The sequence below is a fragment of the Paenibacillus sp. JGP012 genome, assembly GCF_014203995.1.
Taxonomy (GTDB): Bacteria; Bacillota; Bacilli; order Paenibacillales; family Paenibacillaceae; genus Paenibacillus; species Paenibacillus silvae.
Genome location: NZ_JACHKG010000043.1, coordinates 1 through 40395 on the forward strand (window position 1 = coordinate 1; position 40395 = coordinate 40395).

Here is a 40395-nt window from a genome sequence, read left to right on the forward strand (position 1 = left end):
TGGGTCCAGCAGCAACTACGATTAGCCTAAACTTTGTTATTCTACTGTAAATAAATTGGAAGCAGTTTTTGGCAAGTACAGTATATAAGTTGAACGCATATACGAACGCAAGAGTTGACACATGCAGCTTTCTTTCCGAAAGCTTTTAGCTCCGCTTCTTCCCGCCTGCAAGGCTAACGATTCCCAGAAGCCTTATTGACCCTCAAAACAGGTTATCCGAATTCTAACGATTCACAGGAGGCTTATTATAGGGAAAAACCGAAAAAATGGCCTCCATCGGTGCAAAATCAGCCATATAACGTCTCTGTGATTCGTTAGAATTGCTGAGCGCTCAAAAACACCTAAATAAGCTCTCTACGATTCGTTAGCGTACAAACACACAGCTCACCACAGTACGCAGCCAAATGAGCCCGCCCCTCTGCAGGTCCTTCCTCCACGCTCTCCATAACCTCATTTCTCCGCAAAATTTACTCCACGCAAAAAAGGACGAAACAGAATCGTTCTCTGTCCCGCCCTGCATCTCTTTTATTCACACACTTTTATAGCATTTTAAATCCTTCCTATAAAACTGGCATCAGCTTCCCAATTCGTTCACCTAGGACTTCGAAAGTTCAATAAAGCCTTCTCCGAATACGTCACGTACATCATGAATGGTAATGAAGGCAATCTCATCTTCGGCCCGCACAATTTTTTTGAGCATCGGAACCTCTTGTTTACTGATGACAATATACAGAATCTCCTTTGGATTCTTCGTATAATAACCGTGACCGGACAGAACCGTAACGCCGCGATCCATTTTTTCAATGACCTGCTTCGCAATTTCATCCTGCTTGGAGGAGATAATCATTACTGCTTTTTTCGGATTGAGTCCTTCAATAATAAACTCCATCGTTTTGGTTCCGACAAACAGCAGCACGATCGTGCACATCAAACCTTGCGGCCCAATAATGAAGTATGAGGAGAACGCCACAATCAGATCAAAGAACAGCAAGCCGTAGCTGATGCTCCAGTCCAGATATTTGTTTGCCAGCCGTGCCAGAATGACTGTTCCCGCTGTTGTGCCGCCCACTTTGACGATCAAACCGATCCCGAGACCCGCAAAGACACCCGCAAAAATGGTGTTCACCCACAGCTCATTCGAAGCAATGCTCCAGTCTTCTGTCAAATGCAGGAACAAAGAGTTAAAAACAACCGCGATAATGGTGTAAACCGTCGTTGTTTTATCCAGAAACTTATAACCTACAAGTAATAAAATACCGTTAAGAATCAGGTTCATCAGCCCTGGTGACCAATGAAACAGATAATACAGAATGATCGTAATGCCTGTTACGCCGCCCTCTGCGAGATCGTTAGGGATGACAAACAGATTGACCGCAAGCGCAAACAAAAATGCACCCGCCATAAGAAATAAAATATCCGTAATTCTTCTTTTCATTTAAGCGCTCCATCCAATCCATGCAAAATGTACTTTTTCTCTCATCGTATCTGATGCTTCACATACCGATTCACTTCACTTAACTGATTTACAACCTGAATCTTCATCATACATAACCAGGTCTGGAATCATACTTCATCATACATAACTCAACCTAAATCATATCTCATCACACATCACCCGGCCTGAATCTTATCTCATCTGATCCTGCCTATAATGTCATGCACTCAAGGATTGATTTTACCATGCTCTCGGCAAAATTTGTATACAAAATACAAATTGTTGCGTAAATTGTGCAAAGGAAATATGAAAACGTCATCCTTTCACCATGCTGTATCCCCTGCTTTTGTACCGTGAACCATGACAAATGTCATGGTCCATTCTTGATATTTATCATTACAGCAGGCTGACATTTATGACTTACTGTCATAGACGCATTCTTTTACAATGATAAAAACGCTTCCCAACAGGATACACAAAGGGAATCGCCTGATACAGCGAACTACGGTTGTATCCAATAAGGAGGAACATGCATGAGCAGAAGCAAAGAAATGGCGCTGAAAAAAGAAGTGACCCCTTTTGAAAAAAATGATCTCAAACTTAGTATCCGACAATTAATCAATACATTGCTTCCCCTCTTTTTACTGTGGGCCGCTGCTTATTACAGCTTATCCATCTCGTACTGGCTTACCTTTCCTATCGCACTGGTGGCATCGGGGTTTGTCCTGCGCACGTTTATTATTTTCCATGACTGCTGTCATGGCTCATTCTTCAAAAGCAAACGGGCCAACGATATCCTGGGTACGATCACTGGAGTATTAACACTGACTCCCTACCAGCAATGGAAAAACGAGCATGCCATTCACCATGCAACCAGCGGCAATCTCGACAAACGCGGTGTAGGTGATATCTGGGTAATGACAGTGGACGAATACAAGGCTGCTACGCCGTGGATGCGTCTCTTCTACCGGGTATACCGGAATCCCGTTATCATGTTTGGCATCGGACCTATCTATGTGTTTCTGCTTGCCTACCGTTTCAATCGCAAAGCAGCCAGACGCAAAGAACGAATCAATACCCATGTAACGACCGTTTTGATTGTTGCACTGTACAGCTTCATGTGCTGGCTGATTGGCTGGCAGGCCTTCGTTATGGTGCAGGCTCCCGTATTTTTCTTCTCCGGTTTCTTCGGCATCTGGCTGTTCTATGTACAGCACCAGTTTGAAGAGACATATTTCGAACACGAAGACGAATGGAGTTACGTCAAAGCTGCTGTGGAAGGCAGCTCCTATTACAAGCTTCCTAAGCTGCTGCAATGGATCAGTGGTAACATCGGATTCCATCATGTGCATCACTTGAGCCCGCGAGTTCCGAATTATTATCTGGAGGAAGCTCATAACGCCACCCCTCCTTTGCAAAAGGCAACCACAATTACACTTCGCTCCAGCCTGGTGGCTCTCCGTTTCCGTCTGTGGGATGAACAGACCAAACAATTTATCAGCTTCCGTGAGCTGAAACGAAAGTCACGCAAAAACTATGTAGGCAGAGCCATATCCGAGTAACCAGACAAACGGGTCTGACAGAGAAGTAATCACTCTGCCGGATTCGTTTTCTTGTATTCAGTCGGCAGTCATGCTACAGTCAGGCTAAAGTTGAATAAGCTGTTGCTGCAAGGAGGAGAATCATATCCAGAAATGGTCACAGGTTTTTTATAAAAATACAGGCTTGAATCCGTACGTGTGGCTCGTCTTTTTCATCCTGCCCTTCTATTACATCTCTCAATATTCCAAGGTGTGGACGATGGTCACCGGCATTATTATTATCCTTGTCTTTTTTGTGTGTTATCTGCTTGCCTTTATCACCAAAGGATGGCAGGTCTACATGTGGATTGGACTGCTAATTGCAATATCTATTACGATGACAATTGCATATGACTATGCTTACTTCTCATTGTTTCTTGCTTTTTTTATTGGCAATATTAAAAATAAAGCCGGATTTTTCACCCTCTATTCAGTAAATCTCGGCGCAAGCTTCCTGACGGTCAACTATGGCTTTATCAATCAAAGCTCCCTGCTGCTTGGTCAGTTTCCTTTTGTGTTCATCAGTCTGATGGCGTCCATTCTGCTCCCGATCAGCACGTATAACAAAAACAAGCGTGAGCAGCTGGAGGGAGAGCTGGAAAGTGCCAACAAACGATTGGATGATCTGGTGAAAATGGAGGAGCGGCAGCGCATTGCACGTGATTTGCATGATACGCTCGGTCAGAAGCTCTCGCTGATCGGTCTCAAAACCGATCTGGCGAAACGATTAATTCGGAAAAATCCGGATCAGGCGATCATCGAATTAAACGAGCTGAGACAAACGGCCACTACCGCCCTCAAGGAAGTGCGTGATATGGTAACAACGATGCGTGGAACGCAGCTTGTGGATGAGCTGTTTCGGGCAGAGCAAATTTTGAAGGCTGCATCTATTCAATTTATTTTACACGGCAGCCCGAAGTTACAGGACACCTCGCAGCTGAATGAAAATGTGCTCGGCATGTGTCTGAAAGAAGCGGTGACAAACGTTGTCAAACATAGTCAGGCATCGGTATGTACCATTACAATAGAAGAAACACCCTCACATAACGTATTAACAGTGGAGGATAACGGACTTGGCATCGAGCGTACACGCAAGCAGGATCGCCGGGGAACCGGTATCCTCGGAATGAAGGAACGACTTGAATTTGTGAATGGCTGCATAGACATTCAGACAGGCTCTGAACGACAAGGCACAGCAATTATCATTCATGTGCCCAAGCTGGTTCGCAAACCTATGAAGGAGGATGAAGAATGATCAGAATCGTCATTGCTGAAGATCAGCGCATGATGCTTGGTGCGTTATCTTCCCTGCTTAATCTGGAGGATGATATGGAGGTTGTTGGACAAGCCAGCAATGGTCAGGAGGCGCTTGAACTTGTGAAGCAGCATGCACCGGACATCTGTGTGATGGATATAGAAATGCCCGTCAAGAGTGGGCTCGAAGTAGCAGAAGAACTGAAAGGCATGAACTGTAAAGTCATTATCCTCACTACGTTTGCCAGAACCGGATATTTCGAGCGAGCGCTTAAAGGCGGCGTACGAGGTTACCTGCTCAAGGATAGTCCAATTGAAGAGCTCACCGAGGCGATCCGGCAAGTGATGAACGGCAGACGTATTTTCGCACCCGATCTGGTGGATGAGGCTTATGTCGAGGAAAATCCGCTCACTGAACGTGAGCATGCCGTACTTGGCCTGATGGCTGATGGAAAAAACACCAAGGAAATTGCCGGTCATCTGTTTATCACGACGGGAACTGTTAGGAATTACATTTCCATCATTCTCAACAAGTTAAACGCAAGCAACCGCATTGAAGCCATTACTCGCTCCAAGGAAAAGGGCTGGTTCAAGTAAACGTAATATATCTGAACTTAGTTCAGAAAGAATAACAAAAGCTTGGTACAGGAGCCTTTCCCTATACCAAGCTTTTTTGGTGATATGTCATCATCCGACGAATCACGTTTATGGACTGATTTAATCCATATATTCATCCTTTATTTGACGGATACCACCATATCAAGGGCATCGAGAGGCACCTGACTGGTTTTTAACTGATGAGTCTGCTTGCCATCCTGCCACGAGATCGTCACCTGAACAGTTTTACCTCCACTTGCATAGTTCACCTGGACAAATCCTTTGTCTTTGGGCGCAGGAAGCCTATGGGATTCCAGATATTGCACGATTTTCTTGGCAATCGCCGGATTGTTCATCTGATCCTCGGAGACAGAGTGAATCTGCAGTGTCCAGCGCCCCTCCTGCCAAGTCAGATATTGACTGCCAGCTGCTCCTTCTGCCAATCCTTTAATGCCATGTCCCAAGTCTACGGCCATATCGTCAGGAATGTTTTTCAGATCTGTTTCTGGAAAAAGTTCAGTTTGATTCAGACTATCAGAGGGTTTCACCTCATAACCGGCAAGCCAGGACGCTTTGCTGTCTGATGCCGTTAACGATGTGTCATTTAAAGCCACTGGTTCAGCTGTCTTGTAGAAGTTCACCTGTAAAGCATCGGAACGATTAGTTGTGATGTTTGCACCCAAATATTGACCTTTATTCAGCGGAAATGAAGTCGGAAGTTTCACATGTTGCAGCTTCAGCTCACTGTGAAGCGCCTTCACAACATCATTAACATCTGACAATTTTGACGGAGACTTGCTGCCATTGGAGACAGCCGAGCCTTCGTTTCCTGTACCTGCATTGGCACTATTGGATGGATTAGTGTTCGTCGTGCCCGTTGCTGCTCCAGTTCCACTATTCGAAGCAGCATTGCTTCCGCTACTCGTCTGAGTCTGCTCTCCAGATGTGGAAGCAGAGGTGCTGCCTGTGGATGCCTGGTTCGATTGTTCGCCAGCGCAGCCTGTGAGAGCCAGTAAAACGGCTGTTGCCACCGGAATGGTCATCCAGAGATTTTGTTTTTTCATGATGTATACCTCCTCAGGTAAGCTTGATCAGCTCTGACGTTGATTCTCGTTTGTTCACTTAACGCTTGTCATTCCAGAAATTGACCGGCTGTACGTTCTTCGTTAATATTTCAAATTGATATCCTTCAGCCTTCAGTGCTTTCAGCACTTGAGGCAATACTTTCAGTGTTGCTTCCTGATCATGCATCAGCACAACCGGTGTGGTGCCCTGCTTTTTCACATTGTGCACCTGCTGCATCACGTTATTGTATACCTTCTGATGATCCTTCTTGTATTTCCAGTCCAGTGAATCTACATTCCAATCCCAGAGATGGAACCCTCCCTGCCCCAGCAGCACATTCCGATATGCAGGTTTAAGATATGGCTTACTGCCATAAGGTGTGCGAATCAGACTCGTTTTAACTCCGGCAACCTTGTTCAGGCTTTCATTCGCTTGCTGCATTTCCTTCAATCCGCTGTAAGCTGATTTGTAAAATTTCCCCGGAACATGGGTCACACCATGCAGCCCAAGTCCATGACCTTCTTTTACAATTCGCTTGGTCGCTTGCTGATATTGTTCCATATGAGGCCCAAGCATGAAAAATGTAGCCTTCACTTTGTATTGATCCAAAATGTCGAGAAGCTTACCCGTATGAGCTGTAGGACCATCATCGAATGTCAGATAGATGATTTTGGCATTGGCTTTACTTGCAGCCTTATCAGCAGATGCTGCTGTTGCCGTAGCAGACAGCGGCAGGAACAACAACGGAAACAATAGTAGAATAGCAAGTGTAGTTGTTAGTGTTTTACGAATATGTAGCATAATGAAACGTCTCCCTTGTGTGTGTTTTTCCCCGGGTGTGTGATCATTCGTACTCGTATCCCATGGCGATTAATGCTAATAGTATCAGAGATTCTCCATACTCTTCTCGCTCCAAAGGCTACGGTAGAGTTACACTTTTGTCAGATAAACATAAAAATTAAAACGATTTTGATAGATTTTAATCGTTGACAAATGCCCGTAAGAGTAGATCATAAGATAGATCCATTGTGACATATTGTTTATTACCCTATTTGAGCAATTTGATAGACTCGGCTTCTTTCTATTTTACAAACACAGCAAAAAAGCTTGCACGCATGCAAGCTCTCTTCCGCACAATGTCACAGTATGTATCAGAACAGCCTTATTCCGCAGGAGCTGTGAATGAACGTTTGGCGAACTCCGCATCTAACATGTAGAAGGCGTTGCTGTCATTTTCAATACGGCGCAGCTTCTGAATGATGTTATCAAACAAAGCTTCCTCTTCTACCTGCTCATCGATGAACCATTTGAGGAAATACATCGTAGCGTGTTCACGCTCATTCAGCGCGATATCCGCGAGCGCATAGAATTTTTTGGTGTTTTGCTGTTCATGGGCATAACCATGCTCAAATACATCCAGCATCGAGCTGTATTCGTTCTTTGGTTCAGGCATCGCTGCAAGTGTAGCACGGTGTCCGCGATCGTTCAGGAATTTGTAGATTTTCATACCATGGAAACGTTCCTCCTCCGCTTGCACAAGGAAAAAGTTCGCAAACCCGTCAAGGCTTTTGCTGGAACAATATGCGGCCATCGCCATATATACATGAGCGGAATAAAATTCAAAGTTCATCTGCTCGTTTAACGACGCAGTCAGTTCTTGACTCATGATGGAGCACCTCTTTCTTTTCATTGGAATAGTTTTATTTTACCATAACGTGAAAGGTGCTTGCATCCGAAATTCTACAATATTCGTCAAATGCATATTAAAGAAGTGTATTCCGTCTAAATGAAATAAAAAAAGCTCTACCGTGACGGTAGAGCTTCTTTCGACCGTGGGTTGCGATCATTATACCAAGAACGCTTTGGAGATGATAACCAACAGGATGAACAGAACCAGAATCGCGCCTACAGAAGTAAAACCACCGTAGCCGTAACCTCTTGTTTCTCCACCTACAACTTCGCTCATTGACTGTACCTCCTCTGCAACAGGTATGGGTTATCTTATGCAGAGAAGAGCACTTTGACAGGGCGAATGCCCTGTTATTCAAATGCTGTTTTCTTCTTTTTGAATTAATATCGTGGCGACTGGACCTGCATAATATCCATAAAAGGTACTTTCGCCGTGAACTCCTCTTCCGTATGCTCCACATGAACGAGCCGGGTACGGGAATCCATTTTTACAATAATACCCTGCACCTGCTCCTCCTTGCCCCAGACCGTTAACAGCACCTCAGAACGTTCATGAAAAGCTTCTACCAGCTGATTTCCCAGCTCTTCCAATTCAAACTCATCCCGTGTGGGTCTTTTTGCAACTTTTGCTTTGGCCAATGCGGCTGCCTCCTTTACTCCGACGTCCCGATTCCACGGTTGATTGCCGAGTGCATATTCAGCTAGTATACCATTCATTTACGTTTGTGTAATGCCTTACTCATTTAATCAAGCATTCACCTTAACGTGTATGTCCATTTCCCGAAAGTTGGTATTTCATTTGGATATTTATGTAAGGTTTCTTGTCATGGTTTAAATAAAATCGCTTGCGTTTTGACGATTGTATCTTATAATCTACTTATACGAGAGTCATCTGTCGTATCATTTCTATGCAGTCAGCGGTGATATATGAACAGTTCATCAGCACATAACAGTCAGATCCCGACAGAGTATGAGAGCAAGCATTCCAAATGGATACGCAAAATGCTTCATGCCTATTGGGTTGTTGTCATTGTTCACTTTTTAATTCAGGTTGGTTGTTATCTTTTTCTAAAATATGACCTTGCCCTCCCGGATTTTATAGTAAACGTCCTGTTTTGGCCTACCGCGATCAGCATTGTTTGTATTTTGCTCTCCAGTTATGTAAATCAAAGGTTTCCTTCCTGCTCGTTCACAACGATGTCTGTCACCAGTACAGTAATCGCTTGGACTCTTATTCATGTCAATTACGATATAAGAATTATGCTCGCCATATGTCTGCTGCCTGTCTTTGCTTCTGTGTTGTTCTTTAATAGCAAACGGGTCTGGTTCGTCTTCTCTTTGCAAATAGCCGGTTACGCTCTTCTTCTGTTCGATCCGGCCTACCGCGCATATTTAAGTTCGTTCGACATGGTGTCTATTCCTGCGTTTCTGATTATAGCTACTTATGTTGCACAAATCATTGTGACCAGCGGCGTCGAAGTGCTGGAGGATTTGCAGCAGAGTATGGAAGCCAAACAGGAACTTATCGTGCGAAATGCCATCATTGCGAAGCAGTCCAAAACAGACGGGTTAACTAACCTGTACAACCAAAGCTCGTTTAAAGACTTTTATGAAAAAGCATTTGAATATGCCAATAGTGGCATGAGCCTGCATCTGGCCCTGATTGATATCGATAATTTCAAATTAATCAATGATACCTATGGACATCGGGTGGGGGATATCATTTTGGAGAAAGTATCCCGAATCATTCAGGAGAGCATCACAGCAAGTGACATTGCAGCGCGGTATGGTGGCGAGGAGTTTGCCTTGTTAATGTTAGAGCAGTCTTTTGAACAGGCCTATAATTTGGTGGAGCAGATCAGACAGAAAATTTCACTTATGGGTCATTTTGAACTTGAGGGAGCTGCAATTACCGTCAGCATCGGACTGAAAGGATACAATCTCAATCTGAGTAAAGACAAATTGTTTGAAGAAGTGGATGCCTGTCTGTATGCTGCCAAACGTACAGGAAAAAATAAAACGGTGACGTCGCTGATTCCAGCCTGACACACCGTCAATATGTACAAAAAAGTTGTGTTGTGTACCGTTGACAAGCATGGTACACCGCACAACTTTTTTCGTTATTTCACTTCTTCCTAGCTGCCCCAAGCCAAGTGAGTTGACTGCGTCAGACTGCCCACTCCCAGCGATGTCGATACTGTTCCAGCTTGGGATGCATATCTCCAGGCTGACCATCAACAATTAAACGTACCTGCTTGATCCACTCTGTGAACGAGTCAAAGGATGCCCATAGATTTGCCATCTCAACCGTCATATATAGAAACAGAGGAGCCGCGTACTCTGTTTGGATATGCCTCAGCGCTGAGTCAATAGGTGTATACTTCTTTCGTTTCCCTTCCAATCCTTCTACCCGAATGGGCAATGACGAGTGATCGCGCCGCCATTCATGAAGACGATCCTCTCTCTGGTAAAAGGACTGCACCGCATCCCGGCTCATCCGCTTTACCGTGCTCTCATGCAGCGGATAAAGCACTAATTGTTTAAATGCTCGTGTATCCAGAATGGTTGCCGCTCGTTCGAGCTGCTCATCCGTTACATGCTGGAACGAGTCATAGAATACCAGTGTTCCTTTACGAGTCGGAGCTGCAGGTTCAAAGCCATACGGCACATTGGTATATTTTCCAGACAAAGTTCTTTCCCTCCCCTCAATATACTTAGTATATACTACCGCCCCTGATCCAACTCGGAATAAAAAGTTACTCTGTTCTTACCCGCACGCTTGGAAAGATATAATGCTTCGTCTGCCATACGAATAATTTCACTTGGATTCGTACTATTCGTCGGATACTCGGCGCCTCCAATGCTGCAGCCGATGTGCACTCGTTCGTAATCAATGATAAAAGGTTTATTCAAACTCTGGATAATATCCTGAGCATATTGAGTCGCTTCTTCTCTAGGAAAATCTCCAACAGAGCGAAGCACAATCAGGAATTCGTCACCCCCGAGCCTGACGGTGATGCCCTGCTCGTGACTTAAAGCAGTTAGCCGCTGAGCTACCTTTTGGAGCAGTACATCACCAGACTGATGTCCGAGCGTATCATTGACACTTTTGAAACCGTCCAGATCCAGATACAGGAAGGTCAGTGTATGATTTTCGCTTTCCATTTCGAGCGAGTCCTCAAGGTACAACTCAAGGGCTGTTCGATTTTTTAATCCGGTCAACTGGTCAACATGAGCCAGATTTTGCATTACGACAAGTTCCGTGTCTTTATCCATGATCGAAGATACCATGTTGCGCAAAGAACGAGACAGATCCTCAATCTCTTTGATTCCTTTATTGTCGGGAATTTCACTACGTTCCCCTGCACCCAGCCGATTGGCCACTCTTGTCAGGCGGCCCAGCGGTGCAGATATCCATCTGGAGATTAACCAGCCGAACAGTGCAAACAACAGCGTAACGGTAAGACCGGTCCATATATTAAACCACATCAGGTCAATTACAGCAGCATACGCCGTAGATTTTACCTGTCTTATAATGATCGTCCAGCCCAAACCAGGGTAGTCCCGATATCCCTGACTGTACGCAAGTCCGGTGACGTATTCCTTGCCATCCGGCCACTTCTCACTTGACCAGGTACTTTTGTCGTATCGGGCCTGGCTAATTCCTTGCAGCACCAACGATTTCCCAATCCATTCTTTCGGACCAAGCAGCACTGTATTCTCTCTTTTGCTAACGATAAAAAATTCAAGATCCTTCTGCTCGCGTTCAAGGGGAAGAAGGACTGATTCTTCAACTTCTTTGGCCCACGCCCAGCTCAAATGAGCTGCCAGGACACCTCGAATCTTCCCCTGAGTATCCTTGAGCGGAAAGCTGATATCGACAAATTGCAGCGGCTCTCCCGACGGATTCGGCAGCAGTTTCGCAAGCAGCACTGCATTATGTACATCCCCTATAAACTTACCCTTGATTCCCTCCTGAAACACAGGACGTTCTGACAAATTTTTGCCTAACAGCACCCCATCTGTAGCAGCGAGTACATTTCCTTTAGAGTCCATGTATCCAACCCAGGAGAAGGTGGGAAAACTATTTTGCAGCTGATCCAGCAGAATCTGGATATCGGCCGGGTTGAATTTATCATTTAACGATGACATATCGCCTAGAAGATTCATCTCTCCTGAGCGGGAATACATGAACCGGTCCAGCTTGTCCGCTGCCTGCGCAGCCGTGCCTTCCAGGGAATGTCCAATCTCTGTTTCTACGGATACAAATGATTTTTTGCTGAAAATAGAGCCAATCGTCACGATGACCAGCAGAGATAATGCAGCAAAAATAACGGTAAGCACCGTTCTTAGTTTAAATGACATGATGTCCTCCTGCACCTGCGATGAATCTTTCTTACAATTTTACCTGTCCAGACTCTTTGCTGTAAAACGGCAAGACATCGCTCTCTTCATTTTGAACTATATCGGCTTGCATCTCCACTTTTTTTATATAAGTGCCCATATATTACTACATCGAAACACCCCGAGTTCCTTCCATTCAAAGAATAGTCACGATTCTGTATATACATACTTGGGTTATGAATATAGAGAGCAAGCATATCCTTGGAGAATTGCGCCTGTAATGTCACATACAAAGAATGACGAGAAAATAAACACTGGGGGTGTAATGTTGAGCCTGCTTCATGCTGCTGTTATTTTTCCTTTTGCGGCTGGATTCTTACTTGCCATGCTGCACAGATTGTTCCGTAACGTTCATCTGGGATGGGCGGTGCTGCTTGTACCGCTATCCTTATTCATTTATTTTATAAGCCAGATCTCTGCTGTATCAGAACGCCATGCCATTTCGGGTCAGATCCCCTGGATTCCGTCCTTAGACATCGGTTTTAATCTATATCTGGACGGGTTGAGTTTACTTTTAGCGCTGCTGATCAGCGGAATCGGCATACTCGTTGTCTTCTACTCCATTTTTTATATGAGCAGAACAGAAGCTTTACAGCGGTTCTATCTATATCTGTTAATGTTTATGGGAGCCATGCTTGGCGTTGTATGTTCAGATAATATGATCGTGCTGTATGGATTCTGGGAACTCACCAGCATTACGTCATTTCTGTTAATCGCATTCCATTACAAACGCAAAGCTTCAACCTCTGGCGCACAGAAATCATTCCTGATCACGGTCTTCGGCGGTTTCGCCATGCTGGCCGGATTCATGCTGATGTACCTCATGACAGGAACATTCAGTATCCGTGCCACCATTACCGAGTGGGGGCATATTCAGGATAGTCCACTTTTCCTGCCGGCCCTTGTACTGATTCTGATCGGAGCCTTCACCAAATCGGCACAGTTTCCATTCCATATCTGGCTGCCCGATGCGATGGAAGCTCCTACACCCGTTAGTGCGTACCTGCACTCCGCTACGATGGTTAAGGCCGGACTTTATGTTGTTGCCCGTTTTACCCCGATTTTTGGCGGACAGGGTCTCTGGTTCTGGCTTGTCACAGGTGTCGGACTGCTTACTTTGGGATATGGATCATTCCTCGCCGTCAAGAAGACGGATCTCAAGGCCATTCTCGCCTATTCGACCATCTCGCAACTCGGTCTGATTATGTCCCTCTTCGGAATCGGATCTGCAGCTCTCTATTTCGGATACGGCGACTCTTCAGCAGTGTATACTGTAGCGATTACGGCTGGTCTGCTTCACCTGTTCAATCACGGAACGTTCAAGGCCGCGTTATTTATGGTTGTTGGCATCGTGGATCATGAGAGGGGGACACGCGATATTCGCAAGCTCGGCGGACTAGCGGCATTTATGCCCGTTACGTTCAGTCTCGCTCTCATCGGCTCGCTTGCCATGGCGGGTATTCCGCCATTCAACGGGTTTCTCAGTAAAGAATTGTTCTTTCAAGCGATGGTGCAAATAACCGAACTGCGTATCTTCGGTCTTGGCTCCTGGAGCATTCTATTCCCTGTTATCGCCTGGTTAGCCAGTGTATTTACACTCATCTATGCTCTGATTATCGTGTTCAAAACATTCCTCGGTCGTAGCCGAAGCGAACTGCCTGCCGGGAAGCTGCATGAAGCCCCTGCAGGACTGCTGATTCCACCATTCGTTCTGTGCATTCTGGTTATCGGCTTTGGACTCTTTCCAGATCTGCTCTCCGGGTCACTGATCGAACCGGCCATGGCTGCCGTTCTTCCTTCCCTTCTGAATGGGGATGAACGCTTTGATGTACATTTCTCTCTATGGCATGGCTGGACTCCTGAATTATTCATGACCATCGGGGTAGTTGTACTCGGAGTCATGTTGTATAAGCTGCTGCCACGATGGAGGAATATTTATGAGCACTACCCGCAAGGCTTAACGATTAACAACATGTATCATGTAGTGCTGGACAACGTACAGCATTATGCTCGCAAATGGACGGAAGCCTATATGAACGGCTCGGTTAGGAACTATCTGGTATATATTTTCTCATTCACGGTGGCACTGTTGGTCTATGCCTTCTTCCGCTCAGGACAAAATATTACCTGGAATGTGCAGGAGCATGCACCCTATTCCTTCTATGAGGTTGTACTGCTGCTCACTCTGATTGCAGCCGCCGTTTCGATTCCTTTTGCCAAAAACCGTTTATCAGCGGTCATTATGACGGGAGCGGTCGGTTACGTGGTGACCTTGCTGTTTGTGCTGTTCCGAGCACCCGACCTGGCGCTGACACAAATGATCGTGGAGACAGTGTCCGTTGCGCTCTTCCTGCTCTGCTTTTACCACCTGCCCGAATTACAGCGCGGCAAGTCAAGCCGTCGTTACCTCACTGTTAACATGATTGTGGCTATCTCTGTAGGCATCGTGATGACACTTGTCGCCCTCGCTGCAAGCGGAACGGTATCGCTGGACAGCATCTCCACATTCTTTTTGCAGGAAGCCTACAGTTCGGCGGGAGGTAAAAATGTCGTAAACGTGCTGCTGGTCGATTTCCGCGGCTATGATACCCTGCTCGAAATTATGGTTCTTGGTGTAGCCTCTCTGTCCATCTATTCCATGATCAATCTGAATCTGGAAGCGAAGGATCTCGGTGCCAGACTCAAGTTTCGCAAAAAAGAAGAGAGAACCGATGAGGAACCCGAGCTCGATGACGAAGCAGATAATACAAGAAAATACGGAAATCGCGAGCGCAGTACATTGCCCTGGGATACGGTTCCTTTGCAGAGCAATGATGTGCTGCTGCAAACGACAACGAAGGTCGTCGTATTTATTATTCTGACGTTTGCGATGCACCTGTTCTTTGCCGGACATCATAATCCGGGGGGCGGCTTCATTGGTGGTCTTGTGACCGCAGCAGCGCTGGTGCTTATTGCTCTCGCTTTCAGCACAGATACAATACGCAAGGCGCTGCCCATTGATTTTCGGAGTTTAACCGCCATCGGTCTGGGCATCGCGCTGCTCACTGGCGCAGGTTCGTTTTTGTTCGGTGCTCCGTTTCTCAGTCAGACGTTCGGATATTTTGAACTGCCTTTGCTGGGTGAGACCGAGCTTGCAACAGCTATGCTGTTTGACCTTGGCGTATACCTCGCTGTGCTGGGTGTCACCATGACTATCATTCTACAGATCGGGGAGGATCGTTGATATGGAGATATTGATGTGTGTAGCTGTGGGCATTCTGTTTGCGGTTGCCGTCTTTCTAATCTTGTCGCGGAGCCTGCTCCGTATCGTGCTCGGCATGTCCATACTGACGCATGGCGTGCACCTGCTGCTGATTACAATGTCACGTCTTAAGACCGGAGCACCTCCGCTGCTGGGAGAAATGGCTGAGAAATACGTTGATCCGCTTCCACAAGCGTTAATTCTAACGTCGATTGTTATTAATTTTGGACTGACTGCTTTCTTCTTTGTACTCTCCTATCGTTCGTATCTGAAGCTGAGAACAGACGACATGGAAGAAGTCAGGGGGCGACCATATGAGTAACCTAGTCGTACTGCCCATTCTGCTGCCACTCATCTCGGGCGTGCTAGCACTGCTGTTTTTCCGTAAAATAAATATACAGCGTTTCGTCAGTGTGATTGGCCTCCTGGCAACCGCCACTGTCTCTACCCTGCTCATTACACGCGTTGCACAATCGGGTGTGATGACGCTGAACATGGGCGGCTGGGTGCCGCCATACGGTATTGTGCTTGTCGCTGATATGGTTGCAGCCCTGCTGGTTGTCGCTGCTTCCATTATTGCGCTGGCCTGTCTTTTCTACGCTTTTCGAAGCATTAACAAGGAAAGGGAGCAGCATCACTTCTATCCGTTCTTTCATTTCCTGATTGCAGGTGTAAACGCATCGTTTCTGACAGGTGACTTATTTAATCTGTTTGTCAGCTTTGAATTGATGCTGATCTCCTCCTATGCACTAATTGTGCTCGGGGGCACAGAACGACAGCTGCGGGAAACGATCAAATATGTATTAATTAACATCGTATCCTCTGCCCTGTTTGTCGCCTCGATCGGCTTCCTGTATTCCATTACAGGCACCCTGAATATGGCTCACTTGTCGGTTCGAATTGCCGAAGTGGGACAAAGCGGAGTTGTCACGTTAATTGCAGTTCTTTTCCTGATCGTATTCAGCATCAAAGCCGGATTGTTTCTGTTCTTCTGGTTGTCCGGCTCGTATGCGGCGCCTCCAGCTGTCGTTACAGCACTGTTTGCCGGATTGCTTACCAAGGTAGGCCTGTATGCGATTGTGCGCACATTCACGTTGATCTTCTATCATGATCCCGACTTCTTCCATGCCTTGATTGGCTGGATGGCTGGAGCAACGATGGTGCTGGGTGTCATCGGGGCGATCTCGTATCGTGACGTGAACAAAATTTTGATCTATAACGTTGTTGCCGGCGTTGGATTCGTTGCATTTGGCATGGCTTCTGCCAGCCGTTCTGCTCTGGAGGGTCTGTTGTTCTATATGCTGCATGACATGCTGATCAAAACCTTGTTATTCCTGCTTGGCGGGGCCTTGATTGCGGTAGCAGGCACATCGAGGCTCGACAACATGGGGGGGCTGATCCAACGTTATCCGGTGCTGGGCTGGATGTTCTTCATCAGTGCACTTGCCCTTGCCGGGCTGCCGCCATTCAGCGGATTCCCGGGCAAGCTGCTGCTTTTCGAAGGTGGCTTTGAGGCCGGATTATATGGTCTGACCGGGGTAGCAGTGCTCTCCAGTCTGCTGATGCTGTATTCCGTCTTGCGTATCTTCGTTCAGGCATTCTGGGGTGAACCTCCTGCAGGGATGGCTAGACGCCCTTACGCGGTGAACGGCCTGCTGATTCCTGCCGGTATTCTGTTTGCATTTATCATCGTCATGGGCTTGGGCGCTGAAGGCATGTTCCAGCTTACTTCCCGCGCAGGCGATATTCTGCTGCATCCCAATATTTATATTGATGCGGTATTGAAGGAGTAGATGTCTATGGCCTTTCAGATTGTACTCAATCTCATTATTGCTTTTGTCTGGATGTTTCTGAATAATTCGTGGAACGGCATTGGCTTTCTCATTGGATATATGCTTGGACTGCTCCTGATCGGAGGCATGCGTCGCTTCTTCCCGCAGCGCTTCTATATTGTAAGGGTGTGGGCCATTTTCAAGCTGATCATCCTGCTGTTTAAAGAGCTTGTACGGGCAAGCATTGGTGTTATTCGCGAGATTATTAAACCAAGGCTGGATATTCGTCCTGGTATCTTCACCTATCGAACCCAGCTGTCCTCTGATTGGGAGGTTACTCTGCTCTGCCTGCTGATTTCGTTAACCCCGGGTTCGCTGCCGCTTGAAATTTCGGGCAATCAACGCAAGCTTTTTATCCATGCCCTGGATATCGAGGACGAAGAGCAAATGAGAAACGACATTCAGAACACGTTCGAAAAAGCAATTATGGAGGTGACGCGTTAATGTTATCCTCACTGCTGTTTATCTCTCTGCTCATTCTGTCTCTAGCGATTCTGGCTTGTTTGTACCGCGTGCTTCGCGGCCCTTCCATGGCTGACCGAATAACTGCCCTCGATACGATCGGAATCAACGTTATTGCGATAGTTGCTGTACTGTCGATGATGCTTCAGACGCAGGCTTATCTGGATATTATTTTGCTGATTGGCATACTCGCTTTTCTGAGCACAGTTGCATTTGCACGGTATATTGAACGAGGGGCGGTGTTTAAAAATGAAGGAGATCGTTAGCGTAACCGCTGAAACAGCGATCGGTCTGCTTGTACTGCTTGGTGCTCTGCTTAGTGCGCTCAGTGCCTTCGGACTCCTTCGCCTACCCGATGTATATTTAAGAGCACATGCTGCCACCAAAAGCATGACGCTTGGTGTATTTTGTGTCCTGAGCGGCGCGTTTTTCTTCTTTTGGTATTTTGACAATTATATCAGTGCACGTCTGCTGCTCGGTATTCTGTTTGTATTCATCACCGCGCCTGTGGCAGGGCATCTGAACGGCCGGGCAGCATATCGTACCGATGTGCCGCTCTGGGAGCAGAGTGTGCAGGATGAGCTGGAGCCTTTATTAAAAGGCAAAAAAATGAATCATGAAGCAAAGGATATGATGGAGTAGTCCAATAAACTGAATTAGGAGGTTTACACTGGACACTCCGATGACAGAATAACCTTCCGATCGCTGTTATCCCCGAATTTTTTTGATTCCCTTTTCCAAAGGGGAAAATCCGGGGATAAAGGCGAACGCTTCGCTTCTCCAGGTTTTTTCTGTCCTCTCCGTTAATGTGTAAAAAATAATTCAACTTATATAGACGTGAAAGTAAAAATAAAAGTAAAAAATCCCCCAAGGATCAGGCCGCTTATGCCGCGGTACATCCTTGGGGGATTTTTGATACCATTTAAATGGGGTCTGGCAGTTAGTTCATTAAAGTTAGAAGTGAATGATGAGGATTAGTTCATTCTTTGCTGTGATCAGAAGCCGCTTAGACCTTGGCGCTTCAGATCCGCAGCTACGATTCGTGCCAGCTGTGCTGCCCCTTGTCGGTTCGGGTGCAGACTGTCACCATTCATATACAAGGCGAGTGTTGCCGCTGGACCAATAGAAGTGAAGTAAGCTGAGCTCAGCTTATTCAAGTCCACAAGTGTAACTGCTTCTTCCTGTGCCAGTGCACGTGTAGAGGCGTTATACCAGCGATTCTCTGCCTGATGCACATTTGCTGCATTAAAGTCAGTGGCTCGGCCTTGAGGGGTGGAGAGAACAACCGTTGCCCCTTTGCTCTTCGCTTTTCGCACCATATCCCTCATAATTTCTTTGAACTGCGCTTCAGTGGTATTGTTTTTGGCGTTCGTATCATTGATGCCGAGCTGCAAAATGAAGTAATCACCCGGTTTAATATATTTCAGAATAGCCTCCATCTGACCATCATCGCGGAATCCTCTGGCAATCTGCCCGCTTGTCGCCATATTACGTACCTGGAAGGTCGTATTATTTACATATGAAGGAAACAGCTGCCCCCATCCTCCTTGGACGCTGCTGCTCAGCGGATAATAGTTGCATACTGTAGAATCCCCGCCAATGTATATCGTGCGATTCGTGACCGGCTGGCTGGACAGCTTGCGAATCTCAAGTGCACTCAGCGTAAATGCCGTACCTTCCTTGCCTTCAGTCACGAGCAGATTCAATTGCCCGTCTGTGATTGGAATCTGGAATTGATCCGTTGCGCCATTGCCCGTCATGTTCATGATCTGGTACACACCCTCTGCTGCCACACTGGCTCTGGCGGTGTTACCCAATATCACTTTAACTTCATACAGACCATTTGGCAGATCAACGTTAAAGGTGTTATTGCTTTTGGTACCAAACGTCAGGAATTGAACCGCATCACTTCGAACACCGCTGCCCGACGCCGATACATTCCTCATATTTGCCGGTGTATTGAAGCCGTAACCCTTCGCGGACGTGTAAGCCTCTGTCGCTGATACCCCTGTATATCCGTTCTCTACCCCTCCTGTACCAAAATCAAATTTGTACTGATCTGCTGCAGCTTCGGCAACCTGTCCACCATCACTACCGAATCCAACTGCGATCATACTTGTTGCAAGAACAGTACACAGCATCATTTTTAAAGAGGTTGACCATCTCACCTTTCACCACTCCCCTCAAATTATAGATACTCCCATTGGTGCACTTCGAGCTTGCTCAAGCTGAACATCACACGACTTACAATACCTGGTCAAGCCAGTCATAGGCTTTGGCACCGCTAATCTCATGTCCACCGTCAAAATAATCCGCATCCAGCGCTTGCTCAGCCCCGGCATGTTTATAGATCTTTTTCAAACGTTCATGAGCCTCACGTGCCGAATGAAGCGGAAAAACCAGATCCTCACTGCCAATCTCCAGAAATAAAGGGCGTGGAGCAATCAAACCGATGATGTCCGGCAGCTCGGCTTCCTGCAAAATCCCGGGGATGTAATTGTCAAGACAATGGTTGCGATCCAGAATGCTTCCATGGAACGTGCTTGCGTAACCACTGACAACAGCAACCTGACAACGCTCATCTAGGGCGGCTGTAAAGGCTGTAACCAATCCCCCGCCGGATATGCCCATGCTCCCGATCCGATGCGAGTCTACTTCGGGCCGAGTCGATAAATAATCCAGCACACGTGTTGTTTCATACACCCGATGACCGGCAACTGTTTGGCCTGCCATGAGCAGATGGGCCGCAATCTTCGTACAGGAGCTTGCTCCCGGCGGCGCATCACGATCCTCCTCCAGCCTGCGATCTCCAAATCCTAGCAGCTCCGGCGCTGCAACGACATATCCCCGCTTCACAAGAGCAACCGCAAAATCCTTGTGTAATCCGGGATCTCCAGCCCGCGGTGAACCGTCAGGTTCCATACCGCAGATTTCGCGGCTTCCATATCCATGTCCGTGACATGCTGCAATTGCAGGCAGCCCCTTATGGGTAGCGCTTACATTATCGGGGATCAAAAGATATACAGGCATTCGCAATCCCGCATAGGTTGTAATCTCCACCCGTTCACGGATGTAACCGTCACATGTAACACGCTCAAGCTGTACAGGATTTAATGCCTCTGCCTCCGCTGGAAAATCTCCCAGTCTCTCCTGTACACGGTGACGCAGCTCCATGCGCCATGACTCCAAAGACAGGTCTTCATGATAAGCAGAACGGCCGCGAAATTGGGTTTGTTGCTGCAGATAAGCTTCGATTTCGGACATTATGCGTGTCCCTCCTATGTGTGCTGGAATAATACAGCGTCTGATTTGAAATATTTGGTAACCTCAGTCTATTATAGTATCAGAAGAGACACCCGCGCTACCTCTAGTTTTATTGCTTTAAAGCAATTTTTCAACTTTAATGCTTCCTATCAGCAATCTGGAGATGAGTACAGTGATGATAAAAATCCCCAGACTCAACGCTGCGTAACGGAAGTCAATAAAACTGAGATCTATTCGCGTGTAGTTTACCGCCGGGAATGCTACAACAATGCCTATCAAAACCAGTATTCTGAACATTTTCAGTACCATCTCACTGCCATTGGTAGCCCACACAACTGCATTAGCCGCATACAAAAATGCAGCGATACATAACAAAATCGTTAGCGTTGAAGAGAGCAGATCAACTGACCAGATCGACCTAAACCCTAATAAAGTAAATACAACCCAGATTGTAACCCCGTTAATGACTGCCATTGTTACAGTGCGGATCAGGGCAAATGCCCATACAGCAAGCATTATTTTATCAGGCCGTGACACCACTGCCAGCAGAAAACCCAGGTTTTTTTCAGCTTTTTCCTTCGTGAAGAAATGCAGTACATGTGGAGCACCCACATACAGTGCAAACACAAGTGCAGACGACAGGAAGCCAATCGCCACCAGTGAATGGGTGAACATCAAGCGGTACGCCGGTGTTTCATTTAATATATGAAGTAATGGGACAAGACCATCTATATTCAAACCAAGACTTGCTTCCAGTTCTCCCAGCTGACCAATAATAAACACGAAAAAAATCCCCAGCATCAGCACCTGCATGGTCAATGACCTTTTCCAATTGAGGGTTTGTACATCTTTTCTTAATAAGGACAACAAATCACGGTCCCTCCTTTCCCCAAGCACCATTCGTTTAAAGCTCCGTTTCACGTCGTATAACAGCCTGTTTGGTTGCCTTATAAAAATCCTCCAGCGAATTCTTCTCCTTAAAAAACTCCTGCACATCAACACCATGCTGTATCAAAAGCTGTAATGGCTGCTTGATAACTTCCGATTGTACAACAAATATCACGGACTGCCCGGCATGACTCAACATCATCATTCCATCCATATTTTTCAAAATACTCTTAGCATGCTCTGGATTACTGCAGATTACGATGTAGCGCTCATCCGTCTCCGTTATCTCTTGTATTGCATGATTAGCTGCTATCTGACCTTGATGAATCATGATGACCTGATCCGCAATTTTCTCTAGATCAAATAATTCGTGAGAACTGATGAGTATCGAGGTTCCCTGCTCAGAACAGAGTTCACGAAGTTTGTCCCGCAAAAAAATTTTGGAGTCCGGATCAAGGCCGTTAAAGGGCTCGTCCAGAATAAGGAGCTCGGGCTGGTGCACTAATTCACGGATAATCATAAGTTTTTGTTTCATGCCTTTGGAAAAACGCTCCACCTTCAACGAAGTTCTCAACCCAAATTGTTGAACAAGCCTGTTGTACCGCTCTCGAATTCTCTCCTTGTCTACGCCTCGGAGACGTGCAAAAAATTGAACATTCTCCCATGCCGACATTTCACCATACAGCCCGCCCTCGTCGAAAACCATACCAATGCGATTCCTGTTCTTCTGACTCATGTTATAGGCCGGCTCCCCAAAGATCATACAAGCCCCTGTGGTTGGTGGATAGAGACCGGCAATGCAGCGAATTGTCGAAGTTTTGCCTGCCCCGTTCTCTCCGATTAAAGCGCAGACTTGTGCCGGGTGAATCGCCAGATTAATATTTTCAAGAATGATATTGCCTTGCAGACTCAGATTTAGATTGCGTATCTCAATCATTGCAGACACCCTCCCTCCTAAACGGTACAACACCCAAATAATAGTACAATCCCATGTATATTTCATGTAATAAACATCACTATTTTTCTGTTAAACCATTTTTCATAAAAAAAGGATATTCCAGACCTCTGCTCAGGTTTCAGGAATATCCTCGTAATCTGATTATTACTTCCGATGCGCTTCGATCCGACCAGGCAGCCACCAGTTCCATCTCCCCATCAATTTCATCAAAGACGGAACAAGCACCAGACGGATCAGCGTCACATCAATAAACACGGCTGCCGTGATGCCGATGCCCAGCTGCCTCACCCCTTCCACTTCAGCAAAAGCAAACGGAACCGTTACAGCCAGCAGAATGCCTGCGGCTGATGTAATTAAACGCCCTGTAGAAGCCAGCCCCTGCTGAACAGCCAGATCGCTCTCCCCCGTCTGTCTATAAACCTCCTGAATACGGCTTAGCATAAAAACACCGTAATCCATAGAGATACCAAATACCAGTCCTGCGATAAATACCGGAATCATAATGGCAACTGCAGAAGGCTGCATCCCGAGATGCCCATCATTAAATACCCACACCAGTATACCGAATGCAGCAGCCAGACTAAGCAGGTTCATGAGAATTGCTTTTAACGGAATGAGCAGTGAACGAAAGGCCAGAAGCAGCACCAGATAATTACTTACGATTACAAATACAAGCACTTTCGGCAGCCGCTGAAAAACCTCCTGCATAATCTCCTCCTGATAAACCGCCTCACCGCCGTAACGAATCGGAATACCTTGCGATCCGGCTGCCACATCAGCCGCTCTCGCCTGCCTGAGCCAGTCTTTGATCATGTCTGAACCTGGCTCACCTTGTACAGCAATCGTCAGTTGCATAAAGGAACCCGAAATCGAAATATTCCACAGGGCTTGAACAGGTGTTACCCTTGAGTCCTGCTGCAGTTCATGTAATTTGATCGCAGCCTGTTTGACATGAGAAGCTGTTAACGGTTGTCCTTTTTCACCTATTACGATATCGATGACCGACATCCGTGCCTGACCAAAATTGTGCTGTACCTGCTCCGCTGCCTGACGTGACTCCATTGTGGCAGGTAATGAAGAGGCATCAGGGACTGCTAACTCCATCCGTGTGACCGGAAATACACACCATAATAAAAGCATAGTGCCTGCGAGCCCCATCCATACGGGGTATTTCATGACCATCGCTGACCAGCGATGCCAGAAGCTGCCTTCAAGCCCCGCCTCCGCTGCTGATGCGTGTGTACTGCTGTTTTTTAATAAAAAGCTTCTGAAAATCCGATTTGCATTCAGTGAAAGAATGGCAGGCAGCAGGGTCACATTTAACAGCAAGGACAGGATAAGTACGATGATGGCTCCAAGTGATACACTTAGAAACATGGGCAGTCTGATCCAGAGCAAACCCAGCAAACCGAGTAATACACAGGCAGCGGAGAACAATACGGCACGTCCGGCTGTGCGCAAGGTTTGCTGCAGCAGCTCGCGCTGAATCGCGCTGTCGCTCCTTATATGAAAATGACCTTCTCTTGCATAAACGCGCTGCAATTCTTCCCTGTACCTGCTCAAAATAATAAGCGCAAAATCAATGCTAAGCGCCATTCCGACCATTGGAATCACGTTAATAATGAAATTGGACAGCTCCAGATGATAACCAAGAAGAGACGTTATGCCCATCGCTGCAATGACTGCACTGATGCCCATCATAACGGCAATACATGCCGCATACAGCCCCCTGAATGCAGCACAGAGAACGATTAAAGCGATCGGCAGCCCGACCATCTCGGCCCGTTCCAAATCCCGAAAGCTGAGACGGTTCACATCCTGCTGCACGACATGCTTGCCAGTCAGTTGAATGGTTCCCGGCTTACGCCCCGGCTCGTCCGATCTAATAAGCTCACGCAATTGCTTCAATACATCCCCTATTCGATGCGGTTCAACATTCATATGAAGCAGTGCATAAGCCTGATCTTCATGCAGCATTCTGCCTTGGGTACGAGCATCCAGGGGAGAGATCACCGCGGATATGGCTGGCAAGGTGCGGACAGCGGCAAGAGATTCTGTAAGCCACTCCCTGAACACCTTGACCAAGGTATCCGGATGTTTATGAAACAACAGCACAACCGGATCAGGCGGCGAATCAAACTCCTGCTCCATGATCTGCTCTACGGCTTGCGCTTGCCCCTGAACCAGCTTTAATCCATGATCCTGAACAATATAAGGCAGCTTCCAAGCCCAGATGGCTGACATCCCGATGACAAACACCCATCCGAGAATAATCAACCGTGGATATCGGCTGATGAGGGCAGCAAGGCTCCGATATCCCATACCGCAACTCCTCTGCAACCAAAATAAAATGATTCTGCGTTATGAACAGAATGACATGTGCTTTGTGTAGTACAAGTCTATTCCAGCTGAAACAGAATTATGTTTCTGACGAAGTCCCGGAACACAAACAGCCCCATATGCATGACTGCACACGGGGCATCGTCTATTTACTATGATAAGTCACCTGTCCTATTCTACTCAGGCCGAATGACGGTGAATCGCTCACCAAGCTTGGCATAATCATTACCCGCCAACCGGCTGACCGGCTTCAAATGATCCATCAGAATATAACCTTTGTCCGCTCGGTAGACCTGTTCGCTGAAATGATACTGCACAATCCGCACCAGAAGCAGATCGGCCACAGGCAGACCTTCATCATTCGAGATTGGAATGTGCTGATAGAGCATGCATTCCATACGAATCAAAGCCTCCTGAATTCCAGGTACAGAGACAACTGAGCTTGGAACCGTCGTCAGCCTGGTGCGTTCCAGCTCACTTTCATGGGGATCCAGAATCGCTGCTGTCTCGTTCACTTCATTAATGATATGCTCATCGCAAATATGCACCACCAGCTCATGATGTGCAATGATGTTGCGCGCAGTATCTTTCATAATACCATTTTTGCGTCCGACCGAGATCGACAAAAGCGGGGGATCAGAGCTGACCACATTAAAAAAGCTGAACGGTGCCGCGTTAATTACCCCATTATCATCGGATATCGTCGTGACAAACGCAATTGGACGCGGTACGACAGATCCACTCATCAATTTATAGTTATCTTTAGCTGTGATCTCTTCCGGGTTCAATGAATACATATGTAAATCCCCTTTCCTGCTGCTGGTACGTTGAATATGTGCTTCTTTTTCTTCCTTCTTCATCGTTATTATATATGCATATGGAGCAAAAGAACAAAAAAACGATGGCATAAGTTCATCCCTCATGACCCTGCAATCACACATGGGCGAACGCCGCCATATGCTGATGGCAGAATACGATGACAGGAAGGATGTTCTTGATATGAATTATGGCTATTCCCCTTATGCAGGGTATTGCAGCTACGGTTATACCGACGAGCGGTCATTTCAATTGCCTCCGATCTTTCCCGGTGGAGGAAGTTTTCCAGGTGGTCAGACTCCGCCAGGCATTCCCGGGGGCCCGGGCTCATATCCTCCGTTTATTCCAGGCGGCGGGGGCGGAACACCCATCGGTCCCTATTTTCCGGGAACTGGCTCGGTACCGGGCCCGGTTCCCGCTCCAGGTGGCGTACCTGCACAGCTCGCCCAAGGAAATCTGCCCTCATTGCTGAGTGCGTATCCTCGTCCCGTAGGTCAGCCGCCAGCGGAGATGTTATTTTTATACAACCTGATCAAAAGCAGCCCCGGCCTGCTCCCACTCTTTATCCAGCAGCAGCCTCAGAGTCTAACTCAAGCGGTTCAATTTGCCCAAACTGGCGCAGCCGCCTCTCGTGATCAGGAGCAGCGTGTACTGCAGAACTTCTGTTATAACCGCTGGTCTCTGGTATTTACCTATAATGATGTATATTTAATGTGGCCTGCGGTGAACCTGTTCGGCTTTGTCGTTGGTTACTTCTATCCGTTCCAGACTCCGGGCATTTTGTTGAATACGCAAATATTATTTTCTCTTTGTTAAAAAGGTAGCATATAAAAAAACCGCCCGCATGGACGCTGCTGCATCCATGCGGGCGGTTCTGATTGAGCCTTGGCATTACACTACATTAGGAGTGTTCTGCTCAGGTTTACTTTTTCCAATCATAACGAAGTACAGACCCAACGCTCCCAGATCGGCACAGGCGATCACAATGCCCATCGGCACAGCCGTATGTTCCCCTCCAAGACCGACAAGTGGAGCCACGATGCCACCAAACAAAAAGGTCATGACGCCGATCAGTGCTGATGCACTTCCTGCCGAAGTGGACTGATTCCCCATAGCAAGCGCAAACGATGCTGTATTAATCACCCCGACACTAGAGACGACCAGGAATAACGGAATCAGTACCGTAAGCAGTCCGCCTCCTGACAGGATCGAGAGAAGCAAGGATGTTCCTCCAACGGCTGCAATAATCAGACCTGCAATTAACAAGCGTGTTTCCGATACTTTACCTGCAAGCCTTCCTGCAATCTGACTGGCAACAATAATACCTAGTCCATTCACAGCAAAGCATACGCTGAACATTTGCGGTGACACATCATATACTTTCTGTAAAACAAACGGTGAACCCGATATGTAAGCAAACATGCCTGCTGCGGCAAAGCCTTGCGTAAGTGCGTACCCCATAAAACGGCGATCTCTGATGAGTTTGCCAAACGTCAGCAGCGTTTGCTTGAGCCCCCCACTGGATCTTCGATGAACAGGCAGGGTCTCGCCCAAACCAAAGATCACCGCCAGAAGCGCCAGTACACCGATCAGACTGAGTAAAATAAATACAGCACGCCATGAGGCGTAAGCCAGCACTTGACCTCCAATAATCGGCGCTGCGATCGGTGCTACCCCGTTAATAAGCATGAGCAGAGAAAAAAAACGAGTCAGTTCAGGTCCTTCATACATATCCCTGACCACCGCACGGGAGATAACGAGGCCAGCAGCCCCGGCCACTCCCTGAATAAATCGCAGCACAACAAATGAACCCATCGTTGGACTGACAAGGCATAATACAGATGCAAGTGTATATAACACTAGGCCGGCGATAAGCGGTGTTCTGCGTCCTCTTACATCACTTAACGGTCCAGCAAGCAGCTGTCCAAGCGCAAGCCCGATCATACAGGCCGTTAAACTGAGCTGAGCATAAGAAGCAGACGAGCCAAATTCGTCCGCAAGGGTTGGCAGGGCCGGCAGATACATATCGAGAGATAGCGGTCCGAACGCGGAGAGTGTCCCCAGAATTAATGCCATTTTCATACGCTGCGACGCAGCATGAGTCTGTAATAAAGCTGAATCCTTTTTCATTCTATAAACAATTCCTTTTCCTTCGAGTTGAGTTATTCTGCGATTTTCGTATTGTTAGTTCTCTCCATCTCCTAGCAAACGGAGCAGATTGTTTGGCAATGTAAATTGTTGATTATTGATAATAATACGCCGCAGCTCTTCTTCATCCCGCTCGTTCTCGGCGTCTTTGATCTCCTGGATCTCGCGGTGCAAACGTTCCATCTGATGATCCAGCGCATTGGCCGAATCGGCTGCATTTTTCAGTTCTCTTGTTAAATGCTCCGGCACATCCTTGTTGTACTTGTAGAAAATTTTGTGCTCAAGGCTTGCCCAGAAGTCCATCGCAATGGTACGAATCTGAATCTCCACGCATGCGCGTTCCTCGCCATTAGACATGTATACCGGGACTTCGACAAGCAGATGCAAGCTCTGATAACCGTTCGGCTTGGGATTTTGAATGTAATCCTTTACCTCCAGCACACGCAGATCACTCTGATTGCACAGCATATCCTTGATTCTGTAGATGTCGGAAATAAAAGAACATGTAATCCGCACACCGGCAATATCTTTAATATTTTGCTTGATGCTTTCAAATGTCAGCTCATGGTTCTTACGAAACATTTTATTCATGATGCTCTCGGGAGACTTCAATCTCGACTTCGTATGTTCAATCGGACTGTAGTCATGCAGTGATTGAAATTCCTCTTTGAGCACTTCGATTTTGGTTTCCATCTGATCCAGTGCAAATTTATAGATCATCATAAATCTGGTAATTTCGTATTTGAATTTCTTGAACTGGTCAATCGGATGTGGTGCATTCATCATCAGTTTCTTCCTTTCTTCTCACATGTCGTCTATACCATTATAAATCATCTCACCCGAATAAACGAATTTATGGTCATGCAACTGCCTGCGCATTAGAATTGCATTTTGATGAAGGCAGTAACATCACTGTATACTATAAGGTGTTATTGTTTACCTGAAAGGACGGAACACGATGAAACAAAATCTTCTCCAGAAATACGCCATCCTGCTGCTCTGTATGTCTGCCGGTATGGCGGACGTCATTGGATATCTTGGACTGGGACACGTACTTACAGCCAATATGACAGGAAATATTGTACTGCTTGGCATTGCGATTGCCCGCGCTCAGGAGTTTGTCGTATTGCGCTCACTGCTAGCGCTCCTCGGATTCATCGCGGGTAACGCCATCGCGGCCCATATGATTGGACATGTCAAAACGAAGAATGGCTGGTCACCGCGAGTCACAGCCGTTCTAACCGTCGAGAGTATGTTGCTTCTGCTGTTTGCTATTCTCATGATTAGCCCGCTCGCCGGACAATTCTCAACTCTTTTAATTGTGCTTCTGGCGATTGCAATGGGCATGCAGACTACAGCAGCGAGACGGATCGGCATTGCAGGCATCTCCACCACTGTACTTACCAACAATCTGGCCGCAGTTGTTGAAGATGCTGTAAGCATTTTTCACCGGATTAGACACGTCAATGTTCGCTCATTAGCCAGATCGTTATCAGCGGACTCGTATCTGCGTGCAGGTGCGGTTGTGATCTACCTGGGCGGTGTCATTCTAGCTGCACTCCTTTTCCATTATATTCCAATGGTAGCTGTCTGGATTCCGGTACTTGTCGTTGCCGGAGTAACACTTCAAGCACACATCGCTGCCTGGGGCAAGGGGGAGCACTTGGAGAGCGATGCAGATAAGCACTAAAGGCTGTTACCGTTAAGATGACGCGTGAATGAAGCAGGCAAGCAGTGCACTGAACGTTCATTCCTGCTGCATCACAAGTGACTCCTGTCTGATCCACTGCACAAGCTGACTTGCGGCAGGTGACAGCTTCTCTCCTGCCCGTGTACAGATGGCTATCGTATTCTGAAGCTGCACGTCATCAACGAACACCCGAGCAAGCCTGCCTTGCTGTACATCTTCTCTCACAACAAGAGACGAGATGAAATTCGCACCATAACCTGCCTTCACTGCGCTGATCGTTTCATTCAACCCGTCGAATTGAAGCGCAATCCGCGGGGACGGCAGGTTATTGTTGGTGCACAGTGCAGCTAACCTTTCGCGGGTTGCACTGCCCTGCTCACGCATAATAAATGGCTCGGCCACCATCTGATGCAGCGGAATCGTTTGTCCCGCATAAGCATGATCCGGATGCACCACAAACCACATTTCATCTTCAAACAGCTTATCCCAATGTACCCCTGGATTGCTGACCCCACTCCCCCCATAGATTGCAATCTCTGCCTCGTATCGCAGCAGCTGATCAAATGCCATCTGTGTGTTGCTTGTGCTCACGATAATTTCCACATCTTCATGTGCCTGCTTGAAGCGGGCAATCCAGCTTGGCAGCAAAAAATTGGAGGGCAGGTACGTCGCCGACAGACGAATCAAACCTTTCCTGCCCTGGATCATGTCCTCGACAAAATGCTCCACTTCCTGTTCCAGCATAAATAAACGCTCGGCATACGTTATTAATTGTGTACCTGCGTCTGTGAGCACTAGTTTTCGCCCTTCTGATACAAACAGCTGAATGCCAAGCTCACGCTCAAATCGCTTTACCTGTGAAGATACAGCAGGTTGGCTAATGTTAAGCTCCTCCGCAGCCCGGGTAACTCCACCGTAACGTACAATGGCGTGAAACAAGCGTAATCCGTGCAGATTCATCCGGTTTCACCTCTTTCATCTCTTTTTATATTTCTGATGTTCGTTCCGGGCATTCTTTGCGACCCCATTTTATCGTTTTCTACACATAACTTAATTATATATTTAAATACAAATTATATATTTTATTTATACAAAAATCTCGATTATAGTTCAATTATAAGCAATCCAATATCAGCAAGTGGAAAGGAAGATGTTTGATGAGTATGCAACATTGGAACAACAACAGCAGCCCTCAGTCAACGATATGGGGTCAAGTGGATGAGTATATGAATGAACTGCTTATCCCGGACGATAAAGCTCTGGAGGATGCATTGCAGGCCAACGCTGAGGCAGGATTACCCTCATATGATGTCACGCCAAATCAAGGTAAATTTCTTCAATTGCTGCTGCAAATCCAGGGTGCTTCCCGGGTTCTGGAGATTGGCACATTAGGCGGATACAGCACCATCTGGATGGCCAGGGCGCTGCCGGAGCATGGACGAATCGTTACCCTGGAATCCGAAGCAAAACATGCAGCGGTTGCTGAGTCCAATCTGACCCGAGCCGGATTAATGCATAAAGTGGACCTTCGTACTGGACCAGCACTTGCAACCCTTCCCGATGTAAAAGAAGACTACCCCGAACCGTTTGATCTGATTTTTATCGATGCCGATAAACCCAGCAACCCGGATTACCTGAGATGGGCTTTACGCTTGACACGTCCGGGCAGCCTGATCATCGGAGATAACATCGTCAGGGACGGAGAAGTCATCCATGCTGCAAGCACGGACCCAAGGGTTCAAGGCGTTCGAACCTTTCTTGAACATATCGGCAGTCACCCCAGACTTGAAGCGGTAGCCCTGCAAACGGTAGGCATGAAAGGCTACGATGGATTTGTGATGGCACGTGTCACCGATGCTCCTAAGACAAAATAAACAGTGGTCAATTCTTCCGCAAATCTGCCTTTCCTGTTAAACTTGAATCACTGCAAAAGGCAGACTGGAGGGAATCACTTGAAAGCTTTACGACAGATACAGGCTGAAATTAGCGGATGGACCCGCAATATTCAGCTCTTCTTTCTGGCAAGTCTGCTGTATCAGATCGGAAACGGCATGTTCTCGGTCCTGTACAATCTGTACATTCAGGGACTGGGTTACGACGACACGATGAATGGTCAGATTGTCAGCATCCAATCCCTGGCTACAGCAATGATGTTTATTCCTATCGGCTTCAGCGGTGACAAGTTCAGCCGCAAGAAGCTGTTGATCATCGGAGCGCTGTTCAGCGGTGTATTCCTGATCGGGCGCTCTTTCGATTACGCTTCGAGTGGACTGCTCTGGTTCGCTGTGTTATCCGGCTTGTTTGCCAGCGTTTTTCAGGTGCTGGCCATCCCTTATCTCGCGGAGAACATCAAAAAAAGCCAGCGCCTCAAGATGTTCAGCTATTACTCATCTCTGGTGCTGGCATCACAAGTGCTCGGCAGCCTGGGCGGCGGGGTCCTTGCAGATTTGCTTCATTCGGCCGGAATGGCGAAGGTAACCAGCCTGCAAACGGTACTGTTTCTTGGTGGAGCGGCAACACTTGCCGCTTTTATTCCACTGCTTTTTGTAAGTGAAAAACAAATGCCGTCAGCACAGACAGACTCTGCGCGATTACGATCCAAGGTGCAGCCATCCGATACCGGACTTCAGGCAGAAGAAGATGCAAAGCATTCGGTGGTGTCAGCGAGTGATGAACGAGCCTTAAAAAGTCGGGATTCCAAGCTCATCGGTCAGTTTGTTATAACACAGCTGCTGATTGGGCTCGGCTCTGGACTGGTTGTACCGTATCTTAATCTGTATTTTACGAATCGTTTCGCGGTATCGTTAAGTGGCATGAGCATTCTCATTGCACTGGGTCAGGTTATGACCATTGTTTCCATGCTGATTGGACCGACCTTGGCTGCAAAAGTTGGCAGTGTACGGGCTGTCGTTATTTTTCAGGTTTTATCTCTGCCCTTCCTGCTGTTAACCGGGTTTACAAACCTGCTTCTCGTTGCCTCTGTCAGCTTTTTGTTCCGGCAGGCACTGATGAACGCAGCCAATCCGATTCAATCCGCGATTCTGGTCGATCGGGTCTCGGACAAACGCCGCGGAATAGCCAACTCTATGATGCAGACTTCATTTATGATCGGCTGGGCCACGATGGGGCCAGTACAGTCTTATCTGGTGACCACATACGGAACATACTGGGGATATGCGGTCACCTTCAGTATTACCGGGAGCCTTTACGTCATCTCCTCCTTGATGTATTTCTTCATGTTTAAGGAACCTCGACCATCCGCAGCTGCGCTTGACAGCCAGGCTTCATAGCAGGGCAAACGAAAAAGGGTATCCTCACTGTTCTGGCATGGGTGGGATACTCTTTGCTATTGCTTATATGTTTATTTTTGTATCATGTTTAGATTTGCTTCTACTCTACTCATTGGCACTACCAATATTTAGGATTATAGATCAAAATAACGATGCCCACCGTCACGACTGCTGCCAGAACGACAAATGTGTAATATTTGGATCGATGCGCTGAATCCGGAGCCTGTTCATCATAGTGATCCGAATTACGGCGATAAGAGCCCAGCCATAGATCACTTAACATGCTGCCAACAACTTTAATCAGGCGTTTAAGCCAGTCCACATTCACGTCTCCCCTCTTAAATATTAACATTCCATATTAAGTATAATTATCCTTTTACCCTAAAACAAGTTAATGCACTTTTCCTGGTGTAGTTTGACGCTCCAGTTGTGTCAAAATAGTAAAGGCCTCCTGATTTGTGCTGCCGCACATCTCTTCCTCGGCCTGCAATCCGCTGCATACAGCAGGGCGATCCGGCTGTCCGAATATACGGCAGCGATTATCCTCCGTCAGCTGTACACACCGCGCCCCGGCCGGTTTGCCTTCAGGCATACCAGGGATCGGTGATGAGATGGAAATAGCAATACAACATGCGGCACAGCCAGCCCTGCATTCCATGATGTTTCCTCCTTCTATTTTATATCCTTCGCTCAACGGTTCACCCAAGTCCATGTTCGTGCCAGTCCTTGTGCAATTCTCAGATTCATACGCTCACTGGCAAAATACCCGCCATGACTTAGCGGATTCCAGCTCGTCGCTGGCCCGCCCACCCGAATCTCAATATCCTCCTTCACCGCAGCTGCATAAGCCGGGTCAATAGGACGCAGCGGATAACCTAAAATATCATTTCGTTCATAGAAATTGATCCATTCGCCCTCAAGCCCGGGAAAGTGCTGCGCGGCTTGTGAGGAGGGTACTTGAATCGGCCTGCTAAAATTATCATAACGCAGGCTCCATAAGGGCAGCGTCGTGCCAAATGTATAAAAATTAGTGAGCGTATCTCCCCGCTCCAACGCGGCATTTACATCCATGATTTCAGGAATGCGGCTGGATGACGGATACTGCAAATCGTAGAAAAAATTACTCGCAATCACCGCCCCCAGACTATGAGCAATTACACAGAGCGGGGCTTCCGGTCCGTTCCGCTGTGCGAGTGCATGCATGGCCCGGCTCAGCGTTCGATGGACCGCATCATAATTATGTCCCTGCTTCTCCACAGGCTGATACGCCACGGCATCTGCGAGATAGTGAATTACAAAGCGGCGCAAAGCCTGATAGTTCAGTCCCGGCGAGCGAACCAGCTGTTGAAACAAAGCCTCTTCCCGTTCCTCGAACACGTCGGCCCAGAAGACGGGTTCAATATCCAGCAGCTGTTCGGCAGCGCCTGGCTGAACCATAACCCGATCCATTTGTTTGCTCAAACAAGTGATCAGCTTGTCGGCATAATTCTCTTTTTGCATACCCAGTCCATGAATGACCATCACCGCTACCCGAGTCATGGCTTTCCTCCTTATCGATCGACTAGGAACACTATTTAAAATTGAATTTAATTGAAGATATAACTATTTTATCATGATATCTTTGGAAAATAACACTCAATCAACAAAAGGAACTGCGAATGATCACAGTTCCTTTTCCTTTTCCTTTTCCTTTTCCTTTTCCTGTCGATTGAAACTAGATAATGCTTACCCTTTCAAATGCACCTTCAATACATCACTCTGACCGGAAGTGACATCCCCTGTCAAAGTCTCAACCCGTTCCACCATATCCTGACCGTCTGGAATAATCACAGGGGTAATGAGTGGATATCCCGCATCTTCAATAACTTTACGATCAAATTCAAGCAGCTTCTGCCCTGCTCTCACGCGATCGCCCGTCTCCACATGCATAATAAAGCCTTCACCTTTTAGAGATACGGTATTAATGCCAACATGAATCAAAATCTGCAGTCCGCTGGCATGCTCCAGAATAACCGCATGTTTACTTTTGATGACATGAGCCACCTGCGCATCAAACGGTGCAACCACCTGATTACCCGAAGGTTCAATCGCTATTCCCTCGCCCATCTGTTTCTCGGCAAATGCCGGATCAGGGACCTCTGCAAGCGGTACGACTCTACCTGTCAAAGGCGCGATGATTTCAAGTGTGTTCACGGGTTCATGCCCTGCTCGCGCAGTCATGCGAGTGCGCTCAGCCGTCTCTGTTCCAGCTGCTGTCTCTGTAGACGCAGCGTTCTTTCCTTGTACTTCGGCAGGTTCTCCGTTCGTAGCAAGTCGGTCTTCTTTTCTCAGCTTCGCCCGTCCAAAAACAACTGTCAGCAGGAATGGTACGATCAGAACAATCGCCATGCCGATGAAGAAGACACCCCATTTATCCGGGAAAATGGACAGGAAACCAGGCACACCCCCTACACCGATCGATGTGGCCTGAACATTGTTCATCGTAAGCAGTACCCCGCCGATTGCCGAACCGACCATACCAAAGATAAACGGATAGCGATAACGAATATTCACACCAAAGATCGCTGGCTCCGTAACCCCCAGGAAAGCGGATACGGAAGAGGTTGCCGCAAGCCCTCTCATTTTTTTCTCACGCAGCACCAGCATCATCGCAAGCGCTGCCGAGCCTTGTGCGATATTGGACAAAGCCAGCATCGGCCACAGGAATGTACCGCCCTGACTGCCAATCAGCTGCACATCGACGGCAAGAAACGTATGGTGCATGCCTGTAATAACAAGCAGTGCGTACAGACCACCATAGATCAGACCACCGAGCGCAGCATACGAATCATAGATGTAAATCAGGCCAGATGTGATCGCGTTTGCAATGGCAAACGTAACCGGGCCGATAATCGTAAAGGCCAAAAATCCGGTAACCAGCAAAGTCACGGGTGCGACAACCAGCAGTTTGATCGAATCATGCACCCTTTTGTTCAGGAAAATCTCCAGCTTGGCCAGCAGATAGGCCGATACCAGCACAGGCAGCACCTGACCCTGATAACCGATCTTCTCAATCTCCCAGCCAAACAGATTCCAGGTCGGAACCGTACCTTCGTTCACCGCATTAGCGTAGCCGTAAGCACTCAGCAGATCAGGATGAACCAGGATGAGACCCAGCACGATCCCGAGCAGCGGACTGCCGCCGAACCTTGTCACGGCTGACCAGCCGATCAGAGCTGGCAGGAACGTAAAGGCTGTGCTTGCAATCGTGTTAATCATGGAGGCAAAGTCTTTCCAGGCCGGATACACATCCACCAGAGATTTGCCATCAAAGAATATGCCCGGGCCTGTCAAAATGTTGTTGATTCCAAGCAGCAGACCCGCGGTGATAATGGCTGGCAGGATCGGAATGAAAATATCCGAAAGCGTTTTGATTGCACGTTGCAGCGGATTTTGCTTTTTGCCAGCAGCCGCCTTCACTTCATCCTTGGAGGAACGCTCACCGCCCGTAATCTGAATCATCTCATCATATACTTTATCCACGAGTCCTGGGCCGATAACGACCTGAAATTGACCTTGGGAAGAGAACTGCCCTTTGACCAGTTCATTCTGATCAAGCAGTTCTGTATCTACCTTATCCTCGTCGTACAAAGCAAACCGAAGTCGTGTTACACAATGGGTTGCCGCCTCAATGTTTTCTTTTCCACCAACGGCACGCACGATCTCTTCGACCTGTTTTTTATCAATTGCCATAGTGTCACTTCCTATTTTATAAAATGGGATGTATTGCTGCTGACGCTGCTCATTTTACTGCTGTACCAGCCACATATAAGAGGCATACGGGCTGAGCGCAATGTCCTGGGTCAGCTGAGGCTTTGCCTCGGTATTTCCGACAAGCAGTTCAGGACGTTTACCCGCAATATGATCAGTCCAGACAGCATCAGGCAGTCGGAAAACGGTATCCTGTTTACGAAAATTCGAGACAACAATTAACGTTTCTTTGCCGTTTGTACGGGCGTAAGCAAATACCTCCGGGTGAGCATCATCCAGACGTTCGTACAGTCCATCCGTCAGAACATCAACCTCTTTGCGCAGTGCAATCAGCTTTCGGTAGTGATGATAAACGGAATTCGGGTCAGCCATCTGATCCTTCACGTTAATGAATGGATATCTCTCATCCACCTTGAGCCATGGTGTGCCTGTTGTGAAACCGGCATTAGCGCTATTATCCCATTGCATCGGCGTCCGCGAATTATCCCGGGATCGCTCCTTCACGATCTGAAAAGCTTCTTCGGCTGATTTACCCCGCTCTTCCTGAAGCAAACGAATCATGTTCGTGGATTCAACATCGCGGAACTCGCCAATATCCTTCCAGACCGGGTTGGGCATACCAATCTCTTCACCCTGGTAGACATATGGCGTACCTTGCAGACCATGCAGCGTTGTTGCCAGCATTTTGGCACTCTCTGCACGGTATTCCCCATCATCTGCGAATCGGGACAACGCACGTGGCTGATCATGATTGTTCAAAAATAAAGCGTTCCAGCCACCACCCGCCTGCATGCCTGTCTGCCATTCACTGAACAGCTGCTTCATCGCCTCGAAATCGTAAGGCATCAGCTCCCATTTCTGCCCGTTCGGATAATCCACCTTGAGATGATGGAAGTTAAAGGTCATCGAAAATTCTCTTGAAGCCGGGTTGGAATAACGTATACAGTGCTCCAGCGTCGTTGAAGACATCTCCCCTACGGTCACCATGTTGTACGGCCCAAACACATCATCGTACATTTCCGTAATATATTCGTGAACACGCGGTCCATCCGTATAGAACTTGCGACCATCCCCTGGCGGCACGCTTCCATCGTCATCAGGGAAACGCTGGTCTTTGGAGATCAGGTTGATGACATCCATTCGGAAGCCATCTACTCCTTTTTCCGCCCAGAATTTGATCATATCGCGCACAGCCCGGCGAACCTCTTCATTTTCCCAGTTCAGGTCAGCCTGGGTTTGATCGAACAAGGTCAGAAAATACTGTCCGGTCTGCTCATCATACTGCCAGGCTGGACCGCCAAATTTGGATTGCCAGTTGTTCGGTACACCACCACCCGGTGCAGGGTCTCTCCAAATGTAATAATCCCGATAAGCATTGTCTCTGGATGACCGTGACTGCTTAAACCATTCATGATCTGTAGAGGAATGATTCACCACGATATCAATCATCAGCTTCATATCACGTGCCTTTAATGCTGCGAGCAATTCATCGAAATCCTCCATCGTGCCATAGTCCGGATTAATTCGATAGTAGTCCGCAACGTCATATCCGTTATCCCGCTGCGGAGATACATAGACTGGCTGAAGCCAGACAATGTCAATCCCCAGATGCTGCAAATAATCCAGCTTCTCGGTCAAACCGCGAATGTCGCCAGTCCCTGATCCTGTTGTATCGTTGAAGCTCTTCGGATACACCTGATACACCGTAGACCGCTTCCACCACGATGATGGCTCTGTATTCTTCGAACTCATGTTAACGCCTCCAATATGTTGTATTGCTCTAACCTGACTCCTCGGCTATTTTCATCATCTATATTACATAACTAAACATGTATATACAAGTTGAATCGTAAATATGGTTGTTCTTCTTCTCTTCTACTCATTCCCCATTAATGTTTTGGCTGTAACATTTTTTTCGGGAAATCGTTTCGCAAACTCCATGATATGTGTATTACATCGCAAAAAAACCGCCTGTTTCCCCGGGTTAATGCCGGTTATTCAGACGGTTGAAAATATCCATTCTTTATTTTATGGGTTCAGCACCTCGGGTGCCGCCAGAGATTGGCTCTGCTTCTCTCGAAGATTCAGCTTTAAAGCAGATCGTGCAGCCTTTTCTTCTGCTTCCAGCTCAGCGGCGCTAATCTCGCCGGAGAGCACAGCACGCATGCGCTTCTGATCCAGCAGTCCTTCCCATCTCGCAACTACAAATGTTGCTACACAGTTGCCCATCAGGTTCGTGAAAACACGCATCGTATCCATAAAGCGGTCTGCTCCAAGCAGCAGAGCCACTGCAGCAACCGGGAAAGCATTCACTGCTGCTGCCGTAGCGGACAGAGCAAGAAACGCTGAACCGGGAACACCCGCCATGCCTTTGGAACTCAGCATCAGCACCAGCAGAATGGTGATCTCCTGACCCAAGGTCAGATCAATACCGACAGCCTGAGCAACAAAAACCGTCGCTAACGATAGATAGATGGAAGCCCCATCCAGATTAAATGAGTATCCCGTAGGCACCACCAGTCCAACCACTGCACGGTCACACCCCGCCTTCGTCAGCTTGTCCATCATACGCGGCATCACAACTTCCGAAGAGCCTGTTCCAATCGCAAGCATCACTTCCGAACGAGTGTACCGGACAAACTGCATAAAGTTCAGCCCCGTAATCCACCAGGCAGCCAGCGCTAACAGCAACAGGAACAACAGGGCGGCACCGTAACAAGCCAGTATTAACAATCCAAAGGACGAAAGCGTGGAGGCCCCGTATGCACCCACGGTGTAGGCCATTGCACCAAAAGCGCCTACCGGGGCCAGCTTCATAATGTAACCGATCATCCGGAACACGATACCAAGCAGCTGCTCCACCAGGTTCAATACATTTTCCTTGGCTTTACTCTCTGTGGCTGCCAAGGCAACCCCGAACATACAGGCAACAAGCAGCACTTGTAGCAGAGCATTCTGAGCAAAGGCATCCACGACACTTGTTGGAATAATGTTCATTATAAAATCAACCGTGTGCGGAAGCTCGGACCCCTTCGTTTTGGCTTCAATTCCGCTGGCGTCAATGCTGGCAGGATCTACATTCATTCCCGCCCCCGGACGAAGCAGATTGGCTGTGCATAAACCAAGCACAAGTGCAACCGTTGTGGCAAGCTCGAACCATAGAATCGCTTTAAGCCCGATTCGACCAACAGACTTCAGATCGCCCATTTTGGCGATACCTGTAACGATGACCATAAAAATTAACGGTGCAATCAGCATCTTGATTAATTTGATAAAGCCTGTACCCAAGGGTTGCAAAAGACTTCCCAGATCGGGCCACAGAACACCTACTCCAATACCGATTATTACTGCTGCAATGATCTGAAAAAATAAAGATTTCACAAATGTCATGAGCGCTCCCCCGTTTGCAATCGTTTCGGATCTCCGGTTGGTTTCCGTGTAACTTTTTATATCATTACCGTCTTCCAAGCTACAATGCCATTTCGTTCATTTTGTGATGATGACCAAGAATCGCCCTCAAAATTGATTGCTCAGCACAAAAAAAGCGAATGACGCATCATCTTTCTTGACGCATCATTCGCCTTTTATAATTTTTTATTCACGCGTGTTGAATAACCAATAAAAGGTAGAAAAAGAACCGCAACCTCGGTAAAATGTTTGTACCCCTACAAACTCCGAAAGGTGGCGGTTCC

37 protein-coding genes are annotated in these 40395 nt (G+C 47.4%); 14 read left to right on the forward strand and 23 right to left on the reverse strand.

Annotation, left to right across the window (positions count from 1 at the left end):
• Positions 1 to 595: 595 nt before the first annotated feature.
• Complete coding sequence (locus HNR77_RS27670; RefSeq protein ID WP_111272666.1) at positions 596 to 1435, reverse strand: YitT family protein; 840 nt, start codon at positions 1433 to 1435, stop codon at positions 596 to 598.
• A 533-nt stretch (positions 1436 to 1968) separates the two neighbouring features.
• Here HNR77_RS27670 and desA point away from each other — a divergent pair.
• The 3 genes from desA to HNR77_RS27685 all read left to right on the forward strand — a co-directional run bounded on the left by desA (position 1969) and on the right by HNR77_RS27685 (position 4866).
• On the forward strand, positions 1969 to 2997 hold the full coding sequence (desA, locus tag HNR77_RS27675; RefSeq protein ID WP_184191026.1) for a Delta(5) desaturase DesA: 1029 nt from the start codon (positions 1969 to 1971) through the stop codon (positions 2995 to 2997).
• A 124-nt stretch (positions 2998 to 3121) separates the two neighbouring features.
• Positions 3122 to 4270 (forward strand): sensor histidine kinase, encoded by a 1149-nt coding sequence (locus tag HNR77_RS27680; protein ID WP_184191077.1) that lies wholly within the window; start codon positions 3122 to 3124, stop codon positions 4268 to 4270.
• The gene (locus HNR77_RS27685; RefSeq protein WP_184191028.1) at positions 4267 to 4866 is read left to right on the forward strand and encodes a response regulator transcription factor; all 600 of its coding nucleotides are present in this window, start codon (positions 4267 to 4269) and stop codon (positions 4864 to 4866) included. Before HNR77_RS27680 ends, HNR77_RS27685 begins: the two co-directional genes overlap by 4 nt.
• A gap of 140 nt (positions 4867 to 5006) precedes the next feature.
• Here HNR77_RS27685 and HNR77_RS27690 read toward each other — a convergent pair whose 3' ends face one another.
• The 5 genes from HNR77_RS27690 to HNR77_RS27710 all read right to left on the reverse strand — a co-directional run bounded on the left by HNR77_RS27690 (position 5007) and on the right by HNR77_RS27710 (position 8259).
• Positions 5007 to 5930 carry a hypothetical protein gene (locus HNR77_RS27690; RefSeq protein ID WP_184191030.1) on the reverse strand — a complete coding sequence of 308 codons (924 nt, stop codon included), beginning with the start codon at positions 5928 to 5930 and terminating at the stop codon, positions 5007 to 5009.
• Between the two features lie 58 nt (positions 5931 to 5988).
• Positions 5989 to 6732: a polysaccharide deacetylase family protein gene (locus HNR77_RS27695; protein ID WP_184191032.1), complete on the reverse strand. Its 744-nt coding sequence runs from the start codon at positions 6730 to 6732 to the stop codon at positions 5989 to 5991.
• Positions 6733 to 7093: 361 nt separating this feature from the next.
• Positions 7094 to 7597: a ferritin gene (locus tag HNR77_RS27700; protein WP_110896046.1), complete on the reverse strand. Its 504-nt coding sequence runs from the start codon at positions 7595 to 7597 to the stop codon at positions 7094 to 7096.
• A 180-nt stretch (positions 7598 to 7777) separates the two neighbouring features.
• Positions 7778 to 7897: a dihydroorotate dehydrogenase gene (locus HNR77_RS27705; RefSeq protein ID WP_111272660.1), complete on the reverse strand. Its 120-nt coding sequence runs from the start codon at positions 7895 to 7897 to the stop codon at positions 7778 to 7780.
• Between the two features lie 104 nt (positions 7898 to 8001).
• Positions 8002 to 8259 carry a YolD-like family protein gene (locus tag HNR77_RS27710; protein ID WP_090920584.1) on the reverse strand — a complete coding sequence of 86 codons (258 nt, stop codon included), beginning with the start codon at positions 8257 to 8259 and terminating at the stop codon, positions 8002 to 8004.
• Between the two features lie 288 nt (positions 8260 to 8547).
• On the opposite strand from HNR77_RS27710, the gene HNR77_RS27715 reads away from it, so the two are divergent.
• Positions 8548 to 9666, forward strand: coding sequence for a GGDEF domain-containing protein (locus tag HNR77_RS27715; protein WP_260410956.1), 1119 nt, complete (start codon positions 8548 to 8550; stop codon positions 9664 to 9666).
• Positions 9667 to 9787: 121 nt separating this feature from the next.
• On the opposite strand, the gene HNR77_RS27720 is transcribed toward HNR77_RS27715, so the two are convergent.
• Both HNR77_RS27720 and HNR77_RS27725 read right to left on the reverse strand, forming a co-directional pair.
• On the reverse strand, positions 9788 to 10309 hold the full coding sequence (locus tag HNR77_RS27720) for a hypothetical protein (protein WP_184191033.1): 522 nt from the start codon (positions 10307 to 10309) through the stop codon (positions 9788 to 9790).
• Between the two features lie 35 nt (positions 10310 to 10344).
• Positions 10345 to 11985, reverse strand: a complete 1641-nt coding sequence (locus tag HNR77_RS27725) for a sensor domain-containing diguanylate cyclase (RefSeq protein WP_184191035.1) — start codon at positions 11983 to 11985, stop codon at positions 10345 to 10347.
• A 307-nt stretch (positions 11986 to 12292) separates the two neighbouring features.
• On the opposite strand from HNR77_RS27725, the gene HNR77_RS27730 reads away from it, so the two are divergent.
• The 6 genes from HNR77_RS27730 to mnhG are packed head-to-tail and all read left to right on the forward strand — an operon-like array spanning position 12293 to position 18201.
• Positions 12293 to 15247, forward strand: coding sequence for a Na+/H+ antiporter subunit A (locus HNR77_RS27730; RefSeq protein ID WP_184191037.1), 2955 nt, complete (start codon positions 12293 to 12295; stop codon positions 15245 to 15247).
• 1 nt (position 15248) lies between these two features.
• On the forward strand, positions 15249 to 15587 hold the full coding sequence (locus HNR77_RS27735) for a Na(+)/H(+) antiporter subunit C (protein ID WP_090920602.1): 339 nt from the start codon (positions 15249 to 15251) through the stop codon (positions 15585 to 15587).
• Positions 15580 to 17058 carry a Na+/H+ antiporter subunit D gene (locus HNR77_RS27740; RefSeq protein WP_184191039.1) on the forward strand — a complete coding sequence of 493 codons (1479 nt, stop codon included), beginning with the start codon at positions 15580 to 15582 and terminating at the stop codon, positions 17056 to 17058. The genes HNR77_RS27735 and HNR77_RS27740 overlap by 8 nt, the downstream gene beginning before the upstream one ends.
• A 6-nt stretch (positions 17059 to 17064) precedes the next feature.
• Positions 17065 to 17541, forward strand: a complete 477-nt coding sequence (locus tag HNR77_RS27745; RefSeq protein WP_184191041.1) for a Na+/H+ antiporter subunit E — start codon at positions 17065 to 17067, stop codon at positions 17539 to 17541.
• Positions 17541 to 17825, forward strand: coding sequence for a Na(+)/H(+) antiporter subunit F1 (locus HNR77_RS27750; protein ID WP_110896037.1), 285 nt, complete (start codon positions 17541 to 17543; stop codon positions 17823 to 17825). Before HNR77_RS27745 ends, HNR77_RS27750 begins: the two co-directional genes overlap by 1 nt.
• Positions 17809 to 18201, forward strand: coding sequence for a monovalent cation/H(+) antiporter subunit G (mnhG, locus tag HNR77_RS27755; protein WP_184191043.1), 393 nt, complete (start codon positions 17809 to 17811; stop codon positions 18199 to 18201). Before HNR77_RS27750 ends, mnhG begins: the two co-directional genes overlap by 17 nt.
• A 353-nt stretch (positions 18202 to 18554) precedes the next feature.
• Here mnhG and HNR77_RS27760 read toward each other — a convergent pair whose 3' ends face one another.
• The 6 genes from HNR77_RS27760 to HNR77_RS27785 form a co-directional block, all read right to left on the reverse strand.
• Positions 18555 to 19673 carry a rhamnogalacturonan acetylesterase gene (locus HNR77_RS27760; RefSeq protein ID WP_260410962.1) on the reverse strand — a complete coding sequence of 373 codons (1119 nt, stop codon included), beginning with the start codon at positions 19671 to 19673 and terminating at the stop codon, positions 18555 to 18557.
• A 130-nt stretch (positions 19674 to 19803) separates the two neighbouring features.
• Entirely contained in the window at positions 19804 to 20823 is a 1020-nt protein-coding gene (locus HNR77_RS27765; protein ID WP_184191045.1) for an alpha/beta hydrolase family protein, read from the reverse strand.
• A 117-nt stretch (positions 20824 to 20940) separates the two neighbouring features.
• Positions 20941 to 21690 (reverse strand): hypothetical protein, encoded by a 750-nt coding sequence (locus HNR77_RS27770; RefSeq protein WP_184191047.1) that lies wholly within the window; start codon positions 21688 to 21690, stop codon positions 20941 to 20943.
• A gap of 37 nt (positions 21691 to 21727) precedes the next feature.
• Complete coding sequence (locus HNR77_RS27775) at positions 21728 to 22648, reverse strand: ABC transporter ATP-binding protein (protein WP_184191049.1); 921 nt, start codon at positions 22646 to 22648, stop codon at positions 21728 to 21730.
• Between the two features lie 165 nt (positions 22649 to 22813).
• Complete coding sequence (locus tag HNR77_RS27780) at positions 22814 to 24991, reverse strand: MMPL family transporter (protein WP_184191051.1); 2178 nt, start codon at positions 24989 to 24991, stop codon at positions 22814 to 22816.
• Positions 24992 to 25185: 194 nt separating this feature from the next.
• Positions 25186 to 25806, reverse strand: a complete 621-nt coding sequence (locus HNR77_RS27785) for a flavin reductase family protein (RefSeq protein ID WP_184191053.1) — start codon at positions 25804 to 25806, stop codon at positions 25186 to 25188.
• Positions 25807 to 25948: 142 nt separating this feature from the next.
• Between HNR77_RS27785 and HNR77_RS27790 the strand changes: the two genes are divergently transcribed.
• Positions 25949 to 26641 carry a hypothetical protein gene (locus tag HNR77_RS27790; RefSeq protein ID WP_221444029.1) on the forward strand — a complete coding sequence of 231 codons (693 nt, stop codon included), beginning with the start codon at positions 25949 to 25951 and terminating at the stop codon, positions 26639 to 26641.
• Positions 26642 to 26716: 75 nt separating this feature from the next.
• Here the strand turns inward: HNR77_RS27790 and HNR77_RS27795 are convergent, their stop codons facing one another.
• Positions 26717 to 27955: a multidrug effflux MFS transporter gene (locus HNR77_RS27795; protein ID WP_184191056.1), complete on the reverse strand. Its 1239-nt coding sequence runs from the start codon at positions 27953 to 27955 to the stop codon at positions 26717 to 26719.
• Between the two features lie 54 nt (positions 27956 to 28009).
• Positions 28010 to 28756 carry a GTP pyrophosphokinase gene (locus HNR77_RS27800; protein WP_184191058.1) on the reverse strand — a complete coding sequence of 249 codons (747 nt, stop codon included), beginning with the start codon at positions 28754 to 28756 and terminating at the stop codon, positions 28010 to 28012.
• A gap of 175 nt (positions 28757 to 28931) precedes the next feature.
• Between HNR77_RS27800 and HNR77_RS27805 the strand changes: the two genes are divergently transcribed.
• The gene (locus HNR77_RS27805) at positions 28932 to 29663 is read left to right on the forward strand and encodes a YoaK family protein (protein WP_184191060.1); all 732 of its coding nucleotides are present in this window, start codon (positions 28932 to 28934) and stop codon (positions 29661 to 29663) included.
• Between the two features lie 57 nt (positions 29664 to 29720).
• Here the strand turns inward: HNR77_RS27805 and HNR77_RS27810 are convergent, their stop codons facing one another.
• Entirely contained in the window at positions 29721 to 30623 is a 903-nt protein-coding gene (locus HNR77_RS27810) for a LysR family transcriptional regulator (RefSeq protein ID WP_184191062.1), read from the reverse strand.
• Positions 30624 to 30826: 203 nt separating this feature from the next.
• On the opposite strand from HNR77_RS27810, the gene HNR77_RS27815 reads away from it, so the two are divergent.
• Positions 30827 to 31537: an O-methyltransferase gene (locus HNR77_RS27815; RefSeq protein ID WP_184191083.1), complete on the forward strand. Its 711-nt coding sequence runs from the start codon at positions 30827 to 30829 to the stop codon at positions 31535 to 31537.
• Between the two features lie 78 nt (positions 31538 to 31615).
• On the forward strand, positions 31616 to 32953 hold the full coding sequence (locus HNR77_RS27820; RefSeq protein ID WP_184191064.1) for an MFS transporter: 1338 nt from the start codon (positions 31616 to 31618) through the stop codon (positions 32951 to 32953).
• A gap of 118 nt (positions 32954 to 33071) precedes the next feature.
• On the opposite strand, the gene HNR77_RS27825 is transcribed toward HNR77_RS27820, so the two are convergent.
• The 6 genes from HNR77_RS27825 to dctA form a co-directional block, all read right to left on the reverse strand.
• Positions 33072 to 33275, reverse strand: coding sequence for a hypothetical protein (locus HNR77_RS27825; RefSeq protein WP_184191066.1), 204 nt, complete (start codon positions 33273 to 33275; stop codon positions 33072 to 33074).
• 69 nt (positions 33276 to 33344) lie between these two features.
• A complete protein-coding gene (locus HNR77_RS27830; protein WP_184191067.1) occupies positions 33345 to 33611 on the reverse strand; it encodes a YkgJ family cysteine cluster protein in 267 nt (88 codons plus the stop codon).
• Between the two features lie 32 nt (positions 33612 to 33643).
• Positions 33644 to 34492 (reverse strand): chemotaxis protein, encoded by an 849-nt coding sequence (locus tag HNR77_RS27835; protein WP_184191069.1) that lies wholly within the window; start codon positions 34490 to 34492, stop codon positions 33644 to 33646.
• 186 nt (positions 34493 to 34678) lie between these two features.
• Positions 34679 to 36685 (reverse strand): PTS system trehalose-specific EIIBC component, encoded by a 2007-nt coding sequence (gene treP / locus HNR77_RS27840; RefSeq protein ID WP_184191071.1) that lies wholly within the window; start codon positions 36683 to 36685, stop codon positions 34679 to 34681.
• 54 nt (positions 36686 to 36739) lie between these two features.
• A complete protein-coding gene (gene treC, locus HNR77_RS27845) occupies positions 36740 to 38455 on the reverse strand; it encodes an alpha,alpha-phosphotrehalase (protein ID WP_184191073.1) in 1716 nt (571 codons plus the stop codon).
• 276 nt (positions 38456 to 38731) lie between these two features.
• Positions 38732 to 40093, reverse strand: a complete 1362-nt coding sequence (dctA, locus tag HNR77_RS27850; RefSeq protein ID WP_184191075.1) for a C4-dicarboxylate transporter DctA — start codon at positions 40091 to 40093, stop codon at positions 38732 to 38734.
• Between the last annotated feature and the right edge of the window lie 302 nt (positions 40094 to 40395).

What these genes read in the sequence shown, in the direction of transcription:
- HNR77_RS27815 (WP_184191083.1), top strand. Translation starts at nt 30,827, where the DNA reads ATGCAACATTGGAACAACAACAGCAGCCCTCAGTCAACGATATGGGGT.
- HNR77_RS27835 (WP_184191069.1), bottom strand. Translation starts at nt 34,492, where the DNA reads ATGACTCGGGTAGCGGTGATGGTCATTCATGGACTGGGTATGCAAAAA.
- HNR77_RS27735 (WP_090920602.1), top strand. Translation starts at nt 15,249, where the DNA reads ATGGAGATATTGATGTGTGTAGCTGTGGGCATTCTGTTTGCGGTTGCC.
- HNR77_RS27780 (WP_184191051.1), bottom strand. Translation starts at nt 24,991, where the DNA reads ATGGGATATCGGAGCCTTGCTGCCCTCATCAGCCGATATCCACGGTTG.
- HNR77_RS27800 (WP_184191058.1), bottom strand. Translation starts at nt 28,756, where the DNA reads ATGAATGCACCACATCCGATTGACCAGTTCAAGAAATTCAAATACGAA.
- HNR77_RS27765 (WP_184191045.1), bottom strand. Translation starts at nt 20,823, where the DNA reads ATGTCCGAAATCGAAGCTTATCTGCAGCAACAAACCCAATTTCGCGGC.
- HNR77_RS27715 (WP_260410956.1), top strand. Translation starts at nt 8,548, where the DNA reads ATGAACAGTTCATCAGCACATAACAGTCAGATCCCGACAGAGTATGAG.
- HNR77_RS27695 (WP_184191032.1), bottom strand. Translation starts at nt 6,732, where the DNA reads ATGCTACATATTCGTAAAACACTAACAACTACACTTGCTATTCTACTA.
- HNR77_RS27785 (WP_184191053.1), bottom strand. Translation starts at nt 25,806, where the DNA reads ATGTATTCATTGAACCCGGAAGAGATCACAGCTAAAGATAACTATAAA.
- dctA (WP_184191075.1), bottom strand. Translation starts at nt 40,093, where the DNA reads ATGACATTTGTGAAATCTTTATTTTTTCAGATCATTGCAGCAGTAATA.
- HNR77_RS27830 (WP_184191067.1), bottom strand. Translation starts at nt 33,611, where the DNA reads ATGGAATGCAGGGCTGGCTGTGCCGCATGTTGTATTGCTATTTCCATC.
- HNR77_RS27725 (WP_184191035.1), bottom strand. Translation starts at nt 11,985, where the DNA reads ATGTCATTTAAACTAAGAACGGTGCTTACCGTTATTTTTGCTGCATTA.
- HNR77_RS27795 (WP_184191056.1), bottom strand. Translation starts at nt 27,955, where the DNA reads ATGAAAAAGGATTCAGCTTTATTACAGACTCATGCTGCGTCGCAGCGT.
- HNR77_RS27760 (WP_260410962.1), bottom strand. Translation starts at nt 19,673, where the DNA reads ATGATCGCAGTTGGATTCGGTAGTGATGGTGGACAGGTTGCCGAAGCT.
- HNR77_RS27790 (WP_221444029.1), top strand. Translation starts at nt 25,949, where the DNA reads ATGGGCGAACGCCGCCATATGCTGATGGCAGAATACGATGACAGGAAG.
- HNR77_RS27670 (WP_111272666.1), bottom strand. Translation starts at nt 1,435, where the DNA reads ATGAAAAGAAGAATTACGGATATTTTATTTCTTATGGCGGGTGCATTT.
- treP (WP_184191071.1), bottom strand. Translation starts at nt 36,685, where the DNA reads ATGGCAATTGATAAAAAACAGGTCGAAGAGATCGTGCGTGCCGTTGGT.
- HNR77_RS27685 (WP_184191028.1), top strand. Translation starts at nt 4,267, where the DNA reads ATGATCAGAATCGTCATTGCTGAAGATCAGCGCATGATGCTTGGTGCG.
- HNR77_RS27775 (WP_184191049.1), bottom strand. Translation starts at nt 22,648, where the DNA reads ATGATTGAGATACGCAATCTAAATCTGAGTCTGCAAGGCAATATCATT.
- desA (WP_184191026.1), top strand. Translation starts at nt 1,969, where the DNA reads ATGAGCAGAAGCAAAGAAATGGCGCTGAAAAAAGAAGTGACCCCTTTT.
- HNR77_RS27705 (WP_111272660.1), bottom strand. Translation starts at nt 7,897, where the DNA reads ATGAGCGAAGTTGTAGGTGGAGAAACAAGAGGTTACGGCTACGGTGGT.
- HNR77_RS27740 (WP_184191039.1), top strand. Translation starts at nt 15,580, where the DNA reads ATGAGTAACCTAGTCGTACTGCCCATTCTGCTGCCACTCATCTCGGGC.
- treC (WP_184191073.1), bottom strand. Translation starts at nt 38,455, where the DNA reads ATGAGTTCGAAGAATACAGAGCCATCATCGTGGTGGAAGCGGTCTACG.
- HNR77_RS27810 (WP_184191062.1), bottom strand. Translation starts at nt 30,623, where the DNA reads ATGAATCTGCACGGATTACGCTTGTTTCACGCCATTGTACGTTACGGT.
- HNR77_RS27690 (WP_184191030.1), bottom strand. Translation starts at nt 5,930, where the DNA reads ATGAAAAAACAAAATCTCTGGATGACCATTCCGGTGGCAACAGCCGTT.
- HNR77_RS27700 (WP_110896046.1), bottom strand. Translation starts at nt 7,597, where the DNA reads ATGAGTCAAGAACTGACTGCGTCGTTAAACGAGCAGATGAACTTTGAA.
- mnhG (WP_184191043.1), top strand. Translation starts at nt 17,809, where the DNA reads ATGAAGGAGATCGTTAGCGTAACCGCTGAAACAGCGATCGGTCTGCTT.
- HNR77_RS27805 (WP_184191060.1), top strand. Translation starts at nt 28,932, where the DNA reads ATGAAACAAAATCTTCTCCAGAAATACGCCATCCTGCTGCTCTGTATG.
- HNR77_RS27745 (WP_184191041.1), top strand. Translation starts at nt 17,065, where the DNA reads ATGGCCTTTCAGATTGTACTCAATCTCATTATTGCTTTTGTCTGGATG.
- HNR77_RS27750 (WP_110896037.1), top strand. Translation starts at nt 17,541, where the DNA reads ATGTTATCCTCACTGCTGTTTATCTCTCTGCTCATTCTGTCTCTAGCG.